57 protein-coding genes, 2 tRNA genes and 2 pseudogenes (2 of these 61 only partly in view) are annotated in these 57671 nt (G+C 36.1%); 21 read left to right on the plus strand and 40 right to left on the minus strand.

What is annotated here, in order from left to right; translation table 11 throughout:
* The 3 genes in view from IP358_RS01480 to IP358_RS01490 are tightly spaced (at most 38 nt apart) and all read left to right on the plus strand, a layout consistent with a single transcriptional unit that may run on beyond the window.
* Positions 1 to 371, plus strand: partial view of a hypothetical protein gene (locus IP358_RS01480; RefSeq protein ID WP_143440563.1) — the 3' portion only. Its footprint begins 427 nt before the window's first position; 371 of the gene's 798 nt are visible here — the last part of the coding sequence; the start codon falls outside the window, past its left edge; it ends in the stop codon at positions 369 to 371.
* A complete protein-coding gene (locus tag IP358_RS01485) occupies positions 358 to 558 on the plus strand; it encodes a hypothetical protein (RefSeq protein WP_006802048.1) in 201 nt (66 codons plus the stop codon). Before IP358_RS01480 ends, IP358_RS01485 begins: the two co-directional genes overlap by 14 nt.
* A gap of 38 nt (positions 559 to 596) precedes the next feature.
* Positions 597 to 2357, plus strand: coding sequence for a Na/Pi cotransporter family protein (locus tag IP358_RS01490; protein ID WP_006802047.1), 1761 nt, complete (start codon positions 597 to 599; stop codon positions 2355 to 2357).
* Positions 2358 to 2769: 412 nt separating this feature from the next.
* Here the strand turns inward: IP358_RS01490 and IP358_RS01495 are convergent, their stop codons facing one another.
* The 11 genes and pseudogenes from IP358_RS01495 to IP358_RS01545 all read right to left on the minus strand — a co-directional run bounded on the left by IP358_RS01495 (position 2770) and on the right by IP358_RS01545 (position 13695).
* The gene (locus IP358_RS01495) at positions 2770 to 4533 is read right to left on the minus strand and encodes a peptidoglycan D,D-transpeptidase FtsI family protein (RefSeq protein ID WP_006802046.1); all 1764 of its coding nucleotides are present in this window, start codon (positions 4531 to 4533) and stop codon (positions 2770 to 2772) included.
* 3 nt (positions 4534 to 4536) lie between these two features.
* A complete protein-coding gene (gene fliE, locus IP358_RS01500) occupies positions 4537 to 4854 on the minus strand; it encodes a flagellar hook-basal body complex protein FliE (RefSeq protein WP_006802045.1) in 318 nt (105 codons plus the stop codon).
* A 10-nt stretch (positions 4855 to 4864) separates the two neighbouring features.
* On the minus strand, positions 4865 to 5365 hold the full coding sequence (flgC, locus tag IP358_RS01505; RefSeq protein ID WP_006802044.1) for a flagellar basal body rod protein FlgC: 501 nt from the start codon (positions 5363 to 5365) through the stop codon (positions 4865 to 4867).
* A 10-nt stretch (positions 5366 to 5375) separates the two neighbouring features.
* Positions 5376 to 5810, minus strand: a complete 435-nt coding sequence (gene flgB / locus IP358_RS01510) for a flagellar basal body rod protein FlgB (protein ID WP_006802043.1) — start codon at positions 5808 to 5810, stop codon at positions 5376 to 5378.
* 196 nt (positions 5811 to 6006) lie between these two features.
* Positions 6007 to 7429, minus strand: a pseudogene (locus IP358_RS01515) (phosphoethanolamine transferase domain-containing protein).
* 81 nt (positions 7430 to 7510) lie between these two features.
* On the minus strand, positions 7511 to 8341 hold the full coding sequence (locus IP358_RS01520) for an AAC(3) family N-acetyltransferase (RefSeq protein ID WP_006802041.1): 831 nt from the start codon (positions 8339 to 8341) through the stop codon (positions 7511 to 7513).
* 8 nt (positions 8342 to 8349) lie between these two features.
* Positions 8350 to 9081 carry a hypothetical protein gene (locus IP358_RS01525; RefSeq protein ID WP_006802040.1) on the minus strand — a complete coding sequence of 244 codons (732 nt, stop codon included), beginning with the start codon at positions 9079 to 9081 and terminating at the stop codon, positions 8350 to 8352.
* Entirely contained in the window at positions 9078 to 9314 is a 237-nt protein-coding gene (locus IP358_RS01530; protein WP_006802039.1) for a phosphopantetheine-binding protein, read from the minus strand. Before IP358_RS01530 ends, IP358_RS01525 begins: the two co-directional genes overlap by 4 nt.
* Complete coding sequence (locus tag IP358_RS01535; RefSeq protein WP_040498406.1) at positions 9301 to 10587, minus strand: DUF4910 domain-containing protein; 1287 nt, start codon at positions 10585 to 10587, stop codon at positions 9301 to 9303. Before IP358_RS01535 ends, IP358_RS01530 begins: the two co-directional genes overlap by 14 nt.
* Positions 10588 to 10612: 25 nt before the next feature.
* Positions 10613 to 12229: an AMP-binding protein gene (locus tag IP358_RS01540; RefSeq protein WP_370525622.1), complete on the minus strand. Its 1617-nt coding sequence runs from the start codon at positions 12227 to 12229 to the stop codon at positions 10613 to 10615.
* Positions 12230 to 12504: 275 nt separating this feature from the next.
* Complete coding sequence (locus IP358_RS01545) at positions 12505 to 13695, minus strand: lysozyme inhibitor LprI family protein (RefSeq protein ID WP_101313227.1); 1191 nt, start codon at positions 13693 to 13695, stop codon at positions 12505 to 12507.
* A 337-nt stretch (positions 13696 to 14032) separates the two neighbouring features.
* Between IP358_RS01545 and ilvD the strand changes: the two genes are divergently transcribed.
* Genes ilvD through IP358_RS01560 form a run of 3 tightly spaced genes read left to right on the plus strand, consistent with a single transcriptional unit; the run spans position 14033 to position 17487 of the window.
* Positions 14033 to 15727, plus strand: coding sequence for a dihydroxy-acid dehydratase (ilvD, locus tag IP358_RS01550; RefSeq protein WP_006802035.1), 1695 nt, complete (start codon positions 14033 to 14035; stop codon positions 15725 to 15727).
* 9 nt (positions 15728 to 15736) lie between these two features.
* Positions 15737 to 16792, plus strand: a complete 1056-nt coding sequence (locus tag IP358_RS01555; protein WP_040498402.1) for a DNA cytosine methyltransferase — start codon at positions 15737 to 15739, stop codon at positions 16790 to 16792.
* The gene (locus IP358_RS01560) at positions 16789 to 17487 is read left to right on the plus strand and encodes a DNA-methyltransferase (protein ID WP_006802033.1); all 699 of its coding nucleotides are present in this window, start codon (positions 16789 to 16791) and stop codon (positions 17485 to 17487) included. Before IP358_RS01555 ends, IP358_RS01560 begins: the two co-directional genes overlap by 4 nt.
* Here the strand turns inward: IP358_RS01560 and IP358_RS01565 are convergent.
* Positions 17472 to 18674, minus strand: coding sequence for an HNH endonuclease (locus IP358_RS01565; protein WP_006802032.1), 1203 nt, complete (start codon positions 18672 to 18674; stop codon positions 17472 to 17474). The genes IP358_RS01560 and IP358_RS01565 overlap by 16 nt on opposite strands.
* An 83-nt stretch (positions 18675 to 18757) precedes the next feature.
* On the opposite strand from IP358_RS01565, the pseudogene IP358_RS01570 reads away from it, so the two are divergent.
* Positions 18758 to 18967, plus strand: a pseudogene (locus tag IP358_RS01570) (class I SAM-dependent methyltransferase); the annotation flags it as partial.
* A gap of 2 nt (positions 18968 to 18969) precedes the next feature.
* Here the strand turns inward: IP358_RS01570 and IP358_RS01575 are convergent.
* From IP358_RS01575 to IP358_RS01610, 8 genes are all read right to left on the minus strand, one after another.
* Positions 18970 to 19545 carry a LysE/ArgO family amino acid transporter gene (locus tag IP358_RS01575; protein WP_248613351.1) on the minus strand — a complete coding sequence of 192 codons (576 nt, stop codon included), beginning with the start codon at positions 19543 to 19545 and terminating at the stop codon, positions 18970 to 18972.
* A 70-nt stretch (positions 19546 to 19615) separates the two neighbouring features.
* Complete coding sequence (locus IP358_RS01580; protein WP_006802029.1) at positions 19616 to 20383, minus strand: TSUP family transporter; 768 nt, start codon at positions 20381 to 20383, stop codon at positions 19616 to 19618.
* Positions 20384 to 20422: 39 nt separating this feature from the next.
* The gene (locus tag IP358_RS01585; protein WP_006802028.1) at positions 20423 to 20797 is read right to left on the minus strand and encodes a prepilin-type N-terminal cleavage/methylation domain-containing protein; all 375 of its coding nucleotides are present in this window, start codon (positions 20795 to 20797) and stop codon (positions 20423 to 20425) included.
* Positions 20797 to 21267 (minus strand): type II secretion system protein, encoded by a 471-nt coding sequence (locus IP358_RS01590; RefSeq protein WP_040498400.1) that lies wholly within the window; start codon positions 21265 to 21267, stop codon positions 20797 to 20799. Before IP358_RS01590 ends, IP358_RS01585 begins: the two co-directional genes overlap by 1 nt.
* An 89-nt stretch (positions 21268 to 21356) precedes the next feature.
* Positions 21357 to 22016, minus strand: a complete 660-nt coding sequence (locus tag IP358_RS01595) for a 16S rRNA (uracil(1498)-N(3))-methyltransferase (RefSeq protein ID WP_006802026.1) — start codon at positions 22014 to 22016, stop codon at positions 21357 to 21359.
* Position 22017: 1 nt separating this feature from the next.
* Entirely contained in the window at positions 22018 to 22425 is a 408-nt protein-coding gene (locus IP358_RS01600) for a hypothetical protein (protein ID WP_040498263.1), read from the minus strand.
* Between the two features lie 69 nt (positions 22426 to 22494).
* Positions 22495 to 22571 (minus strand) — tRNA-Met (locus tag IP358_RS01605).
* A gap of 49 nt (positions 22572 to 22620) precedes the next feature.
* Positions 22621 to 22695, minus strand: a tRNA-Gln gene (locus tag IP358_RS01610).
* A gap of 108 nt (positions 22696 to 22803) precedes the next feature.
* On the opposite strand from IP358_RS01610, the gene IP358_RS01615 reads away from it, so the two are divergent.
* A complete protein-coding gene (locus IP358_RS01615) occupies positions 22804 to 23835 on the plus strand; it encodes a bifunctional 3,4-dihydroxy-2-butanone 4-phosphate synthase/GTP cyclohydrolase II (protein ID WP_006802025.1) in 1032 nt (343 codons plus the stop codon).
* A 2-nt stretch (positions 23836 to 23837) separates the two neighbouring features.
* Here IP358_RS01615 and IP358_RS01620 read toward each other — a convergent pair whose 3' ends face one another.
* From IP358_RS01620 to IP358_RS01650, 7 genes are all read right to left on the minus strand, one after another.
* Complete coding sequence (locus IP358_RS01620) at positions 23838 to 24203, minus strand: diacylglycerol kinase (protein WP_006802024.1); 366 nt, start codon at positions 24201 to 24203, stop codon at positions 23838 to 23840.
* Entirely contained in the window at positions 24200 to 24727 is a 528-nt protein-coding gene (locus IP358_RS01625) for an HIT family protein (protein ID WP_006802023.1), read from the minus strand. The genes IP358_RS01620 and IP358_RS01625 overlap by 4 nt, the downstream gene beginning before the upstream one ends.
* A 20-nt stretch (positions 24728 to 24747) precedes the next feature.
* On the minus strand, positions 24748 to 26208 hold the full coding sequence (locus IP358_RS01630) for a Mur ligase family protein (protein ID WP_006802022.1): 1461 nt from the start codon (positions 26206 to 26208) through the stop codon (positions 24748 to 24750).
* A gap of 47 nt (positions 26209 to 26255) precedes the next feature.
* Positions 26256 to 26990, minus strand: coding sequence for an alpha/beta fold hydrolase (locus tag IP358_RS01635; protein WP_006802021.1), 735 nt, complete (start codon positions 26988 to 26990; stop codon positions 26256 to 26258).
* A complete protein-coding gene (locus IP358_RS01640; RefSeq protein WP_006802020.1) occupies positions 26990 to 28027 on the minus strand; it encodes a D-alanine--D-alanine ligase in 1038 nt (345 codons plus the stop codon). Before IP358_RS01640 ends, IP358_RS01635 begins: the two co-directional genes overlap by 1 nt.
* A gap of 69 nt (positions 28028 to 28096) precedes the next feature.
* Positions 28097 to 29179, minus strand: a complete 1083-nt coding sequence (locus IP358_RS01645; protein ID WP_006802019.1) for an alanine racemase — start codon at positions 29177 to 29179, stop codon at positions 28097 to 28099.
* 34 nt (positions 29180 to 29213) lie between these two features.
* Complete coding sequence (locus tag IP358_RS01650) at positions 29214 to 29531, minus strand: c-type cytochrome (protein WP_006802018.1); 318 nt, start codon at positions 29529 to 29531, stop codon at positions 29214 to 29216.
* A gap of 167 nt (positions 29532 to 29698) precedes the next feature.
* Here IP358_RS01650 and IP358_RS01655 point away from each other — a divergent pair, with 167 nt between their 5' ends.
* The 7 genes from IP358_RS01655 to IP358_RS01685 all read left to right on the plus strand — a co-directional run bounded on the left by IP358_RS01655 (position 29699) and on the right by IP358_RS01685 (position 36769).
* Positions 29699 to 31318: a sensor histidine kinase gene (locus IP358_RS01655; RefSeq protein ID WP_006802017.1), complete on the plus strand. Its 1620-nt coding sequence runs from the start codon at positions 29699 to 29701 to the stop codon at positions 31316 to 31318.
* A complete protein-coding gene (locus IP358_RS01660; RefSeq protein ID WP_006802016.1) occupies positions 31315 to 31986 on the plus strand; it encodes a response regulator in 672 nt (223 codons plus the stop codon). The genes IP358_RS01655 and IP358_RS01660 overlap by 4 nt, the downstream gene beginning before the upstream one ends.
* A gap of 47 nt (positions 31987 to 32033) precedes the next feature.
* Positions 32034 to 33797 carry a DNA polymerase III subunit gamma/tau gene (locus tag IP358_RS01665; RefSeq protein WP_006802015.1) on the plus strand — a complete coding sequence of 588 codons (1764 nt, stop codon included), beginning with the start codon at positions 32034 to 32036 and terminating at the stop codon, positions 33795 to 33797.
* Positions 33798 to 33805: 8 nt separating this feature from the next.
* Positions 33806 to 34213: a tRNA (adenosine(37)-N6)-threonylcarbamoyltransferase complex ATPase subunit type 1 TsaE gene (gene tsaE / locus IP358_RS01670; RefSeq protein ID WP_006802014.1), complete on the plus strand. Its 408-nt coding sequence runs from the start codon at positions 33806 to 33808 to the stop codon at positions 34211 to 34213.
* Positions 34214 to 34936, plus strand: coding sequence for an LPS export ABC transporter ATP-binding protein (gene lptB, locus IP358_RS01675; protein WP_101313212.1), 723 nt, complete (start codon positions 34214 to 34216; stop codon positions 34934 to 34936).
* Complete coding sequence (locus IP358_RS01680; RefSeq protein ID WP_006802012.1) at positions 34933 to 36261, plus strand: RNA polymerase factor sigma-54; 1329 nt, start codon at positions 34933 to 34935, stop codon at positions 36259 to 36261. Before lptB ends, IP358_RS01680 begins: the two co-directional genes overlap by 4 nt.
* Before the next feature lie 85 nt (positions 36262 to 36346).
* Entirely contained in the window at positions 36347 to 36769 is a 423-nt protein-coding gene (locus IP358_RS01685; protein ID WP_006802011.1) for a DUF1104 domain-containing protein, read from the plus strand.
* 6 nt (positions 36770 to 36775) lie between these two features.
* Here the strand turns inward: IP358_RS01685 and IP358_RS01690 are convergent, their stop codons facing one another.
* The 7 genes from IP358_RS01690 to recA are packed head-to-tail and all read right to left on the minus strand — an operon-like array spanning position 36776 to position 42568.
* The gene (locus IP358_RS01690; RefSeq protein ID WP_006802010.1) at positions 36776 to 37639 is read right to left on the minus strand and encodes a menaquinone biosynthesis family protein; all 864 of its coding nucleotides are present in this window, start codon (positions 37637 to 37639) and stop codon (positions 36776 to 36778) included.
* Positions 37640 to 37670: 31 nt separating this feature from the next.
* Positions 37671 to 38714: a lipopolysaccharide heptosyltransferase II gene (gene waaF / locus IP358_RS01695; protein WP_006802009.1), complete on the minus strand. Its 1044-nt coding sequence runs from the start codon at positions 38712 to 38714 to the stop codon at positions 37671 to 37673.
* A complete protein-coding gene (locus IP358_RS01700) occupies positions 38711 to 39202 on the minus strand; it encodes a shikimate kinase (RefSeq protein ID WP_006802008.1) in 492 nt (163 codons plus the stop codon). The genes waaF and IP358_RS01700 overlap by 4 nt, the downstream gene beginning before the upstream one ends.
* Positions 39189 to 40010 carry an AMIN domain-containing protein gene (locus IP358_RS01705; RefSeq protein ID WP_248613349.1) on the minus strand — a complete coding sequence of 274 codons (822 nt, stop codon included), beginning with the start codon at positions 40008 to 40010 and terminating at the stop codon, positions 39189 to 39191. Before IP358_RS01705 ends, IP358_RS01700 begins: the two co-directional genes overlap by 14 nt.
* On the minus strand, positions 40007 to 40252 hold the full coding sequence (locus IP358_RS01710; RefSeq protein ID WP_006802006.1) for an FtsB family cell division protein: 246 nt from the start codon (positions 40250 to 40252) through the stop codon (positions 40007 to 40009). The genes IP358_RS01705 and IP358_RS01710 overlap by 4 nt, the downstream gene beginning before the upstream one ends.
* Positions 40252 to 41523 carry a phosphopyruvate hydratase gene (gene eno, locus IP358_RS01715; protein WP_006802005.1) on the minus strand — a complete coding sequence of 424 codons (1272 nt, stop codon included), beginning with the start codon at positions 41521 to 41523 and terminating at the stop codon, positions 40252 to 40254. The genes IP358_RS01710 and eno overlap by 1 nt, the downstream gene beginning before the upstream one ends.
* Before the next feature lie 13 nt (positions 41524 to 41536).
* Entirely contained in the window at positions 41537 to 42568 is a 1032-nt protein-coding gene (gene recA / locus IP358_RS01720) for a recombinase RecA (protein ID WP_006802004.1), read from the minus strand.
* A gap of 160 nt (positions 42569 to 42728) precedes the next feature.
* On the opposite strand from recA, the gene IP358_RS01725 reads away from it, so the two are divergent.
* From IP358_RS01725 to IP358_RS01745, 5 genes are read left to right on the plus strand one after another with little or no spacing between them, the layout of a single operon-like run.
* Entirely contained in the window at positions 42729 to 43142 is a 414-nt protein-coding gene (locus IP358_RS01725; RefSeq protein ID WP_006802003.1) for a hypothetical protein, read from the plus strand.
* Positions 43143 to 43151: 9 nt separating this feature from the next.
* Positions 43152 to 43511, plus strand: a complete 360-nt coding sequence (fliN, locus tag IP358_RS01730) for a flagellar motor switch protein FliN (protein ID WP_006802002.1) — start codon at positions 43152 to 43154, stop codon at positions 43509 to 43511.
* Entirely contained in the window at positions 43508 to 43996 is a 489-nt protein-coding gene (locus tag IP358_RS01735) for a hypothetical protein (RefSeq protein ID WP_006802001.1), read from the plus strand. The genes fliN and IP358_RS01735 overlap by 4 nt, the downstream gene beginning before the upstream one ends.
* Entirely contained in the window at positions 43986 to 44819 is an 834-nt protein-coding gene (locus IP358_RS01740; protein WP_006802000.1) for an energy transducer TonB, read from the plus strand. The genes IP358_RS01735 and IP358_RS01740 overlap by 11 nt, the downstream gene beginning before the upstream one ends.
* Before the next feature lie 28 nt (positions 44820 to 44847).
* On the plus strand, positions 44848 to 46941 hold the full coding sequence (locus tag IP358_RS01745; RefSeq protein ID WP_006801999.1) for an ATP-dependent helicase: 2094 nt from the start codon (positions 44848 to 44850) through the stop codon (positions 46939 to 46941).
* A gap of 43 nt (positions 46942 to 46984) precedes the next feature.
* Here the strand turns inward: IP358_RS01745 and IP358_RS01750 are convergent, their stop codons facing one another.
* The 6 genes from IP358_RS01750 to IP358_RS01775 form a co-directional block, all read right to left on the minus strand.
* The gene (locus IP358_RS01750) at positions 46985 to 47788 is read right to left on the minus strand and encodes a hypothetical protein (protein ID WP_006801998.1); all 804 of its coding nucleotides are present in this window, start codon (positions 47786 to 47788) and stop codon (positions 46985 to 46987) included.
* Positions 47781 to 49322 (minus strand): hypothetical protein, encoded by a 1542-nt coding sequence (locus tag IP358_RS01755; protein ID WP_006801997.1) that lies wholly within the window; start codon positions 49320 to 49322, stop codon positions 47781 to 47783. Before IP358_RS01755 ends, IP358_RS01750 begins: the two co-directional genes overlap by 8 nt.
* A 9-nt stretch (positions 49323 to 49331) precedes the next feature.
* Positions 49332 to 50732: an OmpA family protein gene (locus tag IP358_RS01760; RefSeq protein WP_006801996.1), complete on the minus strand. Its 1401-nt coding sequence runs from the start codon at positions 50730 to 50732 to the stop codon at positions 49332 to 49334.
* A gap of 71 nt (positions 50733 to 50803) precedes the next feature.
* Positions 50804 to 53452 (minus strand): calcium-translocating P-type ATPase, PMCA-type, encoded by a 2649-nt coding sequence (locus tag IP358_RS01765; protein WP_006801995.1) that lies wholly within the window; start codon positions 53450 to 53452, stop codon positions 50804 to 50806.
* A 200-nt stretch (positions 53453 to 53652) separates the two neighbouring features.
* A complete protein-coding gene (locus tag IP358_RS01770) occupies positions 53653 to 54936 on the minus strand; it encodes a coproporphyrinogen III oxidase family protein (protein WP_006801994.1) in 1284 nt (427 codons plus the stop codon).
* 124 nt (positions 54937 to 55060) lie between these two features.
* Positions 55061 to 55267, minus strand: a complete 207-nt coding sequence (locus IP358_RS01775; RefSeq protein WP_006801993.1) for a hypothetical protein — start codon at positions 55265 to 55267, stop codon at positions 55061 to 55063.
* 169 nt (positions 55268 to 55436) lie between these two features.
* Here IP358_RS01775 and IP358_RS01780 point away from each other — a divergent pair, with 169 nt between their 5' ends.
* A protein-coding gene (locus IP358_RS01780; RefSeq protein WP_006801992.1) for an AsmA family protein crosses the window boundary here: on the plus strand, positions 55437 to 57671 show its 5' portion. It continues 303 nt past the right edge of the window; only the first 2235 of its 2538 coding nucleotides appear in the window; its start codon is at positions 55437 to 55439; its stop codon lies off the right edge, out of view.

Below are 57671 nucleotides of genomic sequence, written 5' to 3' on the forward strand. Positions count from 1 at the left end.
AATCTTTAAAGAAAGATGCAACAAGTGTTGCTGATATGTTTGCAATGCTCTCTCCAAAGAATTTAGACAAAGACAAAGGTGGAATCTATTTGCAAAAAGCCCAAGAGTTACAACAGAGTATTGGCGCATTTGCGCGTGGTGTGGAGAGTGGAGAGGCTTGGATACAAGGCTTTTTTGGGGCAATAGAAGAGCATTTAAGTCCTTTTGAAAAAGAGCTAGTTTCTGAGCATTTAGCCATTTTTCAAGCCCATTGGAGAGAGCAAACAGATAGCAAGAATAATGGGATTGCGCTAGATAATGGAATGGTGTATAAAGCTTATAGTGATTCTAATCATATTAGTGGGTTTGATTTGATATTTGATAACGGATAATAGGATTTTTGCGTATAGGGAGAAACTTTTAAAAGATGGTAGTATTGAAGCAGTGCTTGCAATCTTTGATAAGTTTGCTGAGAATACAATTTCTCTTGCAGATTTAAGTGGAGCGATGGTGCAATCTTTTGGAGAGATAGAAAAAATGGGATATAAAGCTACTGGAGTTAAAACTAAAATTTTGTAAGCTATAATTTCACTCTTTAATTTGGCAAAAGGTTAGCAATGCAAAATATAAGACGTTATGTTTTAATGGCTTTGGTGGTTTTGTTGTTGTATGTTTTAGTTGTGTTCCCAGAATTTGCTAAGATTTTAGCTGGGGTTGCAATTTTGCTTATTGGAATGATGAATTTAAGCAATGGTTTTAAGGCATTTAGTGGAGGAATCTTAGAAAATATTTTGACGAAATCCACAGACACACGCTTTAAAAGCATCGTTTTTGGTGTGGTTACAACAATACTCATGCAAAGCTCTACGCTTGTTTCTGTTATTTCTATTTCTTTTCTTTCGGCTGGTTTAATCACTCTTGCGCAAGGTATTGGAATCATTTTTGGGGCAAATCTTGGGAATTCCGCTGGCTCTTGGCTCATTGTTGGATTAACAAGCATTAATATTTCTATGTTAGCGATTCCTTTAATTGTATGTGGAGTGCTTTTAGGATTTCAAAAAGATAGTATTCTTAAAGGGGCTGGCGCGATTTTTATGGGGATTGGCTTTTTCTTTTTAGGAGTAGATTATATTAAAGTTGGATTTGAATCTTATAAAGAGATCGTGGATTTATCACACTTTAATTTTGAAGGTTTTAGGGGCGTGTTGATATTTGTAGGGCTTGGCGCGCTTACAACAGGTATTGTGCAAAGTAGTCACGCAACTTTGGCGATTATCATCTCTGCATTAATTAGTGGGCAAATTGGCTTTGAAAATGCCCTTGCCGCTACACTTGGGACAAGCGTTGGTGGAGTGGTAACAGCGGTTGTGGCAAGCCTTAGCACAAACATTGAAGGTAAAAAATTAGCGATTGCAAATTGTATTTTTAACTTTACAATTGCAATTATTGTGATTGTCGCCTTTCCATTTTTTGTGAAGTTGGTTAATGTGATTGCTAATTTTTTAGGAATAGAAGCTGCAAATTATGCGTTAAAGACGGCACTTTTTCACACTTTGTTTAATCTTGTGGCGGTTCTTTTAATCTCATTATTTATTCGGCAAATCGTTTTTGTGCTAGATAAAATGATTAAAGCCCCAAAAGATAGGGATATGGATGCGCCTTTGTATTTGGATTCCAACATTATTGAGTATCCAGATACGGCAATTGATGCGTTACAAAAAGAATCTGTGCATCTTTATAACAATGCTTATGCGCTTGTGGCGCATACAATAGGTTTTAATCGTAGCGATATACGCGGTAAAGAGAGTTTTGACTTTATTGTGAAAAACAAGAAGTGGTTTAGTGGTGATGTGGATTTAGACTATCTATATAAACGCAAGATTAAGGTATTATTTGATGGGATTATGGAATTTGCGACAAAGGCGCAAAGATATGTAGAAGATGAGAATAAAAACCATCGCATTTATTCTTTTAAAATTGCTGCGCGCAATCTCACAGAAGCCACAAAAAACTTGAAGTTAATTCAAGCAAATATGAAAGTGTATTCTAACTCTAAAAATCCTTATTTAGCGGATAAATATAATGCTATGCGCAAAGATTTAGGAATGCTTTTGAGAAGTGTTGAAGAGCTAAAAACAATGAAAGATGAGAATGCGCATTTGATTTTAAAACAGCTTTTAGCAGCAAAAGAAATGCCAAAAGAGTTTGATTATCAAAATATGCGCGATGTGGAAAAGCTTATTAGTGAAGAAAAAATTAGTGTAGCAAATGGCACTTCCATCTTGAATGATAGCGCATTTGTAGCGGAGATTGCGATACATTTGATTGAAGCAATAGGGATTGTTTTTAGCAAAGAGAATGTGTCTAAGCTAGACTAATCTAGCTCAAGAGTTTTGCATATTTTGGCTTTTATTTGTGGAGACTTCTTGTGAAATAGGAGGTTCTTTTGTGATGTATAATGTCCAAAATAAAGGGATATAATAAACTCTATAAATGCGCTAAATGCTAATACCAAATAGCCATACAAAAGAAAGGCTTGCTGCGTGGCAAGCTTGATTTTATCATCATAAAATAGCACATAACTAAATCTGCTAGCATTAATAAAGCACCCGTGTTAATAAATTCCATATGCTTTAGCATTTTTTGGTAAGCTATACCAAAAATCATAATGCGTATAGGATTAATTTATAAAATCCTAAAGATTTCATTGTTGCCTGTAAAAAATGTAATGCCAAACATTGGAAACTTTAATTGTTGCTTAATTTGACTTCTAAAAAGTTAGAATCTAAATTAAAGTGTGGGCTTTAAATATCCTTCTTTGATGAGAAGCTCTACTACTTCCTTAAAGAGTGGCACAGCAGTGCGTGCAGCAAAATAGGCATTAGTTTCATTGGGTTCAAACACGCTAATACCAAAGGTATATTCGTTACCTTTATTGTCGTTTGCAAAGCCAAAAAACGAGCTATTGTATTTGCTTACATATTTTCCGCTTTGTGCGATGTGTGCCGTCCCTGTTTTTCCGCCAATAATAAGACCTGGAATTTGAGCAGTTTTGCCTGTGCCATTGGTTACAACTTTAATAAGTGTGTTTTTTACCGCATTTGCTGTGTTGTCGCTAATGATTCTAATGGGGGTTTGGTGTTTTAGCTTGTAGCGGATAGACTTGGAATCTTGGAGATACTCTACAAGATAAGGTTCATAGGCGATTCCATGATTAATAATTGTATTGTATGCCTTTAGCATTTGGATAAAAGTTGTGCGCAAGCCATAGCCATAAGAAGCTGTTGCGCGATACACTTCACTGCGAAATCGCCTAGAATCTGGGATTACCCCTACGCGCTCATAAGGTAAATCAATTCCACTTAGATTTCCAAAACCAAAGGCTTGTAAGCCTGCGTTGTATTCTGCTGGGCTTAGGCGTTGAGCGATTTTTGCCATACCGATATTACTGGAATAAAGTAGGATTTCTTCTGCGGTTGATTCTTTGAGCTTGTGTGTGTCTGTAATAGTGAATTTATCAAGCCTGAAGCGACCATTTTCTAAATCAATGATTTCATCTTGTTGCACTAGGTTTTTATCTAGTAGCATTGCGTAGATGATGGGCTTAATAATGCTTCCTGGTTCATAGGAAAACTCAATGGCGTTTGCGTTTAGCTTTGGGTAGTCTTGCTTTGAAATGGAGTTTGGGTTGAAGCGCGCATTGCTTGCTAGGCTTAAGATTTTTCCACTTTTGCTTTCAATTATGCCAACTAGAATCTCTTTTGCGCCAAGCTCTTTTGTGTGGCGATCTATTAGTCGTTCTACCTTTTTTTGAAGTTTTAAAGGGATAGAGCTAATAATATCATAACCATCTGCGCGTTCTTTAAAAGTGGAATCCTTATTAAGCACCACATTAAAACCGATGTCGCGCGCACCTACCATTAACAAATCGCTATTTGGTGTTAATTCTGCATCAAAACTCTTTTCAATTCCTTTAATTCCACTAACACGCGTGATTTTGGAATCATTTTCTTTGTTAATATAGCCTAGAATTGGTTCCATTGTATCGCCATAGAGATAATCACGCGATTCCCCACTCTCCACAACAGAAAGTCCGTATTTGAAAATATTGCCGTTTTTGTCTTCGTAGCTTTGAAAGACGCCGAGTTGATTAAGCTTTAGATTTAGCTGTTTTAGGTAGCTTGCGGTTTTGGAATCTATGTTGTAGGAGAGTGTTGTATTGCCCTTTTGCTCTAGCTTTTTTTTAATTTCATCTTTTGGAATCTTGCTGTAAATACTAAAGAGATTGATAAACAACTCTTTTTTTTGTGGATTGATATTATAGGTATTTACAACCGCTTTATAGACTTTTTTACTAGAGGCTAGTAAGAATCCATCGCTACTATAAATGTTGCCTCTAATAGCACTTTCAATGCGTTTTGTATGGAGATTTGGAAGTGTTCGTTCTGTAAAATTGCGGTAAAAAATCGTGCCTAAAAAAATGCAAAACCCAAAGGCAATTAGGATAAAAAGTAGCAGGATTTTCCCTGCTTTTTTGGATTGTGCGCTATTCACAGATTAAATTTGTGTTTTGATTAATTCTTTATAAGCACTGATGGCTTTATTGCGCACTTCAAGCATAAGTTTCATACTATTTTCTGCTTTTCCGATTACAATTGCAGCTTGATGCAAGTCTTTAATTTGTCCTGTTGCCATATCTGCCATTGCTTGTTCGGTTGTCTTTTGGTAGGTATTAACTTCATCAACCGCATCTTTTAGCATGCTACCAAAACTTTTTGTAGGCGGATTTAGATCTTGATTTGGTGATAAATTAGGGACATCTTGAAGTTTAGAATTAAGCTTTTCTAAATCTACCCCGTATTTTTTAATTTCCATTTATAATCCTTTATGCCTGGAACATTGAAATCGCCGTAGAAGCCATATTTTTGGCACTTTGAAATACTGCAACATTTGCCTGATAGGCTTTTGAAGCTTCAATCAAATCCGCCATTTCTACAACGGGATTAATGTTTGGATACGCCACATAGCCTTCAGAATTCGCATCTGGATGGCTTGGTTCGTATTTCATTCTAGGTTGAGTATCATCACGCACGATTTTATCAACATAGACACTCATTAGCGCAGGCTTGGGCTTACGCTGCTCATCAAAACTATCCATTTCATTTAATGGGTCTTCATATTCTAGCAAATTATTGCTTTTTTCATACTTTTGATTTAAAACTTTATCAAAATCAAAAGCTTTTAACACTAATTCTCTTCTTCTGTAAGGTCCGCCTTCATCTGTGCGTGTAGTGTTTGCATTAGCAATATTGCTTGAGATTAAATTGACTCTTTGGCGTTGTGCGGAGAGTCCATAACCGCTAATATCAAAACTAGATAAAAACATTTATTCCCCTTTAAATATTTTTAGATGAATCAATGGCATAGGTGTAAATCCCACCTTGTTTGCGCAAGGCACCAACAAGAGCTTGATACATAATATCATTTTTACCCATTTCACTAGTTTCAATATCTAAATCCACGCTATTGCCATCATTTCTTGCCAAATGCCCATCACGGTAAAATATTGTTGGACGATAAGGACTTTCATCTTTTGCTGGAAGCAAGTGATTTTTATTTGTGATAGCAACATCAAGCTCTAAGTCGCGATTGCGATTAAAGATGTCATCTGCTTTTAATGCCATCATTTGTTCAAAATTCACATCTTTTGGGCGATACATAGGAGTAGAAACATTAGCAATATTGCTCGCAATCATATCTCGGCGTAATGCTCTGTGATCCAGTGCTTCTTGGGCTAATGCGCGGGCTGGGCTATAGCTAAAAATACTCATAGTAACTCCGTAAAAAGATTTAGTTTAAGATAGCTAAAGCAAGTTTTGTTCCATTTTTAACAAATGCAAAACTTTGGAATCTAAAATACAATAGAGTTGCTTAGTTTCACATTTAAGCTTCAAGGTTTTATTTTTATGTTGGGATTCAAGAAATCATCGTCTGCAAGATAATCTTTTGTTGTAACCTTGAAAAAGCCTAAGATTGTGGAAAATAGGTTGTCGTGGGAGAGCTTTGAGCCTTTATGCTCTGTGGCAAGTTGTGTGAGCGTGGAGTCATTGCTCCAAAAGATTGTTGGAATATGGGTTTGTTCTTGTGGTGCGAAGATATAGGGCATTCCGTGTAGGTAGATTCCATTTTCTCCTAAACTTTCGCCGTGGTCTGAAACATAGAGCAGAGCGGTTTTATACTCTGTTTTTGTTTGTAAAGACTCAATGATTTTTGCTAGGATAAAATCTGTGTAAAGCAAGGTGTTATCATAAGTGTTGATTAGAGATTCTTGGGAGCATTTGGCAAGCTCGTTTGTGTCACAAGTTGGGGTAAATTTTTTAAAAGCACTAGGATAACGCTTATAGTAAGTTGGTCCGTGCAAGCCTTGTAAATGTAAGATGATGATATTTTGATTTTCAAGGTTTTCTAGCTTGTTTTTAAAAGGTTCAAGCAAGGATTCATCAAAGGGTTTGGATAGGTTTTGGTATCAGCAATTCTCTCACATACCCCCTTACAACCCCCAGAATTATTGTCATACCAAGACACGCTAACGCCGACTTTTTGTAAAATATCTAAGGTGTTTTCCTGATATTCTGTGGTTTTAAAATCTGCCCTTTTAGAGAGAGAAAACATACAAGGAAGGCTTATGGCAGTGGAAGTGCCACAGGAGAAAAAGTTATCAAAAAAGACTACATTTTTTTCTTTGGTGTAAAAGTTTGTGTCATTGTGCGTATAATTGCCTAGTGAATAATTTTTAGCTCTTGCGGTTTCCCCTACAACTAGAACTAAAAGGCTTTTGTCTGTGTTTTGTAAAGTAGCATCATTGCTGATATGTTGAATATCTGGTTTTTCTTTAACGAATTTTTGATAATAGCGATAGATTACATAGAATTGATAAAAAGGTGTATTATATATTCTAACAATATTGTAATTCCTAAAGAAAGGCACATAGGTTTTTGTCAAGGGGAGAAAGATTGATAATGCTAAGGCAATGGCAATACAGGAGCTTAAAATCCTTTTTGATTTCTACTTTGAAAACAAAATAAGCAAATACAATACAAGAAAATCCAATTAAAATCAAATAAATATTAAATATTTCAGAAGCTTCTTTGGCGTCTGTTTGTATCACATTAAGAATCATATCAGAGTCAATTAAGATTCCATATGATGACATAAAATACACGCTAAAAGTGGCACTAGTAATAAAAAGTATGGATATGAACTTTGTAAAATACTTGATAAAAATTATATTTAAAAGAACAAAAATGAGACAAAAATAACACATCGCTAAAGCAAAAGCTAAAAATGCGCTTTCTAAATGTTTTGCCACAAAAACAAAAGCGCCAGTATTAAGCAGTGTTAAAAGTATGGTATTTATTAAAATAAATGTGATTTTTGAGAGTTTTAGCATTAAATAACCTTTAAGGGTGTTTAAGGGCAGAAATTGTATAAGGGATTTAACAATGATGGGTTAATGGCGTGTAAAAGACTGCTAGGTTTTTTCTAAAATTATTTCCTCTTCGTTTTTGAAAGTATAAAAACGCTTTGGTGGGGTTTCTAGTAGGATAAAAGGGGAGTTGGCTAGAGATTGTTTAATGAAATTAAAAAATTCTTGTGCGTAAAAGAGATAAATGCTAGACGCGCCAAGTGGGAAGGCTTTTAGGATTCCATTTTCTAGCATTTGTTGTTGGACGCGGAAGTAATTAACCTTTAAAGTTTCACTTAAAGGCAAGCAAAAATGATAAAACTCTCCCTTTATGCGCTTGTTTTCTGTGGTTAGAATCTCACCTAAAAAGGGCTTAAAATACCGATATTTAACGCCACACATCGCTTCAATATACACCATATAAGTGCAAACTCTAATATCAATCCCCACAAACGCCATCACAGCATTTTCTAAATACAGCCTGTGATACACGCTATTTTCTAAAAAAGGATTCCATTCGCCCATATTTTCAAGTGTGCTTTTTGGCATTAGAATCTCTTTTGCTCTTTTTCCACTGCCACAGAAGCTAAACATAGGGTGATTGCTTCTAATTTTAGTGGTTTGTCGAAAGGCTTCACTTAGAATTCCAACTTCGCTCCTAGCCGTGTTTAAGTCTAAAAAGCGTGTTTTTGGAAAAGTGTAATTAAAAGCTGGCATTAAAAGTGTGCCGTTTTTTGCAATCTCACTGAGCGTTTCTATCCACAAAGTTGGAATCACATTTAAGCTTACATTCTCGTGTTTGCCAAGGCTTGCAAGAGAGCTATGCACAAGCAAAGTGGAATCGCTTTTGATACTTTTAAAAGCGTTATAAATCTCTTGTGTGGAATAGCTTTTCATAAAAATCCTTATAGAAATTCCCCAAAGTTTTTAGCAATTTCTGTGTAAGCTTGCGTAATTTGCGCATTAAAATTAGAAGTGTTCCAAGCCTTGCGTGAAAAAAGATTCCATTCAAGCTTTTTAAAAAACAAGTCCTTGTTGTTAGAATCTAGCAAATCCACTTTTAAATTGCCTACATTATCGTGCATAATTTTTTGCAAAGATTTTGCAAGGATTTCCATTACTTGAAAGATAAAAATAAAAAGCGGAATCTCTAAAAGTGGCTTTAAACTAGTCCTTAGCATAGTCTGAAGCTCCGCATCGTGTTCGCGAACAAGCGTGCATTTATGCGCTTCTTTTTGACTAAAAAATAAATCCATAAGGCTAGCAGGATAAAAATCTAAAATCTCTCCCTTAGCATTCACAATAGGAAAGTAGGGATAAATGCGACACAAAAGTGGGCGCATACAATGGGGGTTGCAAAGCCCAGCACACTCACAAGAGAGAAAGTAAAGCACAAATTTTTTGCCATTTTGTAAGGTAAATTCTTCCTTTTTAGCGGGCGTTGTTAGATTTAGGATTCCACCTTTTTGCTTGTAATAATTGTATTCACCTTCTACGAGTGCGAGTGTTACGGCGTTTTGGTTTAAAATCTTAAAGTTTTCACCTAAAAAATTCTTGCAACAATAAGAATCGCAAGTCAAATAGCACTCCTTAAAATGCACAAATTCTAATTTATAAAGTGCTTCCCAATCAATCATTTAGACTCTTTTAAAGATTCTATAATCGCACAAAATTTCCCGAGCGTGCTAAACTCTTCAGGGTCAAATTCACTTAAGTCAAGCTCAATTTCAAGCTCTGTTTCAAGCACGCTTAAAAGCTCCAAAAAGCCCATAGAATCTAAAGCACTAAAAAGCGGAAAATCCTCAAAGTTTTCTGTGTTTAATGTGGGATTTTTCACTTTTAAAAATTCTAAAATTCTATTCTTTAACATTTTTTAGCAATCCTTTTGTGATAAATTTTTGTAAATATTCCTTGAGTTCTAGCAAATTAAAGTCGCAAATCTCGGCAATTTCAAGCAAGTCTAACTTACCATCGCAATACATTAAAAGATTGCGCATATCTTTAATTTTAGCAAAGGTGTCTTTAGTGCTAAGCGTGGGGTAGAGGTCGTATTTGCTTAGTTTTGGCTCGCATAAAATCGTATTCGCATACACGCCATTCATCTCCACTACTTCTAGCACGCGCAAGACATATTCTAAACTATTTGCTAGGCTTTTAGGACTTAGCAAACTTAAATCATCTAGGCTTGTGTGATACTCTTTATACTCTCCAAATTTTGTTCGCATTAGCGTGCAAAAGGGCAAATCTATGCCCGGTGCGCAATATTGCCGTTCATCACTTCCGCGTTCTAAATAAGAATATGCTTTGTGGTTTTTGTAGTAATGCTTTAAAATGTGTTGTGCGGCTCTATCGGCTAGGTTATTTGCGCTTTTAGAATGCAACACAGAATATTCTCCGCCATCGCCTATGCAGGTTAGCACAAACCCCGCAATACAAGATTCTTTTAGCTCTTTTAAGTGCTGGCTTAAATAGTAAATGCTTCCAAGTGTTTCAGGTAAAAGCAAGATTCTATAAGAGTAGCGGTTCTCTCTTTGGCTTAGGATTTTTGCAAGGCTGTGGCATAGCAAAATTCCGCTTAATTCGTTGTTTGCCATTTGTGGATGGCAAATGTAGGTGCTTAAGAGAATTTCTTGCTTGCTTTGCCCTTTGATTTTTATCTCTCCATAATTCATTGTGCCATTTTCAAGCGTGCTATCAATCACAATTTGGAATTTTTCTTGTGAGTTTTCATAGCTGTTTTGCAAGGCTTTAAAAGCTTCAAAGCTTAAGCAAAATCCAAAATATTCTTTGTAATATGAAGTGATATAAGGAATCGCTTTGGGCTGGTTTTCTAAAAAATGCAAATGTTCTTTTAATTCTCTAAAGGTTAATTCTGCGCGTGTTGGGATAGAGTAACCTACAAGATGTAAGTTATTGGCGTGAAAATCGCAGATTTTCTCTCCACTGGGCGTTAAAATATAGGCGTCTTTGACATTCCATTCCTTTGGAATCTCCCAGTCAAAGGCTTGTGTCCTTGTTGGAATCGCATAAATGTTTAAATCGGCGGTTTTTAAGGAATCTTTTAGTATCTGTAGCGTCTGGCGATTGCCTTTGCCACTTAGAGAGCGTGGAATCTTAAAGAGTGTTTGTGCTAAGGCATACATTTCCTGCCCATAATTTAAGAGGCTGTCAATTTGCTGTGTGTGCGGGGGGGGGGGGCGTAATTTGATGAATTAGCCATTGTTTAATGGCGTTTCTATCAACCTTGCCATTGGCATTTATCGGAAAACTCTCTAGGTAAAAAATCTGTTTTGGGAGCATATAGTGGGGGAGTTTTTGGCGTAATGTGTTTAAGATTTCTGTGGAATCTTTTTGCTTGTCTTCAATGACTCCATAAAGCACATTGAAATCATTTTCTTGCAACACAATTGCGCGTCCTTGTTTATTGCTTGCAAGGCTTAGAGCATTGTCTATTTCTAAGAGTTCTACGCGGAATCCTTGAATTTTTACTTGCTCATCAAGACGCCCTAAGAAGCAATAAGCATTAAGTGTTGTATTAAATCTGCCTAAATCGCCTGTTTTATACCATCTAATTCCCTTTTCTTCTATGAATTTTTCTTGTGTTTTGCTAGGGTCATTGTAGTAGCCAAGTGCGATTTGTGAAGTTTCTTTAACCTTGCTTCCTAGTAGAATCTCTCCTGCCTCGCCTGTTTTAACTTCTTTATTTTGAGTGTTGCGTAAAGAGAGCATAAGCCCATCAAAAGGCAGTCCGAGCGGTAAAATATCCTCTTGTAAAGGTGGAATCGCATTTTGGATTCCACCTTTTTGTATGAAGCGATAATGGGTAAAGCTAATCGTGGCTTCTGTGGGACCATAGAGATTATCAAGCAAGGCATTTGGAGCGGCTTTAGCAAAGGCTATGGCGGACTTTACAGGCAGTGCTTCACCACAAAATAACGCAATTTTTAGGTTTGGTAAAACATTTTCTTTTAAGGCTTTTAGGTTTTGTAGGTAAGCAATCAAAGAAGGTGGGGCAAAAAGCACACTTAGTTGCTTTGTTACAATAAATTTAAGTGGGTTTAAGAGCCAAATTTGTGGGATTACTACAAGTGTTGCACCTGAGAGCAGAGTGCAGAAAATATCGTGCATACTTAAATCAAAAGTTAAGTCAAAAAATTGCGAGATTCTATCTTGTGGTGTGAAATGGTATAAATTTTGAATGCGATTGACATAAGAGATTAGGTTATTTCTGCTTACTAACACGCCCTTTGGGATTCCTGTGCTACCGCTTGTAAAGAGCAAATAAGCTGGGTTTTGTGTGGTAGATTTTGAAATTGTAAAATTTGTTTTTTGCGGAAACTCTAATGGAATCTCTACAAAATTATGCTGTGGGAACTGCTTTTTTAACTCTGTGAAATCCACTTTAAAGCACAAGATATTTAGAGATTTTATGGAGTTTGCAATTTTACAAAAGGATTTTACGCATTCTTTGCATAAAAGCATTGTGGTAGATTCCGTGCGTGCAATCATTGTTTGGAGTCGCTCATTTGGGAATCTTGGATTTAAAGGCACATAAGTAAAGTTCCCAAGCACACAAGCAACGACGCTAACATACACTTCTATTGAGCGTGTGCCAAAGAGAATTATGCTATTTTCTTGCACGCAATTTTGTGTTAAAAAGATAGCAAGCGCGTTAGCTTGAGTTTCAAGCTCCGCATAGGTGATACTCTCTTTATCCACTTCTATGGCGCAGTTTGTTGCGTATTGTTTAAAAGCGTTTTGAAACGCTTGATTTAAGGAATCCATTTTGTATCTTTTGTTTAAAATTGCGTCATTATACACAAACTCTGATTATAGCAAAATTTGCTAAAATCACACAAAACACAGAGACTTACTAAAGGCTTCAAGGTTAGCAAACCCTTTATCGGTGCGATAAATAACTGCATAACAAAATAAACAAAGATTAAGATAAATGTTTGCTTGCATATTTTCCAACTTTTTTGTATTTATGCAAGCACAAGCTAGATTCTCTTTGCAACAAATATTAGCTTTTATTCTAGCCCAATCTCCCCCACCAAAGCCTACTTTCGCAGTGCGCTTTCTTGCTCTTTATCCCTTTTGACATTTGCATTTTGCACATAGCCTACAATGGCATTGCTATTTGGATTTATATCCTTTGAAAACTCCATTAGCATAACCTTTGTAAAGCCATTGACAGATTTTGATAGAAGTAGTATCGCCCCATAGTCTCTTTTTGCACTCCCACTATTGAGAATCTTTGTATAAAGCACAGGGGATTTTAGGCTTGGATTCTCATAGATTTTTACCGCACCTATCTGGCTTACTAGCTCTAGCGTTACTTGTTGTGATTTATCTATCACTTCGTGCAATTCTCTTATGCGATGATTTATCATTCCATATAAACAATGCAAAAGTTCTTTGCCATTTTCTGCATTATTGCATTGTATATTGCGCTTTTTTAGCCATTGTAGTTGCTCTTTTTTAAGCGTAGATTTTTGCTCATTACTCCACGCAAAAGCAAGCGCATATTCAAACATCGCATTTAAGCTCACATCATCACGCAGAGTATAAAAGCTATTGCAAATGCCTTTTTCAACCTTGCTTAAGCCCTGCTTCTCGCAATCAAAGCTCCCTTTAAATCGTGGGTAGATTCCACTTAGAGTGCCTGCTTTGCTTTTATCATTTGGCGTTTCACAAGTGCTAGAATCTAGCCCCTTGCTAGAGTGAAAATAAATCCCTTTAGAATCTTTGCTAAGAGTGAAGCTCATATTTTTCTCACATTTGCTCCGCTCTGTCCCTTCTGTGTGGCTACATACAAGATCAAAATACTTTCCACTAGGCTTTGCTGTGTTACCATTTATAAAAATCTCCACTTCACCCGGAAACACCCCACTATCGCAGATAAGATGTTCAGTTTGTTTAGCAGGGTCAGGGATTTGGCTCATCACTAAGCCAAGTGTGCATACTGCACTTTTATCTTCATAGTTGTATTTCTGTGTTTGATAGCAGTCATAGATTTGTATCGCACTTTGCTTATAGCACCAGCCGATTTTATTAAGCGGATCGCATTGGCTCATCTCTCCCCATACGCCCTCCCACTCACTGCCTTTATAAAAGCTATCGACAGATTTGCTGATATATTCGCGTGGTTCTATTGGGCTACTCTCAACATCTGTCGCACTTCGCGTACTACAACCTTGCATACCACATAATAGCACCGCTATTGTCAAAGCTACTAGAATCTTATACATTTGCCCTCCTTTAGATTCTACTCTAAGCCCTACATTGTAGCTAAACTTCACTAAGCCAATATTAAGACCCAAGCAAGCATTTATATTTAATGGTAAAATTCCACAATTAATCCAAGCAAGGACAATAATGCAAAAAACACAAAAGCTAGAGCTACAATACAACAAAGAGGGCAAAAACCCTAGAGCTAGAGCTTACACACTATACAGACATCCACTTTGCAGAATCTAGCTTGTCATACTGAGCCTTTAAGGGCGAAGTATCTAGCAACATAGAATCTAAAAAACAGCTAAGAATCTTCAAGTATAATTATTTCATACAAATTATTAAGGAGATTCTATGCGAAGTGATATTGTAAAAAAGGGGCATAATCGCGCCCCTCACAGAAGTTTGCTAAGGGCAACAGGGCTAAAAGATGAAGATTTTAGCAAACCCTTTATCGGCGTGGCAAATAGCTATATTGACATCATTCCGGGGCATTTTTTCCTAAACAAATATGCCGAGATTGTAAAGGACGAAATCCGCAAGGCAGGGGGCGTGCCTTTTGAGTTTAACACCATTGGCGTAGATGATGGCATCGCTATGGGGCATAGCGGTATGCTCTACTCTCTGCCTAGCCGTGAGTTGATTGCGGACTGCATAGAATCTGTGATGAATGCCCACGCGTTAGATGCGATGATTTGCCTACCAAACTGCGATAAGATTGTGCCCGGAATGCTTATGGGGGCATTGCGTGTGAATGTGCCGACTATCTTTGTGAGTGGCGGTCCTATGAAAGCAGGGCGACTAGAAGATGGCACAATACTTGATTTAAACTCCGCATTTGAAGCGGTGGGGGCGTATGAAAGCGGCAAAATTGATGAGAAAAGATTACACGAGATAGAGTGTCAAGCCTGTCCTAGTGGGGGGAGCTGCAGCGGAATGTTTACGGCAAACTCTATGAATACTCTGTGTGAGGCTATGGGCGTGGCACTACCGGGTAATGGCACGATTCCGGCTTTAACGCCAGAGCGAGAAGAGTTGCTACGAAAGGGGGCTAGACGCATTGTAGAGATTGCCCTAGATTCTAGCCTAAGTGAAAAATTTAGATTCCGCAATATTTTGAATGCAAAAGCCGTGCATAACGCCTTTGTCGTGGATATGGCAATGGGCGGAAGCACGAATACAATTTTGCATATGTTAGCCATTGCCAAGGAAGCGGAAGTGGATTTTAACCTAGAATCTATCAATAACATCGCTGCAAATGTCGCCCACATCGCCAAAATCGCTCCGGCTCTTAGCACAATCCATATGGAAGATATAAACAAAGCTGGTGGGGTTTCAGCGGTAATCAATGAGGTGTCTAAAAGAGAAAATTCTATTCTCCACCTAGACGCTCTCACAATCACTGGCGAAACTCTAGGGGAAAGAATAGCAAACGCAAATATCACAGACCCCGAAATTATCCGCCATAATGACAATGCCTACTCACAAGTGGGCGGATTAAAAATCCTTTTTGGTAATCTCTGCGAGCAAGGCGCGGTGCTAAAAGTCGCCGCCGTGGCAGAATCTATGAAAGAATTTAGCGGCAAAGCAATTTGCTTTAACTCCCAAGATGAAGCGATTAAGGGTATCGCAGGGGGCAAGGTAAAGGCTGGAAGCGTGGTAGTTATCCGCTATGAAGGACCAAAGGGGGGACCCGGAATGCAAGAAATGTTAAGCCCCACAAGTCTTATTATGGGAATGGGCTTAGGCGAAAGCGTGGCACTCATAACCGATGGGCGATTTAGCGGGGCGACAAGGGGGGCGTGTATCGGGCATATAAGCCCAGAAGCTGCTGAAGGGGGGCTTATCGCACTTATTGAAGATGGCGATATTATAGAGATTTCTGTCTCGCGTGGGAGCTTGGAGCTGAAAGTAGATTCTAAGATTCTAGAATCTAGAAGGGCAAAATGGAAGCCCATCAAAAAAGAGATAAAGAGCAAATGGCTTAAACGCTACTCACTGCTTGTAAGCAACGCCGCAAATGGTGCGGTGCTAAAAACGGAGTTGTAAGTGGGTAAAATACACTTTAGAGTTTTAGATCTATTTTGTGGGGCAGGGGGGTTTTCTAGTGGGATTGACCAGAATCCATATTTTGAGACACTGCTCGCGCTAGATTTTGAGCAATCTGCTATCAACACTTTTTCGCATAACTTCCCAAAAGCGCAAGTAATCTGCGGCGATATTACTGACATAAAGATAAAAAACACGCTTATCAAACAAGCAAAACGCCTTAAGGTCAATATGATTATAGGAGGTCCTCCTTGTCAGGGCTTTAGCCTTAAGGGAAAAAAACTTGGACTGCAAGATCCTAGAAACTTTTTGTTTTTAGAGTATTTAGACATTGTCAAGCAGTTACAGCCTGAACTATTTATAATAGAAAATGTCAAAAGCATTTTTAGCACTGCAAACGGATATTTCAAAAACGAGATAGAAAGACATATACAAGATCTAGGCTATAAAGTGGATTCTGCTATTTTAAACGCTAAAGATTTTTGCGTGCCACAAAATAGAGAAAGGGCGTTTTTTATCGCACATAAAAAGGAGTATTTAGGCTTCCCAGCTCCAAGCGAAATGCAAGTGTGTGTCAAAGATGCCATAAGTGATTTAGCATATTTACAAAGCAATCAAGGCGAGATTACAAGCCCCTACAAAAACCCACCACAAAGTGCGTATCAAAAAATGCTAAGAGGTGAGATTTTGCAATATCATAAAGCAAGCAATCACTCACAAATCGCAATAAAAAAGTTAGAAATGATCCCCAAAGAAAAGGGTAAAGAATATCTGCCTAAAAATCTGCACGGCAAGCAAAAATTCAACACAACTTGGGGGCGGTTAAAATGGAATGAGATTAGCCCAACGATTGATACAAGGTTTGACACTCCAAGCAATGGCACAAACTCACACCCTTTTTTGCACCGCTCCATTACACCACGAGAAGCTGCTAGAATCCAAAGCTTTAGCGATAGCTTTATATTCTTAGGCAAAAAGACACAGGTTTGTAAGCAAATAGGCAATGCTGTGCCACCACTGCTTGCAAAAGCATTAGCAGACCACATTGCAAGTGAGCTTTTATGAAGCTTTACAATGCGGATTCTTACACCTTTATCCAGCAAATGCTAGAGAATAAAGTAAAGGTTCATCACATTATCACTGATCCGCCCTACAATATCTCTAAGTCCAATAATTTTCCGTCTATGAGACAAAGGCGGCAGGGGGTAGATTTTGGCGTGTGGGATAAGGGCTTTGACCTTGTATCGTGGATCCCGCAATATGCAGAGATTTTAGACAAAAATGGCTCAATGATTATATTCTGCTCTTATCGTTTTATAAGCTTTATCACACAAGCCTTAGAAAACTCAAATATGATTGTAAAAGATGTTTTGATATGGCAGAAGTCAAATCCTATGCCACGCAACACAACAAGGCGTTATGTGCAGGATTTAGAGTTTGCGGTGTGGGCGGTAAAAAGTGGGGCAAAATGGGTGTTTAACAAGCCTAGCGATGTGCCATATTTGCGATCTATTTTTACACACGCCCTTGTAAGTGGCAAAGAAAAATTAGGACACCCCACACAAAAAAGTCTAAAACTTATGAAAGATCTTATACAAATCCACACAAATCTAAATGAAGTCGTGCTTGATCCATTTATGGGCAGTGGTAGCACAGGGGCTGCTTGCCTAGAGCTAGGGAGAGAATTTATCGGCATAGAGAGAGATAAAAAGTTTTTTACTATGGCACAAAAGCGACTAGAATCCTACAATAAAGACTGATACACTTTATCAATCAAAAACTCTCTATCATTACTCGCAAAAATGATAGAAGCAAATTCTAGATTCTGTGGATTGTTTGTAAAAATATTATTGATAATCTGCTTTTGATAGCTCTCACTGCTTGCCCCCTTTTTTAATGCTCTGTGGCATACAGGGCAGAGCTTTGTGAGATTTTCTAGCACATCTAACTGCTTGTCTTTCCCAACAGAAATGCAATGATGAATTTCAGTGTAATACCGCCCCATTTTTGTTAAAAAACTTCTATCTTGTATATCATAATAATCATTACAAGCCGCACAAATATCATCACTTGAATATTTAAATATTTTTACAATCTGTCCATCTCTGCTAAAAGATTCTTTATCATTTTCTTTTTCAAATGCTAAATCCTTGCGTATTTTCTCAATTTCATAAGGCGATAAATGCTTATCATAAATTATATGTAGATAATGTGCTATGCGTTCTTCAAAAGAGTTTTGAGTAAAGCTTGGCTCTTCACACGAAAAGTAATATATGCCATTATCTAGTTTATAATCCAAATTATATGCCTTACTTGCTTTTAAGGCTTTGTATGGATTTAGTAGCCCAATATGACACAAATACCAATAGAGATTTATGCGAAATTGTGCATTTCTTTTATTGATATTTTCAGTATATTGTTTTTGCAATTCTCTAAAATTCACATTTAAGGCTTGTGCTGGGATATTAAAATTATCAATCAAATATCTAATGCGTTTTAGCTCTAAAGATGAGTTATAAAAATAATCTAGTGTTAAAAAGCTAAGAGTTGTATCAATACTTCCCCTTGTCTCAAAAAACCCACGCAAAAACATCTTTTTATTTTCACTCAAATCCTTATCCATAAAAAATGGTGAAAGAAAGATTTTCTGCAACAATCGTGCGAAAAACTGCTCATTATTAAGCCTAAGGTCATTTTCTAGTGTTATTGCAAAATTTGTAGGAGTTTTTCTATACCAAAGATTATGATAACTGCAAGAATTAAGAATACTTTCATACTTATCCAAACTTTCATTATATTCATCATTGCTGACATAGTTGTCTTTGTGGTGTCTATAGCTAGAAACACTCATAATACTATTATCTTTTATAACATAGCGACTAAAAAATGCTCCCAAATCAAAAGGCGCAATAGTGAAATCTAAATCTAAAAATTGTGATACAAGCATAATATGTCCTTAGATATAAAGAGACAATATTTTATCAAAAATGCAATAAAAACTTATTTGTATTAAAGTAAGATTAACTTGCATTTTCTTACCCTTGCAAAGCCTATGATGGCTCAATCTTAGCGATTTTTCCAAAGTTTAAAGTGGATTCTATAATGTTGCAAGAAATATGCGACAAGCTAAATCACACAGATTGGCAGGAGCTTGGATTTGTATGTGATGGGCGGTTTCTTTTCTCACAAAGAAGCTTAGAAAATGCGATGTTAGATTCTAGTTTGACTTCTGCACAATAAAGCTAAATGGAATCTAAAACTACTTGTAATTCTTCCCAAGTGAATTTTGCTAACATATATGCAAGAGCAAACATTACAAGCGTGGTGAAAGAATTTAGAATCACCCAAGATTTTGGATTCTTAAAGAGTACGCTTGCCTTGTGTGCAGCAAATCCAAGACATAAAAACCAAAGACAAGAAGCACTGATAATTCCTCCGCTTAACAAGAGTTTTTCATTAATGTTAAAGGGTAGAGCAATCGCGCCTAAAATTAGAATCGTATCTAAATATACATGAGGGTTTAGAAGCGTTATAGCAAGCGTCTGCGCGATGATTTTTGTAAGGCTTGTTTTGTGTCCTTTTGTATTTAATTCTAGATGTTGATTTGCATTAAAAGCGGCGCGTAGAGATAGGATTCCATAGCTTAAGACAAACAATGCGCCTATAATTCCAAGTAAAATTGTAAAAATTTTGTTTTTAGCAATAAACTCACCAACACCAAAGATTCCAATATTTACAAGCACAATATCACAAATGATGCAAGTTGCACACACCCAAAAAATGTGATTTTTCAAAATCCCTTGTTTAATTACAAACATATTTTGCGCGCCAATTGTTGCAAAAAGAGAGAATGCAATCAGTAGCCCTTGTAGATAAATCTCCATAATTTTAAAATTGTTCGTATAAAAGTTTAGCTGCCATTAGAAAGGAGATTCCAACAACAAGAGGCTTGACGATACGGATTCCATAACGCATTGCCATTTTAGAGCCAAGATTTGCACCGATAAATTGCCCTAAAGCCATAAGCAGTCCTATGCTCCAAAGCATATGCCCACCTAATGCAAAAAAGATTAAAGAAGCAAGATTTGTAGAGAAGTTATACAGCTTTGCCTGCCCTAAACTCTGTATCACATTAAAACCGCCAATAACAATTAGTGCAAGCATAAAAAACGATCCTGTTCCTGGTCCAAAAAATCCATCATAAAAGCCCACAGCAGCGATTGCAAGGCTTAGATATGCGCGATTTAGTTTTTTTGTTTGTTCCACCTCTTTAATGCTAGGTGAAAATAAAAAATACAAGCCAAAAATTAAAATTAAAAAAGGGAGAACTTTTGAGAGAAATTCTACTTCAATATACTGCACGCTAATTGTGCCAACTGCTGAGAAAACAAAGGCGATGACTGCAAAGGGAAGTCCAGATTTTAGGTTGATATAGCCTTTTTTGTAAAACTGTAAAGTTGCCGAAAAACTTCCAAAAGAGCTTTGGAGTTTGTTTGTTGCTAAAGCTTGTAAGGGAGAGATTCCAGCAAGCAAGAGCGCAGGGATTGTTATCATTCCACCACCCCCTGCAATAGAGTCAATAAAGCCAGCCACAAAGGCTGCAACAAAGAGCAATAAAAGCATATAAAAATCAAAATTAGCGATTAATTCTTGCATTTAGATTCCTAAAATAAAAGCGTTATTATAATGCAAATTTTAAAAAATATCGCACATTGATTCACCATTATGCAAGCGTGAAGTTTTGGAGTATTGGCATTCCAAGAGGGAATCCTTAAGCTTAAAATACGCCTTGTTTCCGTGATGATTGATAATAAAACCATCTTTTTGTTTGCTAAAATGGCAATCTTTAGAAGTGAAGTCTAGGTGGCTATATAAGGAATCCCAATTAATGCTTTGGCGTGCTTGAAGTTGTGCTTTTAAGTCTAGGCGGAGATTTAGGGTTTGAAGTTGGAGTTTTTTTGTGCAAGCACTTCTAGTGTAATCGCTAAATTGTGGGATTCCAATGCTTAAAAGAATTCCAATTAAAAGAAGTGTTAGGATAATCTCTAGGAGTGTGAAAGCCTTGCGCATTAAAACACGATAGAGTTGCTAAGTAGAGGAATTTTCAATGTAGAATTTAAGCCAATGCTTTCAATAAGTTTTGCGCAAGTATCTCCATTTGCATTGCCTGTAGTTTGTGTAGAAAACTCTAAAAATTGCACACTTTGTGGCGTTGTGGCGAGCGTGCTATTTGCATCAAGAAGCTTTGCGCTAATACAAGGGTTTTGGTTAGAATCTTGAAGCTTGCTAGTAAGGGCGTAATCACCTAGATTCCAATTTGCGCTACTTAGTGTGATGGCGGTTGTAAAAGTTCCTTGACCTTGTGCTAGAAAATACGCTGGAAAGGCTGTTTTTAGCGTGTTAATATCGCTTTTTAGTGCAACAAGTTTTGCATCATCACGACTTGCGGAAATTTTTGGAATTGCGACAGCAGCTAAAATTCCTAAAATCACTAAGATAAACACAAGTTCTAACATTGTAAAGGCTTTTTTATTGCGCATTTTTACTTCCCCAAATTTAAATTTTCTACTAAGATATAAAAATTCTAGCAATTTTAAATAATGTTTGTAAAGGTTGGTTAGAATCTTTTTTAAAGTATTTTGCTTGTGGCATACACAGCGGCAGTTTCGCTACGCAGAATATTGCAATTTGGCGCACTAAAGGTAGTTTGTGTGCTTAGTAGTTTGCGTTCATTTGGGCTAAATCCGCCTTCTGTGCCAATTAAAAAAGGAATCTCTAAAGACGATTCTAAGGGCTTTGCATTAAAATCCATCACCGCAATTTTTGGGTATTTTTGTAACACTTCGGTAAGATTATTTAGCAATTCTAGTTTTAAGCGCGTTAGGCGACCGCACTGCTCGCAAGAGTTTTCTAGGATTCTATCTAAGCGCAAATTATCAAGCTTGAAGTGTTTTTGTGAAAAATCTGCGTAAAAAAATGTGATGTGTGCTAGGTTTAATTCGTTTAAAAAGGGAAGTGTTTTTTCTATGTTTTTAGGGTCAATCATCGCCCAAATCAAATGTCCTTTTGGTGTTTTGGATTCCATATTTTGCGTGGTTTTAAGTTGTAATGTGGCGGATTTTTTGCCAATTTCAGCAATGGTGTAAATATAGACATTTGTATCACTTAAATTACAGAGTGTGATGGAGTCTAATTTGCGCGTTCTACGGGAGCGAAAAAGATGGTTGTAAATCTCGCCTTCTAGTGTGATTGTAGTATTTCCTGCGTATTTGTGATAGGTAAATTGCATTTTAAATTAGATAGAGAAAAAAGAGTGCAAAGGCGCAAAAATCTAGGCTGTATTTGATTTTAGCAAAGTGGAAGAACTTTTCGCGTTTTGTAAAATCTGCTTCAACGTGGATTTGTTTTTGAAATTTATGGCGTTTAATTTCTGCGATTAAAATTGCAAGCCACAACACAAGCATCAAGATAATTTTAAAAGTGAAAATAAAGCCTAGCATTGCCCAAATCACAAAACCGCTAAAAGCACAAGCACTAAGAAGCGTATAATACGCTGGAGCGCAAACGGCTAGAGTGCGAAGTTTTTGTGTATGGGAAGGGTTTGTAAAAAGTGCGTAAAGATTCCAAAGTGGAGGTAAAAGCAAAGGAAAAGAAAGAAATAAATGGATAAAAATAAGCTCAGTCCCAACAAATTCCATAAAATCACTTTAAATTTTTAAGAAATTGTAACAACAAAAGTTGAGTTTGTAAAGATTTGTTGTCAGATTTGGTAGCGGGGGGCGGATTTGAACCACCGACCTTTGGGTTATGAGCCCAACGAGCTACCGGGCTGCTCTACCCCGCGATAACTAATTTAGAGTAAAATTACTGAAATTCTTGCGGTTTTTAAGAAGTGGCTGGGGTACAAGGATTCGAACCTCGGAATGCCTGGACCAAAACCAGGTGCCTTACCGCTTGGCGATACCCCAATGTTTTAAAAGTTGGAATTATAGCTTTATATTTTTTGTTTGTCAAGATAAAATTAGCAGTATTGCGCTATAATTTAAGTTTTGATGATTTAAAAATTAAGGTTTATTATGGATAATGAAGTAATTTTGCGTGTTGAGTTAGCAATAAAAGCAATCCAAAATGGTGAGATGATTATTGTAATGGATGATGAAGATAGAGAAAATGAAGGTGATTTGGTGATGGCAGGGATTTTTAGCACACCAGAAAAAATTAATTTTATGGCGCAAGAAGCGCGCGGGTTGATTTGTGTTTCTATTACAAAAGAGACTGCCCAAGCACTTGATTTACCACCAATGGTAAGTAAAAATAGTTCTAATCACGAGACAGCTTTTACGGTTTCTATTGATGCAAAAGAAGCAAAAACAGGAATTTCTGCATATGAGAGAGATTTAACAATTCAACTAATGTGTAAGCCAAGCACAAAACCAGAAGATTTTGTGCGTCCGGGGCATATTTTTCCACTTATTGCAAAAGAAGGTGGTGTGCTAGAGCGCACTGGGCATACTGAAGCTAGTGTGGATATTTGTCGCTTGGCAGGATTAAAGCCTATTAGTGTGATTTGTGAGATTATGAAAGAAGATGGATTAATGGCAAGAAGAGGGGATAAATTTTTAAGTGAGTTTGCAAAAAAGCATAATTTAAAAATCCTTTATGTCTCAGATTTGATAGAATACCGCTTGCAATTTGAGCAACTAATTGTAATGGAGAGTAAAAATGTGTGCAAGTTTCTAGGCGCAGATTCTATAAAAATACAATTTAGGGATCATTTGGGGAGAAAACATTTTGTATTTGGCTTTGGGAATTCAGAAACTCCGCTAGTAAAATTCCATAGTATTAGGGAAGATTTGGAGTTATTAGAAAATGAGAATTTATTTAACTCTTTAATGGAATCTATTGTGAGATTAAGAGAGCAAGGTGGGTATCTGATTTTTTTACGGACACAAAATAATAGGGATATTAAAGGTTTAGGTATCGGAGCGCAGATTTTAAAAGAATTAGGAGTAAAAGATTTTAAATTATTAAGTGGTTCTAAGAGTAATGAGCTAGATGGAATATTAAGTGGTTTTAATCTTAAAATTTTAGAACGGATTGAGATTTAGCGTTAAAAAGTTGGAATCAAAAATTGTAATAACACCACAAACCACACAATAAGAGCTAGTGTTATACTAAAAAACACAGCTGCTGATGCACAATCTTTAGCAATTTTTGCTTGTTTGTGCCACTTTGTTGTAACTAAATCTACACACGCTTCAATGCTAGAATTTAATGCTTCTGTGATGAGAATTAAAAACAAGACACCAATAAGTAAAATTTGCTCCACTACACCAATGGGCAAGAAAAAACTAAGAATCGCGCAAGGAATAATGATAGAAAATTCAATGCGGAAAGAAATCTCGTGTTTTAAGAGCGCTTTAATGCCTTCTAGCGCGTATTGTGTGTTTTTGAAAAAGTGATATTTTGGCTTCAATTAATGCTCCTAAAATGCGTTTTGGAGAGCGCTTTAATGCGCTTGAAAATTTTGTCAAAATCTACGCCATAGGCGCGCGTATCACCGATGGTAGTGAAAAAGTTTGTATCTCCTATGTAGCGTGGCACGAGATGTAAATGTAAATGATCTGGGATTCCAGCGCCTCCGGCTTTTTCAATATTCATTCCTAAATTTACACCACTTGCGCCAAATTCCTTTAAGAGTGCTACTCCTTTTTGTGCAAATGTTTGGAGATGCAACCATGTATCTAAACTGAGAAGCTCTGGAGAGTGTATATGTTGATGAGGTATGATTAGAAAATGTCCGGGAGTGTAGGGGAATTTATTCATCACGCAAAAAATCTTAGAATCTCTATAAAATACGCGATTTGTTTCATCGCTTAAAGAGAAATCTTGTTTGGCGTTTGTGTGTAAATTTAATCCTTTAGAAATTGCACAAAATACGCATAAATCTTGCTTTGAGCCAAAGTAGTCACTTCGCCAAGGTGCATATAAATAATCCATTTTCGCCCCTAAATATCGCTTTAAATGTAGCTTGGTGCATCATTTGCAAATAAGATCAAATCTCCACTATTTGTTGTAGATTTTAGCATATGTTCAATATTGGTTTTATCTTTTAAAAGGATTTTTTGCGTGCTATGAATATTTGAGCGTAAGGTGTTTGCATTAAGCTCTCCTGTAATAATGGCAATATCAAAGACTTTATCAATCGCTTCTGCAAGCTTAATATTTGCTTCTTTAGAGCTTTCCACAAGCCCTGGTGTTACAATAATCTTCTTGCCATTATGCAAAGAAGCAAGACGGATAGCCTCTAACATTCCATCTAAGTTTCCATTATAACTATCATCTAGAATGATTTTGTCATTAACAACAATCTTGCTTAAACGATGATTGATAGGTTCAAGTTTTTGAGCTTGTTTAACTAAGCGTTCATTGCTGATTCCAAGATCGCTTCCAACAGCAATGGCGGCACTTATATTAATTACATTAAAAGCTCCTAGAATACGCGTTTGAAAACTTAGTTTTTCACCTTTGACTTTAAGAGAAAAGTTTGTTCCTTGCAATGTGGCTTCTATATCGCTTGGATCTTGTGGGAAGTTGATAATCCTTGCTTGAATATTTGTTGGCTGGATATTTTCTTTGTAGATATAAGCATTTTGTAGGCGACTGCTCTCTAAAATCTCGTATTTTGTGCGGTAGATATTTTCAATATTTTTAAAATATTCAATATGTGCTTCACCGATTTTTCCCACAACAACAATTTGCGGGGCAATCAATTCTACAATTTCTTTAATATCGCCACTACCCCTAGCTCCAGCTTCTACAATGTAAATATCTGTTAGGGGTGAGAGATTTTGATTAATATCAGCGATGATTCCTGTTAAGGTATTTACACTGCGTGGAGTAGAATGGACTTTAAAGCTTTCTTGTAAGATTTGAGAAAGATAGTTTTTAAGACTTGTTTTTCCATAGCTTCCTGTAACGGCAATAATTGTAAGATTTGAAAAGTTTTCTAACTTGTCTTTTGCAAGTTTTTTATAGCGGTTTAAAAGAATTTTTTCTGTTAAAGAAGAGATAAAAATAGAGATGAGTAGCGGTAAAAGATAAACGCATTGAATCAATGGAGAATTTTCATCTATCCCTAAAAGGAGAAGCTCGTTAAAAACAATAAAAACAATATAGAATCCAAAAAAGCGCAACACCCTGCCTGTTAGAACTAGTTTTTTGCTAAGATTAAAAATCCAAATTCCAAGTGCTAAGAGATAGAAATAAAGCCCTGCATAGAAATAAATATCGCTTGGGATAAAGATAAAATATAAAATAGGCAAAATAAAGTAGAATAAATGCCAGCGTTGTTTGTGGTGCTTAAAAAGGACGCGCCCGATTTTGTAGTGATACCACTGGAGATTTGCCATAGCATAGTAGCCAAGCGCTACAAGAAAAATCCAGCGTGTTGCCATTATAAAAATTTCAAAATCTTGCAATAGGAATCCTTATTAGAGAAAAATTGCGGAATTTTAACAAAAAATCATTAAATTTTAAGTTGAATTTGGCGTTCAATTTCTTTAGCTTGCTTTAAAAAAAAGAAGTGGTCGCCTTCAAGAGCTAAAAAGTTAGAATCCAAAATTAATGTATGGATTTGATCGCCACAACTTAACGGAGTTGCAAGGTCATCTTTGCCCCAAAAGATAAAACAAGGATTTTTAAAGGTTCTAAAAACACTTGAAAAGTCTTCATCTACAACATTTTTAAAGGTTTGATACATTGTTTCATTGAGATTTTGCGCATCTTGTGAGCGCAAAAGATTCTTTAGAGTTTGACTAAGCTTGGGAAAGATTTTGTTTAAAAATTTGGTTGTGGCAATTTTTGCTCTTACCTTTAGGCTTTTTTTTGTAGGGATTCCAGCACTGCTTAGTAAAATTAGGGTTTTAGGGTTTAAAAGCGTGGCAACTTTTCCGCCAAAACTATGCCCCATAATGCTAATTTTTGTGGAATCTAAATGTAAGGATTCTAACATTAAGCGCAAAATTTCCGCATAATCAAAAGTATTTAGTGCAAAGGGCGGATTTTGTGAGTTTCCAAAGCCCGGTAAATCAATGTAATAATGCGTATAGTCTTTAAAAGTATCTTTAAAAGCTTGTTGCATTAGATTTTTGTTTGCTCCCCAGCCGTGTAAAATTACAAGTGGGGCATTTGTTTGGGGATTTGTTAGGGTATAAGATAGGCTAAACTTCGCGTTTTTATAGGTTATAATCTTTTGTGCCACTATTTGCCTTTTGCAAATTGGATTTGATGTAATAAGGCGTAATCTACCTTAATATCACTAGGCTTTGGTAAAGCAAGCAAAAGTGATTCTAATGCACTTTTAAAGTCGGTAAAAAGATAATTTGCAAGACTGCCTGGCACAGGATTAATTTCATTTAAGTAGCAGTCATTGTCTTTTATAAAAAAATCACAGCGGATAAGTGCGCCTTCAAAAGCGTTATTATAAAGTCTTGTGAAACTTTCTTGCAAAGCTTGTTTTAAGGCATCGCTAATCTCCGCTTCTTTTGCATTACTTGTGCGTGAAAAATCTAAATATTTCTTTTCAAAGTCTAAAAACTTACTTTTTTCTGGTTCTTCAATAAAGGAAAATTGGATTCCATCTTTTCCTTTAAATCCTGCAAGATTATATTCCTTAATTCCTTCAATAAAAGGTTCAATGATAACTTTTTCATCGTATTCAAAGGCACTATCTAGAGCATATTGCAGATTCTCTTGTGACTCTACAACTTGGATACCAAGCGAGCTTCCAAGTCGTGCGGGCTTAATGATTATTGGGAATTCTAAATCGCTAGGTACTAAATCATTGCGATAAAGCACACGATGAGCAAGACATTTTACGCCACGACTTGCTGCAAAGCCTTTAATAAGCTCTTTATCATAACTTAGAACACAAGCGGGATTGCGCGGTCCAATATAAGGGATTCCATAAAAATCTAGCAAGGAAGCAAGCGTGCCATCTTCACCATCGCCCCCGTGGATTAGATTTAGGATTACAGGCAGGTTTAGGGGTTTTTCTCCAAAGAGTGTGCGTGTGTAGAAGCCATCTTTTTTGGGGTAGATTTTTTGGGTTTTTTCATAGGATTTGGTGCTAAAAAACTTAGATTGCATTTGTTCTTTTGGAATTAAATAAAAGTTATGGTTGGAATCTAAAAAGACAAAATGTTTTATCTTTGGAAGTAGCTTTTTTAGGGCGATTGCGCTTACAATGCTAATTTCATGCTCATAAGATTTTCCGCCAAATAAAAGACAAAGATTCATAAGATTTCCTTATAAAAAAATTTCAAAATTATACCAAAAGTAATTTTAAACACACTAAAAGTTGGAATCTTAAACAATAAAACGCGGAATATAAGCGTGCAAATGTACTAGGATTTCATAAGGAATGGTATTAAATGACTTAGCAAAGGCGCTAACATCATTGAAAATGCACACACTTGAAGTATCACTTTCTATGCTAATGCAATCCATACTAGCGCGCGGTAAAATCCTATACCCTTCCGTTGTATAAAGTTCCATTCCTTCCCGCACGCGAAAAAGTCCATCACCATAGCCTATATCATAGGTAGAAACTATGCCATCTGTTTCTAGCATACTAACTCCACTATAGCCGATACTTGTGCCTTTTTTTAGCTTAAGAGTGGAGATTTTGTTAGCAAAAAGAGAAGCAATAGGCTTTAACTTTAGTGTATTTGGAGAGCTGCAATTATAGCCATAAAATGCGATTCCTATACGAAATAAATCATCTTGTAGTTCTTTAGGCAAGCTTGCATTAAAGTTGCTTGCGCGCAATGCGCCAGATGAGCTTAAAGAGTGGAATTTTGGGCGTGGAATCTTAAAATGTTCGCAGAGTTTTAGGGCTTCTTTTTTGATTTCTAAAAACTCCATATCTTGCACATAAAATGCACTATTTAAATCATCTCCATAGCCATTATGCGTAAAGACTCCTTTAAGATTTAAATTGCGTGTTGTAATTAACTCAAAGGCGTCTCTAAGCTTTGTTTTGTCAATTCCATTGCGGTGCATTCCGCTATCAACTTTGAGTTCAATATTTGTCTTGCTTGGATATTCTTGTAAGGATTCTAAACTTGGAGTGCAAAATGAAATGGATGGAATTTTAAGGGCGGATTCTAAAGCATTTTTATTGGGTAATGAATTTGGGTAAAGAATGGCAATATTATCAAAAAAAGTCTTAATACTTAGGGCTTCTTGAAGATTTTTTACAAATGCAGTCTTGATTCCAACTTCTTTGGCAAGGCTTGCTATTTCCATAATTCCATGCCCATAAGCATTGTCTTTTAGGACAATAGCGATTTCCCCTTTTATTCCTTTTTTTTCTTTGGGAGTAATTGCTTGGGCAATCATTTGATGATTATGAAAAAAGTTCTTTTTACTGATTTCTAAATAAGGCATAAACAATCCCCCAAAGAAAGGGGGGGGGCTTAAGTTATTTTACTGGAGGAAGTTTTGAGATATAATCTGCAACTGCATCAATATCTGCATCTGTTAGTTTAAAGTTTTTCATATTTGCATACATAATAGCTTTTGCGCCACCATTATCTGCTGTTCCTGCTGCATAGCCTTTAAGTTGTGCTACAAGTTCTTCTTTTGCCATACCAGCAATTTTAACATTTCCTTTACTTCCAGGTGCTACCCTTTCAGCTTTTGCTCCGTGGCAAGCAATACATTTTTTATAAATTGTCGCACCATCAGCTGCCATTAAACAACCAGTTGCTAATGCTAATCCTAGTAAAATCTTTTTCATATCAAACTCCTTAAGTTAATTTTTGTATTTGTAATGATAACTTTTTAACTTAAAAGAATGATAAAATTTAGAGATTTTGGTGCGAGTTATTCTTAAAAAGAACCCAAAATTATGATGAAATGTTGTATTTTGGTATCATAATGAACACTTTATTAAAAGGATAAAATTTGCGATTTTTTCATTTTTTTGGAACAACGCTTGAACATAAAGCGCGTATTTTAGTGTTTAATATTGCTTCTGGGCTTCTCTCGCTTGCAATTGTGTCTTTTGTGTATCATTTCAGCTTGAAATACGATTATGATATGCTTTTTATGGAATATAGTCAATCTCTTGTGGAGCTTGAAGAGGTTCGGCGAACACTCAATGATTTACAAAATTTTGCACATAAAAGCAACCAAGAGATTTTACAAGCAAAGCATAGCATTATTACGCAATTAAATAATTATAAAGCTTTGCAAAATAGACTCTTAAATGAGAGTGAATCTACGCATTTTTTGCTAGACATTTATCAGTTTTTTGCAAAAGATAATTTTGTGGTGCAAAAAAAAATGGGGTTACAAAGTAATTTGGAAATTTTAGATTCTGAAATTAGCGCGTATTTAGAGCTTTTAAGCTCAGAGGGGCGACAAGATATGTCTCATCAAACTCTAAGTGAAGAAGTTAAGCAAAGTATTAGTGCATTAAACCATCAAATCTCTAAGATAGCGCATTTAAATTTACAATTTACAGAAGCTAAAAAAGTGCGCAATAATGCTTTGCATAATGTATTGCAAAAAGTTATTTTAGTGATTATATGTTTGATTATGCTTATTACGATGTTGTTAAGTTATTTGATTTTGCGTAACATTAAAAATTTGCATGCAACGCTAGAGCAAAAGGTGCAAGAAAAAACACAAGAACTCCAAATTTTAAATAATTCTTTACAAGAAAATATAAAAAAAGAAGTGCTTGAGAGTCGTAAAAAAGATCAAATTATGTATCAACAAGCCCGCCTTGCAAGTATGGGAGAGATGATAGGGAATATCGCACACCAATGGCGACAACCTCTAAATGCTCTAATGCTACTCATTCAAACTTTTAAAATCAAATCTCAAAATGGCAAACTTACAAAAGAATTTATTGAAATTCAAGTAGAAGATGGGCTAAAAATTGCTAAAAGAATGTCCCAAACCATTGAAGATTTTAGAAACTTTTTTCACTCGGCAAGCGATAAGGAACCTTTTAATTTGAAAGAAAATATTTACGATTCCATCTCTTTGGTGGATGCGTTTTTAAAACAAAATGAAATTGAAATTAGTGTGGAATGTGCGGAGAATATTATGCTTTGTGGTTATAAGAGTGCATTTTCTCAAGTTTTATTAAATCTGATAAAAAATTCTGAAGATGTGTTAAAAGAGCGCGAAGTTGTGCCAGCAAGGATTAAAATCTTAGCAGAAATCTTACAAGAAGAAGAAAATAAAGATAATCCTATAAAAGAATGTGTTAGGATTCTTTTTATGGATAATGGTGGTGGAATCAAACTTGATGATATTCAAAAGATTTTTGAGCCTTACTTCACAACAAAACATAAATCCGTAGGCACAGGAATTGGGCTTTATATGTCTAAGCAAATTATAGAAAAGCAAATGCAAGGAAGTATTGAAGTGCATAATGTGCGTTATGATGATGTGTTTAATATTGTGTGTAATGGCGGAGATTGTGCGCAAGATTGCAAATTAAAAGATGGCACTTGCGGGGCTCAATTTATTATTACGATTCCATTAAATGCGCAAAAGGAGCGAGTGTGATTAGTAAAAATGATGAAAAAGTTTTAAAACACCTTAAAGTTTTGTATGTAGAAGATGAAGAGGATATTTTGAAGTTTGCTACAATGGTACTTGAAGATTATGTGGATAAACTATTTGTGGCACGCAATGGAAAGGAAGCCCTAGAGATTTTAAAGCAAGAAAGCATTGATTTAGTAATTACTGATATTTTAATGCCAAAATTAAATGGCATTGATTTAATTAAAGAGATTCGTAAAAATCCACTCTTGGAAGTGGCTATTATTGTAGTTACTGCGCACACAGAAACACACTATTTGCTAGATTGTATTGAGTTGCGCGTTGATGGCTACATTTTAAAACCTATTGATGTAGAAGAGCTTTTAAAAACGATTTTACGCGCTGTGTTACCAAAGTTTCAAGCCAGTGAAATTAAAATGCAAAACGCGCTTTTAAATGCGATTTCTATTTTTGTAGGTGGCAAAAAAATTGAGATTATCAAGTATTTAATAGAACATAGTGATGTAGAAAATATTTTTTATGGCTCTTATGAAGATATTGTGCAAGAAGTAGGTGTAAGTAAGCCCACGGTGGTAAAGACATTTCGCCAGTTAATTGACACGGGATTGCTTGTGCGTTTAAAAAATAAAATTTATAAGTTTCAATCAGACATTACACCCTATAAAGAGTGATTAAAATATATTTAATGTAAAATTGCGCTTTTAATTTAGGATAGGATATGGAACAACAAGCATTAGCTTTAAAATATCGCCCAATGGACTTTGATGAACTTGTAGGGCAAGAAGCGGTTAGTCGCACACTTTCTTTAGCGCTTGATAGCAAACGCTTATCGCACGCTTATTTGTTTTCAGGCTTGCGTGGAAGCGGGAAAACTTCCAGTGCTAGGATTTTTGCTAGGGCTTTACAATGCGAGAGTGGTCCTAGATCTAAGCCTTGTGGCACTTGCGCAAATTGTCTTGCTGCAAATCCGCATAAAATGAGCCACATTGATATTATGGAGCTTGATGGCGCATCAAATCGTAAGATTGACGATATTAGAGATTTGATTGAGCAAACAAAATACCACCCAAATATTGGGCGGTTTAAGATTTTTATAATTGATGAAGTACATATGCTAACGCGTGAAGCCTTTAATGCGCTCTTAAAAACGCTAGAAGAGCCACCTGAATATGTGAAGTTTATCCTAGCAACAACAGATCCTTTGAAGTTGCCTGCTACAATTTTAAGTAGAACACAGCATTTTCGTTTTAAACGCATTTCGGATAGAAGCATTTTTGAACATTTAAAAAAGATTTTACAAAATGAGCAAATCCCTTACCAAGAAGAAGCACTGGGAATGCTTATAAGAAGCGGGGCTGGTTCTTTGCGCGATACGCTAACTTTGCTTGATCAAGCCATTATCTATTCTAGCTATAATGTAACTTCCGAAGTTTGCGCAAATATGCTAGGGCTTATTAATGCAGAGAGTTTAAATGCGCTTTTTGAATGTATTTTCACGCAAGATAGGGACTCGCTTCTTAAAATGCTTGAAGGCTTTTTTGAATATGAATGTGGAATGCTTTTAGATGAAATGAGTATTTTTTTAAAAGAGAAGCTTTTAAAAGGCAATGATACGCGCTATTCTAGCTTACTCATAGATCGCTTTTTTAGGATTATCACACAGGCAAAAGAATTGCTGTTTTTAGGCTCTGAAAATGAGTTTGTGTTGACTTTAAGTGCGTTTAAAATGCTTGAAGCTTTAAAGGTTGAAAGCATTGATATTGCCATTGCGCATTTAGAAAAGGGCTTTTTTGAGAGTTTGCCAAAGTTTGAAAACACGCAAAGCGTAGCACAAAAATTGGAATCTAAAACACAGATTTCACAAATACAGACTCAAACACGAGAATTAGAAAGCCAAAAAGAAATTCCAACTTTAGAATCTGCAAAAAAAGAGGCAGCACAGGCGGTTTTAATGCAACAAAATATGGAATCTAAAATTTTAAATTCCAATTTGACAGAGCAAAATATTACGCAAGATTCTATACAAGATCATGCAAAAACCCTGTTTGCGCTTTTAGGTAAAAAGATTTCTGCGCATAATTATGATTTGGGTGAGATTTTTGCTAGTGATGTGCGTTTTGTGAGTTTTGAAGATTCTGTGCTAACTTGGGAAACGCTTGCTGTGGGTAAGAATAGGGAGCGGTTAATTGGCGCATATAGTATTATTAAAAATTATGTGCTAGAAGTTTTTGGAATGCAAACGCAAATTAAAAATATTAGCAAACCGCGCGAAGAAATAAAAGAAGTTGCACAAATACAGAATATGGAATCTAAAACGCCACAAAATGTGGAATCCAAAAATTTAGATTCCACATTAACGCCACAAGAGAAAATTCAAAGAGAAGTAACGCAGGCTTTGCAATCTCCGCTTTTACAGAGCGCACAAGAGTTACTAGAGATTAAGCAAGTCAAAGTGCGTCCGCTAAATTCCGTGGAAATCTAAGGTGCATAATGGAGTTAGTTTTAGCGCAAAATGAGATTCCGCAATTGTTAAAAGTGTTAGAGTTGTCCAAAAATCGTGGAATCTATTTACTTAGCGGAAATTTGGCAAGCGGCAAAACAACACTTGTAAAAGCAATGGTAGAAGCACTTGGGGTAGAAGAAAATGTAACCTCGCCCACTTATTTAACAGCTTTAGAATATGGAGAGAGTATATATCATTATGATATTTATCAAAAGGACTTAAATACGCTCTTTGCGCTAGGCTTTTTAGAAGAGCTTGAAAAAGAAGGTTGGCATTTTATAGAGTGGGGTGATGAAAATTTGGCTAAAATTTTAAAAAATATTGGCTTGCCTTTTTGGCACATTTTGATAACACAAGAAGGAAATAAGCGCAAATATAGCATAAGGGGAATATGAATGCACACATTAGAAGCAAAGCATTTAAGTAAAATTATTAAAAAAACACAAATTATTAAAGACATTTCTATCTGTGTGCAAAGTGGTGAAGTTGTGGGGCTTTTAGGTCCAAATGGGGCAGGGAAGACAACAACTTTTTATATCATTTGTGGGCTTTTAGAGGCAAGTGGTGGGAGTGTGAGTTTTGATGGTAAGGATATTACTAAACTTAGTTTGCACAAGCGCGCACGGCTTGGGATTGGTTATTTGCCGCAAGAATCTAGCGTGTTTAAAGATTTAAGTGTTGAAGAGAATTTACGCATTGCTGCTGAAGTATGCTTTGAGGGAGAAAAGGCTCAAAATAAACGCATTGAAGAGCTTTTAGAAGAGTTTAATATTGAACCTATTAGAAGTCGCAAAGGGGTCAATTTAAGTGGGGGAGAGCGGCGCAGAGTTGAAATTGCGCGCGCATTAGTTAAAAAACCAAAATTTATTTTGCTTGATGAACCTTTTGCGGGAGTAGATCCTATTGCGGTGCTTGATATTCAAAATATTATTAAAAAATTGCTAGGTTTTGGGATTGGCGTGTTAATCACAGATCACAATGTGAGGGAAACACTTAGCGTGTGTGATAGGGCTTATGTGATTAATAAAGGCACACTGCTTGCAAGTGGCGATGCAAGTGCGATTTATCAAAATGAGCTTGTGCGCAGGCATTATTTGGGTGAGCATTTTAAAGTATGAAACTTCGCGCCCAAACTTCTACAACCTTAAAAGCAAAACTTTCATCAACGCTAAAGAGCTGGTTACCGATTTTGCAAAGTGGGATGGGTGATTTAGAAGAAACGCTTAATGGCTTTGGGCTGGAAAATCCATATTTTGAAGTCAAATCTGGGATTGTTGATACATTAAGCACACAAAGCATAGCATATAAAAAGCAGCATAAAGAAAAAATGCGTGGGGCTAAGGGTGGTAAAAGCTTAGAGGGAGATGGTATCGAGCAATTTTGCATTCAAGAAGAAAGCTTAGAAGTTTTACTTTTGCGACAAATTGAGCCGCCTTTATTTCCCACAAGGAATTCCCAAGAGATTGCCAAAAAAATCATTGAAAATTTGGACAATGAAGGGTATTTTGATGGCGATTGTGTAGTGATTGCACAGGAATGCTCTAAAGATTTAGGGGTAGAAATTTATGCTAGTGAAGTGGAGAAAATCCGCTTGCGTTTTGCGTATTTAGAACCACCCGGAATTGGCGCATTAGATGTAATGGAATCTTTTAGATTCCAACTTGATCATTTAGATGTGCCAAGTGATGTGTATGGGCTATGTTTAGAGATTTTGGAAAATTTACAAGAGCATACAAGATTTAAAAATAATCCCTTATATCCGCAAGCAATGCGTGCAATCCAGAGCTTTAAAAATCCGCCCGCCCTAGATTTCTTTCAAAAAGAAGTCGCTGTGATACCAGATATTTTGGTGCTAGAAGACAAAGACAATATCCAAGTGCAAATTAATGACAAATATTATCCCAGTATTCTTATCCAAAAGCAGGAAAAAACTGATAAAAACAGCATACAAGATGCTTTTATTAAAGCCAAGATTAAAGAAGCACGCGATCTTGTTGATGCGCTTGAGATGCGTAAGGCTACTTTGTATAAAATTGGCTTAATGATTGTGGAGTATCAATATGAGTTTTTTAAAGGCGGAGAGATAAAGCCTATGACCTTAAAGGATTTAGCAGAAGAGTTTGGACATGCTCCAAGCACGATTTCAAGGGCGATTTCTAATAAATATTTAGAATGTTCGCGCGGAATCTTCCCGCTAAAAAACTTTTTTGCAACTGCCATTGATGAAGAAACTTCAAACACCACCATTAAGGACTTTGTAGCAGATCTTATCCGTAATGAAAACAAACAAAAGCCCCTTAGTGATAGTAAAATTTTAAAGCTTGCAACAGAGAGATTTAAGGTTACAATGGTGCGCCGTACAATCGCAAAATACCGCGCGCAACTTAATATTGCAAGTTCAAGCGAGCGCAAAAAACTTTATAAAATGCAAGTGAAGGATTAAACTTCACATTCTCTTTATAGTTGCTTTAGATTGGCTTCACACTTTAGAGCTACAATTTTATTATCTTAATTTTAAGGAGATTATTATGAAAAAGTTAGTTGTTATCGCTCTTGTGGGCGCGTTAAGTATGAGTGCTTTTGGAGCTGATTTTTCTAAGGTTAGCAATGAAAAGTTAATTGAAATCTCTGGAAGTGTGGCACCAAAAGACTATCCAGATTATAAAATGGAAGTGTTTAAGCGTACGCAAGAAATGAAGGTGAAAGATGCGGAAATCTTTAATGAAAGATTGCGCGAGCAAAGACGCAATGCGCACGATGCGATGAGCTTGAAAGAGCGCCGAGAATATCGTGATGCAATTCGTATAGAAACACAAAAGCGCATTGATGCTATGAGCGTTAAAGAAGCACGCGAAAAAGGTTTATTGAAGGGTCCTCATCACCTTTATAGAGATCATAGAGATGGTTACCATAGAGAGTTTAGAGATTGTGTCTCTTGTCCTAGGAGATAGGCAGTTTTAAGAATCGCGGAAGTTCGTGTATTCTAGAGGAATTAGGCAATCTTCTACGCTTAGGATTTGTGAGTAGATTTTGTAATCATAGCCTATTTTAAAAAGCGCATTGATTGCGTTAAGTTGTGTTTGGCTAAGGGTAATAGAATCATTATTTGCATAAAGGTTGAGATAGGTTTCAAGCTGTTTGGAATCCACGCGGATAAGATTGCGCTCCTCTAGCATTTGCGATAAAAGCGGTTTGTTTTCTAGGGCAATTTTTACAGCTTTTGTTAGCATTTGCTCGCAAGTAATTGCTACGCTTAAAGGAAGTGAGCGACGGATACACATTCCCCCAAGTGGTAAGGGTAAATCTTGTTTATTTAGCTCACACCAAATGTCCCAAATCTCTCTTTCTACTTCTAGGCTCTCATCGTAATGCAAAATGGACTCGTGAATTAAAACACCCGCATCTACTTCATCATTTAACACAGCTTTTTCAATATCTAGGAAGTTTTTATATATAATTTTAGCGTTTGGATAGGCGATTTTAAAGAGCATTGCATTTGTTGTGTGCGCGCCACTTAAGGCAACTTTGAAATTAGATTTTAAGAGCTTGTTTTTTTTCTTAATGAGTTTTGGACCATAGCCGCTTCCAAAACTAACGCCAGTTCTTAGCAAACATTGTTCTTGGAATAAAAGAGGATAAACTCCAAAAGAAATAGCAGAAATATCAAGCGCACCTTGTAGCGCCTTTTCATTTAGCGTTTGAATATCTAGTGCTACATTGTTAAACGCAATGTTTTCGTGGCTTACCCAGCCAAATGCGATTGCATAATACATAAACAAATCATCAGCATCAGGGGAATGTCCTATCTGTAATACGCGCATTTTTGCTCCTTTTGTGGGATTTTATTTAAAGTTAGCTTACAAGGGATTGAATTGCCTTGATGACTAGATTTGGCGTGAGTGCGCGCATACATTTATGGTAATCTTTGGAATCTTTTGGGAGCGGGCAAGTGCGCTGCATACAAGGCATACAAGGGAGTTTTTGCTCTAGAGTTTCTAAAGAGATAATGTGTGCTTTTGGAGCGTTAAATGGGGAGGTTTCTTGGGTATTTGTTGGGCCAAAAAGAGCTAAAGTTGGAATCCTTAATGCTGCTGCTATATGCATAGGACCGCTATCATTTGTGAGCAAAAAATCTAAATGTGAAAAATATGAGATAAGCTGTGGGATTGTAGTTTGTCCGCTTAAATTTAAAAGAGAATCACTGGTTTGTAAATCTTTTGGCAAATGCGTTAGAATAGCTGTGTTAATGGGGGCTTCACTTTCTACACCAAAGAGTAAAATTTTGTAATCTTGCTCAAGTAAATATTCTATACATTTAGCAAAATATGCTTCTTCCCAGCGTTTTGCTGCGCCAAAGGCTGCTCCAGCGTTAATTCCGGCAATTTTAGAGTTAGTAAAATGGCTTGGAAGCGTGATATTTATAGGGCTTGGGCGTAAATAGAGTTGTTTTGGGATTGTGAGAGTTTGTTTTTTAAAATGTTGTAGGGCTTGCGTGGCAAGCAAGGCAAAACGCATTGCTTCGTGGATCCTTTTAGGTTTTTTAGGATGAAAATGTAGCAAAAAGCTTCGCAATTCTGTGGCAAATCCAACGCGGAATTTCGCTTCATTAAAAGCAAGGAATAGGGCGGAGAGAAAATTATTTTGAAAAGTTAGTGCAAGATTGCAAGTTGGAATCTTTTTTGCAAGTTTGTAGAGATTTAGAATTCTAAAGACACCCTTTTTACTTGTATCTTGTAGAGTTGTAACATTTGGATAATGTGCAAAAAGTTCAATACTAGCTTGAGATCCAATAAGATAAAAATGTGCTTCTTTGAAGTTTGTAAATAAAATTTCAAGGGCATAAGTTGCCATTACAGCATCACCTAGCCAATTTGGAAGTCTAATTAAAATATTCATAATAGACTTAAGATTTCTTGCGCTATGTTTTGTGGGGTTTGGTTTGCATTAATGCAATAATGCGCAGAGTTTTTGTAGGTTTCTAGGCGTGTATTGTAGAGTTTAAAGGCGGAATCTTTATTTGTAAAAAGGGGGCGTTTAGAGATTTCTTCGGTATTTAAGCGTGTGAAAATTGCTTCAAAATCAAGATATAAGAAAAATACTTTTCCCATTTGTTTAACATTACAAAATATCGGCATTCCACCGCCTGTGGAGATGATAGTGCGCTTAAAATTTTGTGCGGCAAATGTGCAAAATTTAGATTCTAACTCTCTAAAATATGCTTCCCCTTTTTGTGTGAAAATCTCTGTGATGCTTAGATTTTCATTGTAGGTAATGAGTGCGTCACTATCTATTGCAAACGCTCCACTCTGTTTGTGAAGCTCCCTTGCAATCGTGCTTTTACCGCTTCCCATAAAGCCAATTAGCACACAATTAGTAGAGTTCAATGCTGTAATTTCCTGTTTTTGTATCTTTGACTAAATTGTATTTATACTGCCCATCTAGATTTAGTGTAATGCGATAAAAGTCTAAATGTGAATTAAGGCTTACTTGTGGAATTGTTGGAATCTTTGGTGTAAAAGACGCTTTTAAGGGTTTTTTGCTGGGTGCTTTAAAATCTAGAATTAAACGCGTAGGGGACGCAAGGGTAAAGTCTCTAAGAAGCGTTAAGTGTGTGTTTAGAGCAATGCTATTTTTGGTAATTTCAAAGTTGAAATATTCCTCTAGGGCGAAGCTTTCTTTCTCTGGAATATTATGTGTTTTAGGTTGCACTTCTTGGCTTAAAACTAGGGGAAAATGCCAGTCAATATCACCTTCTAGCTCTTTTTCTAGCGTTGTGATAGAGCCATTTAGGTTTTGGTATTCTAAAGTGATTTTTTTAATTTTTCTTGCCGTTGATGGTAAGATAAGCTCTGTTTTGGTGAATAAATCAAGCTGTGGAGCGTTTGTGATTTGTCCGCTATCTTTTGGTGTAATAATAGGAGTAAAAGGATCGCGTGCTTTTTTTGTCGCATTGCTTTCTTGTGCGTTTGCAAGTTCCTTTGGTGCTAGATTTTCCATAATCCCTGTGGGTTCTGTAGAAGTTTCATTAGGCAAAGCTTTTTTAGTGTTATTTATATTCTGTTCTGTTTGCTCTTTGTTTTGATTATTGCTGTCAATACTTAGTTTTGGGATTTCAGGTAATGTATTTTGCGGTTCTGTTTGCGCGTGTAAAAGCGTTAAAGTTAATGTTAGAATAAGGGCTAAAGATTTCATTTAGGTTCTAATCCTTTCAATTCAAAAAGTTCCTTTTGTAAGGTTGCATTTTCGTGCATTAGACGATTTACTTCTTGGCGCATTTGCGCTTCCTTTTGGTTGATTTTAAGAAGCACGCTAAAGGAATTATCTCCAAAAAGCAAATTGCCAATATACACGCCCACAATACAAACTAGCAAAATAAAGCTAAAAAAGGGTAGAAGTTTGTAAAATCCCCCCCTTTTAAACTCTAGAGATTCCATTATTTAAAAAGTTGTTTTCCTAAATACACAGGGGAGCTAAGCTCACTTTCAATGGCTAAAAGGCGATTGTATTTTGCCATTCTCTCACTTCTTGCAGTAGAACCTGTTTTAATCTCGCCTGTGTTTAGTGCAACAGCAAAATCTGCAATAAAGCTATCTTCGCTTTCACCGCTTCTGTGGCTCATAATGCAAGCATAACGATTTCTTTGTGCTAGGCGGATTGTTTGCATTGTTTGGCTAATTGTTCCAATTTGGTTTGGCTTAATTAATACTGCATTTGCGATATTTTTATTAATGCCTTGTGCTAGAATTTTTGCATTTGTAACAAATAAATCATCGCCTACAAGTTGCACCTTATGCCCTAGTTTTTGTGTAAGTTTCTCCCAGCCACTCCAATCATCCTCACTTAAGCCATCTTCAATAGATACAATAGGATATTTAGCAATGAGTTTTTCATAATATTCAATCAATTCTTCGGCGCATAATTCTCTATTTTCACCTTTTAAGCAATAGATTCCTTTGTCATTTACAAATTCGCTACTTGCAACATCAAGCGCGATTGCAATTTGTTCCCCTTCTTTATATCCTGCCTTTTTAACCGCTTCTAAAATTACTTGGATAGGTTCTTCGTTGTTTTTAAGATTTGGAGCAAATCCACCTTCATCACCAATGCTTGTGATATGTTTAGAATCTTTTAGGATTTTTTTAAGATGTTGATAAATTTCTGCACTTGCACGCATTGCTTCACTAAAACTATCAAAACCTATTGGCATAATCATATATTCTTGAAAATCCACTGTGTTATCTGCGTGGCTACCACCATTAATGATATTTAGCATAGGCACAGGCAGTGTAAGAGCATTTGCTCCCCCTAAATAGCGATATAAAGGGATATTCAAACTTTGTGCAGCAACTCTTGCAACTGCCATTGAAACACCTAATGTTGCATTTGCGCCTAGATTTGAAAAATTCTCCGTGCCATCTAATGTGATTAAAAGATTGTCAATAGTTGCTTGATCATAAGGACTTAAGCCTATGATTTCTTCAGCAATTTTTGTTTGAACATTTTCGCAAGCCTTTAAAACACCTTTGCCTAAAAATCGCTCATCCCCGTCTCTTAACTCTAGAGCTTCTCTTTTTCCAGTGCTTGCACCACTTGGTACAATAGCACTTGCAATGCTGCCATCACTTAAAAGAGCGGTTGCTTTAATGGTTGGATTACCACGACTATCTAAAACTTCCTGCGCATTAATATCATCAATATAAACCATTATTTATCCTTTCTTATTCTTCAGTATCACCATCGTTTGATAAATCATCAGTGATTGAGATAGAAGCCTTTATTTTTTCTTCAATTTCTTGTGCGATTTCTGGGTTTTCTTTTAAGAATACTTTTGCATTTTCCTTGCCTTGTCCTAGTTTTTTATCACCATAACTTAGCCATGCTCCACTTTTATCTACAATATCAAGTTTGACGCCATAATCAATTAGCTCACCTTCCTTGCTAATTCCTTCCCCAAACATAATATCAAACTCTGCTCCCCTAAAGGGTGGAGCAACTTTGTTTTTTACAACCTTTGCTTTAACGCGATTTCCAATGTTTTGTTCGCCTTGTTTTAAAGCGGCAATTCTACGCACATCAATGCGCACACTTGCATAAAACTTCAAAGCATTACCACCTGTTGTTGTTTCTGGGCTTCCATAGCCCATTACACCAATTTTCATACGGATTTGGTTGATAAAAATCACTGTGGTGTTCATTTTGTGAATCACACCTGTTACTTTACGGAGAGCTTGGCTCATTAAGCGCGCTTGAAGTCCTACATGTTGGTCACCCATATCGCCTTCAATCTCACTTTTTGGAGTGAGAGCTGCCACGGAGTCAATAACGATTAAATCCACACCACCGCTTCTTGTGAGTGTTTCTAAAATCTCTAAGGCTTGCTCTCCAAAATCTGGTTGAGAAACAAGTAAGTTTTCTACATCTACACCTAAACGCTTTGCATAAGTTACATCAAGAGCGTGTTCGGCATCAATAAAGGCACAGATTCCACCGGATTTTTGACATTCTGCTACAATTTGTAAGGCAAGTGTCGTTTTCCCTGAGCTTTCTGGTCCATACACTTCAATAATTCTGCCTTTTGGAATTCCTCCAATACCAAGTGCAATATCTAACCCTAAAGAGCCTGTGCTAATGGCATCAATCTTTTCTACAGGCTTATCGCCAAGCCTAATTAAAGCTCCCTTGCCAAAGGCTTTATCAATCTGTTTAATGGCAAGTTCTATTGCTTTTTGTTTATTTTCATCTAAAGCCATTTTTTCTCCTAAAAATTAAAAATTTAATTCTAGCCAAATAACATTAAAAAACGCAATAATGCGGAATTTTTGCAAAACAATTTATAAAGATTTCATATCTCACACAAAGCTTAATAAATTTTAGCTATAATGCAAAATTTTACAAAAAGCAGGAATCTTTATGGAGTTAATAATTAAAAAGGCATTTATGCAAGTGCTAAAAGATACGCTAGGTGCGACTCCAGCGTGCGTTGAAAATAAGCTTTTAAAAGGGTATCTCTCAAGCATTGATGTGGCATTTGAAGATGGCACGCACAATACCATTACTTTTGTAAGCTCTAAGGAATTTTTGGAATTTTTAGGAGAAGGTTTGTTTGGAGAGATTGTATCTAGTGAGTTAGAATTGCGTGATTTATCGCAAGAATTAGCAAATTTAACCATTGGTTTGGCAAAGGTTTTAGCAGTTAGGGAAAATGTTAATTTTAATATCACAACACCGCGTGTTTTTGGACTAGGTGAGTTTCAAAATGCACATTGTAAGAGTTTAAACTTTGCATTAAATGGGGCGACTTGTTCGCTATTTATGCACATATAAAGGAAAAGTATGCCAGCAGATGAATTTACACTTGCAAAAATCCAAGCACCCAAGCAAGAAGATTTGGCGCGTTATTTAGAAGGGATTATAAATAATTATGGGGGGCTTTTGGATATGGAGGTTGTGTTCCGCTCCGAGCTTGGATCTACTAAGATTCCACTTTCTGAAATTTTGCAATTTGAAAAAGGTTCTATTATTGATTTGCAAAAGCCAGCGGGTGAGAGTGTTGAGATTTTTATTAATGGGCGGATTATTGGCAAGGGTGAAGTTATGGTGTATGAAAAAAACCTTGCAATCCGTGTGAATGAGATTTTAGATTCCAATGCGATTATTTATTATCTAACGCGTGAGAGTATTAGCACGGTATGAAAGCGATTGTTTTATTTGTCTTATTTTTTTGTATTTTTGCCTTTGGGGCAGATAATGCCACTTCATCTAAGGAAATATTAGATTTATTGCAAGAGCAAAAATTGGAATCTAGCAATGAGTTTCCTTTTCAAATGGGACAATCTCCGCTTGAAGGCATTAGTGGATTCCAGTATTTTGGTGTGATTTTGATTTTACTGGGTTTGCTTGCGTTTTTATGGGTTGTGAAAAATCGCTTAAACTCTCCCAAGGCAAAAATAAGAACAAATCCTTTAAAGTTCTTTAGCAAGGAGGTTAAAGAGGGTGAAAACCAAATAGAAATCCAGTCTGTAACAACGCTTGGTGTGCAAAGTAAGCTGGTAGTATTTGAAGCGTATAATAAGCGGTATTTGGTGATTTTAAATCCTAATGATACAACATTGATTGATTCTTATGAAATCAAAAGCGCATTTAAGGATATGTTAGAGCAAGAAAACAATGCGAAATAATCTAATTGCCCTTTTTCTGTCTCTTTTAATCCACTTGATTCTTTTTTTGTTGCTTTTTTTGCGTTTTGAAGCAAAACTCGAAAATGTCTATAATCCACCACCTATGGGAAGTGAGCAAGGGGAGCGCGTGAGTTTGAAACATTTTAGATTCCAGCAAGGGACCAATGCACCACAAAATATGGAATCCAAAAACACAAATGATTCCAAAGCAAGTTTAGAATCTTTAGCAAGTATGGAATCTAAAAAACAAGAGTCTAAAACACAGGAGATTGAAAAAGAGATTTCACAGCAAAAGCCAAAAGTTAGCATTGCACAACCTAATAAAACTCCGCAAACTAAAGAATCTAAAACTTTAAATACTTCTAAAACTTCCCAAAACTCCAAAGCATCAAAGGAGACTAAGGCTTCTCAAGTTTCAAATTCTAGAGCGTTAGAAAAAAGCCTATCATCACCTTCAATTTATGATTTTGGAGTGAGTGAGCAAACGCAACAAATCCAAGATTTATATGGAATAGAATTTGGTTCTTTAAGTCCAAATGCGCAAAGGTTCATTAAAAGCAATCTTGATAAAATTGGAAAAATCACGCAACGCTATTTAAGATACCCAGCAATCGCGGGCAAAGTTGGGCAAGAAGGCGATAATATCGTGGAGTTTTATCTCCATCCAAATGGTGATATTACGGATTTAAAATTATTGCATTCAAGCGGTTATACGCTTCTTGATGATAACTCATTGCACACCATTAAGATTGCCTATAAAGACTATCCTTATCCTATTGAAACGACAAAAATCCGCATTCGCGTGATGTATCGGATTTATTAGATATAATTTGCATTTTTAAAGGTGAAATATGCAAGATTTTTTAGATGATTTAAATCCTAGCCAGCGTGAAGCAGCGACAACCATAGATGGCGCACTTTTGATTTTAGCAGGGGCAGGCAGTGGTAAGACAAAGACTATCACTGCTCGTCTTGCGTATTTAATTGATGTGGTTGGGATTCCACCTGGCAACACCTTAACCCTAACTTTCACAAACAAAGCAGCAGGTGAAATGCAAAAACGGGCTTTAAATATGATTCAAAACACCACAATGCACCCGCCATTGCTTTGCACTTTTCATAAGTTTGGATTGCTATTTTTAAAGTTTTATATTACACATTTAGGAAGGAAGGCTAATTTTATTCTAGCAGATAGTGAGGATACTAAGCGTATTATAAAAGATCTAAATGAGGATTTAGCACCGCTTCCGCTAATCCTTAGTGAAATTTCGCGTTATAAAAATTCTCAAATCTCTCCAGAGGAAGCATTAAAATCTGCACATAATGGTACCTATAAACATATAGCAAAAATTTATGGAAAATATCAAGAATTTTTATTGCAAAAAAATATGGTAGATTTTGATGATTTACTTTTGCTTCCATTAGAAATTATGCAAGAAAATAAAGAAATTGCTAAGGAAGTGAGCGAAAAATATCAATATATAATGGTTGATGAATATCAAGATACAAACCACTTGCAATATTTGCTTTTAAAATGTTTGTGTTCTACACATCAAAACCTTTGCGTTGTAGGTGATGATGATCAAAGTATTTATAGTTGGCGGGGGGCAAATATACAAAATATCTTGCAATTTAGTGAGCATTTTAAAGGCGCAAAGGTGATTAAGCTTCAAGAAAATTATCGCTCCACACATACGATTTTACAGGCAGCAAATGCTCTGATTGCTCACAATAAGCAAAGGCTTGGAAAAACGCTAATTAGCACTCTAGGCGAGGGTAAAAAAATAGAGATTTTTCACTCTAGTGATGAGCTAGAAGAAGTGCAAAATATCACAAAAGCAATCCGCAAGCTTTTAGATTCTAATATTAGCCCTAAAGATATTGCGATTTTATTTCGTTTAAATGCGCTTTCTCGCTCGCTAGAAGAGGGTTTTAATCGCGCTAAGATTCCTTATGTTTTAGTTGGCGCAATCCGTTTTTATGAAAGAAGTGAGATTAAAGATGTGTTAAGTTATTTTCGTGTGCTTGTGAATTTAGAAGATGATTTTTCACTAGCGCGCATTATTAATAAACCAAAACGCGGAATTGGTAAGACAACACTTGATAAGGTTTTGCGCCTTGCGCAAGAACATAATACTAGCGTGTATGGGTTATTTGCTAAAGATTATAGTGCGCTTAAAGGTGCAATTAGTAAAAAGGCATATGAGAGTTTTCAAGAATTTTTTTCTACAATGTTGGGCTTGCAAGAGAGTTTGAAGCATTCTAGCCTTAATTTTATTGATGTTTTTGAAGAGAAAATTGGGCTTTGTGAAGCATTAAGTCAAAGTAATGATGAAATTGATAGGGTGAGTAATATTGAAGAATTTTATGGTGTGTATAGGGAGTATATCAAGCAAAATCCTCTAATGGAGTTAGAGGACTTTTTAAATGATTTAGCCTTAAGAAGTGATCAAGAAGATGTGGAAATGCGCACAGAAAGCAAGGGTGTGGAGGGTGTATCTTGTATGAGTGTGCATTCTAGCAAGGGACTAGAGTTTGAATATGTGTTTATTATTGGGCTTGAAGAGGGTTTTTTCCCGCTTGTGCGTGAAGATAGCAATATTGAAGAAGAGCGTAGGCTTGGGTATGTAGCTTTTACGCGTGCGAAAAAAGAGTTGTTTTTAAGTTATGTAGATTCTAGGTTTTATCGTGGGAATCGCGCAGCTTTAATGCCTTCAAGGTTTTTAGGGGAGAGTGGCGTGAGTGCGATTAAGGCGCAATTTCAAAAAAGCGTGGAGAGTGATTGTAAGAGAGATGTGTTTCAAAAGGGAGATTGTGTGATGCACAAAATCTTTGGCGCAGGTAGAATCCTAGAAGTTAGCAAAAGCGGAAAAGAAGTTAAGCTTAAAATAAATTTTGGTGGGCTTGTGAGAGATATTTTAGGAAGTTATGTGAGTAAAGTGTAGAGCCTTCAGAGAAAGCTCTCTTTTGTTGGCTTGCTTTTGATAGCTATCTGATTGCGCTTTTAAGAGCTGGAGTGCCGATATTTTTTAGTGTCGCATTGGATTTAGCGAAGTATTCTTGCCAAAAGTTTGTTAAAGATGCTAGCATTTTAGGATTGACATAGCTTTTTTTGCTGGAGATTCCAGCTCCTATAATAAATACTTCTGCTCCTCCAAAATCGCCAAAAAGATCATTTTTGGCAACAATGCTTAATTCTTTATTAGAATCAATTTGTCGCACAGCATTGTTTGCATAAAAGCTAGTGATTGCTGAATTTTCTAGCATATCAGAAGCTAAAATTACAATTTTTCGTTTAGCATTTAATGGTGCAATGACACTTTTAGCAAAATCCTTTAAGGCATATAAAATATCAGATTTTGCAATATCGTTTGTCCCAAAAGAGCCTTCAATGGATTTTTTTGTGTTTTTTCTAACAAAGCCTATTTGATCATTTAAACATTTATCTATTTTATTAAGCATTGATTTATTTATATCATATCTCTCTTGATTGCTTAAATGGGTATCAAGACTAAAATCAAATAAAGTTTCATTATATTTTCCGCCTATCAGAGCAGAAAATTTACCGATATAAATATGATTAGAGCTTTCAACAAACGAGAGTGCATTTGAGATAATTTGATCTTTTAAATTTTGGTCAAACAAAGTTGTTTCATCAATAAGAACAAAAATTGCAGTATCTATTATGTTTTGTTTATCTAACTTGTAGATTTCATAGCACCCTTTTGGTGTTGCATTTAATGTAATTCCAAATCCAAAAAGAATCAGAAGGATTTGTATAATCTTACGCATTCTCTAGTCCTTTTAATTTTTTTGTTAGAGTATCTATTTCATCTTCTAAATCTAAAATTTCATCATCAGATTTTTTGACACCCTCTTCTATGAGCGCATTTTTTTTGCGCTCTAGGCGTGTTATTTTTTTTCTTAAAGTTTCAATTTCATCAGAATTTGTATTTTGAGCGGACTCTTGTTGGCTTTGAATACTTGACTTCATAGAAGCAATATTTGCTTCGTGATTAATGTTTTTTTGTGTCTCGGATAGCTCAAGTGTTCTTTGTCCGTCATTTTCAATGCTTTTGGTTTTTAATGCTGTATGTGTTTCATTTTTTCTCGCTTCAACAATGAAATTTTCAAAGGTTCTATAAGTATCATTGTCTTTATCGACTTTGAAATTCGCTCTTTTCTTTGCGATTGTGTTGATTTGTCGTTTCATTTTACTTAATTTCTCATTTGCTTTTGCTGTGATTGCGCGTCTTTTTTGAGTGATATAATTTTGATACTCTCTAGCTGTTCTAAATCTGTGACTAGCCTCATATGCATCGCCACTATTTTTCCCAGCAAATCCCCATTTATATCCAAAGAGAATTCCTAAAATTTGAATAAAAATAAAAAGTACTGCTAATACAATGAAAGTAGCCCAACCACCTTTTCTATCTGCTTCTTGTTGTTCTTGCAATGCTTTAGCATCGGCATTACTTTGAATTTCTCCCAACTCGGCTGGAGCGGTATCGTAGATGCTAATAGAGGCTGTGGAAACTTCTTGAATAAGTTGTTTTTCTAGCACTTGTCCGCGCACATATGTAGCACCAATGGCTACAATGATAATAAAAATTGTCGTAACAATGCTAAGAATCCAAGTTTTACTATCGCCTCCATTAAATCTATTGTAGGCTTGTTGCCAACTTGGTGCATTATCATCTTTATGATCACTCTGGATATCAACTTCTTCTTTGATTAAATCATTGTCTCCACGATTTTGCAGGATTCTCCCTATAACACTATTTTTATAAATTTCCCCTCCTGCAGAGTGCGTAAGAAATACTAAAAGCGCTGAGATAACAAAAGCGATTCCAATAGCTCCTTTTTGTTGCAAGCTTTCACTTGCGCCCGGGATTGTGTATCCTGCTAAAACATAAGCAAATCCTAACGCTTCTGCAACAACTAAACCAAGAATCACAATCCATATAAAAAAAGGTGTCGGACTTCTGCCTTGCTCCCCAATTTTTCTAAGATAGGAAACACATTTATTGTAGTATTCTGGATCTTCAATTTCTCTGTCGTAGTAGTCTAAATATTTATAACACAAATTTGTTTCGCAATCGCGCCATATTGTATTAGATTGGATAGCTGCATCATTGGTTGATACTCTGGCAATTGTTCCAATTGCTGGAAAATCTGTTTTGAAATTTAACCACCAAAAATTAACTGCATTTCGGAATGCTTTATTAAAAGCATATAAAGCAATCAATAAAACCAAAAACAAGCTTGCCATAATAAGCCCTGCCAAGAGCTTATTTAGCATAATCCATGCTAAAATTTCTTGCATTTTTTCTCCTTATTTTTTAATAGGCTTTAATTCAAATTCTTTTTCTAGAATATCTCCATTTGCACTATAATACATATATCCCTTAGCTTGACTTGCATTTTTATTATCAAAGACTATATCCATACATTCAAAGGAAGCATTTTTGCTATCTGCATAAACTCTATAAAGCAAGCCATTGCTTCCATTATAAGTGTTGGTTTTTGTAGAGATGGCTTGATTTGCCTTTGCTTTGGAGCCTACAACATAATCTTTGTAAAGATAGACTTTTGGGTTTTTAGCAACTTCATTATCTGCTAGCACCGCAATAGGGGCTATGCCGATTAAATGATTTCCGGCATTTGCACTCCAAGAGCTCGCGTTAAGCCCCTTTCTAAACTTTGAAGTTTTGGGCAACTCTTTATCATTTGCTAGAGATTTAGTCGGTGTATCATCAATGTATCTAGTATTTAAACAATTTAGCATAATATTATTATCTGCGTATGCTTTTGTTGCAAGAGAGAAAAAACTATTTTTTTGTATTTTTCCAAATTCATCTGTTAATGCTAGAAGTGTATTTTTGCTTTTAATGCCACCAAAGTCCATTCCTTGTGTTATAGGAAGTTTGGAATCCTTTTTGGAGGTTTGTGCTAGAGTTTCTTTTAAGGATTTTTGTGAAGTCTTTTGCATAACTTCTTTTTTGGTTTTGGTTAAAAATTTTGTATTTGTAATATTTTGTGAAGTATAGAGTGCCACATCTGCTTCATTGTCAAGCTCTATAATTTCAACACGGCGATTTTCTGCTCTACCTTTTTCTGTATTATTATCTGCTTTTGGCTGTGTTGAACCTGCTCCTTGATAGTAAATATTTTTTGTGCTGACGCCATTTTGGGCAAAGACTTTTCCAACAGCTCTAGCGCGTTTTTCACTTAATTTTTGATTAAATGCGCTATTGCCTGTATCATCCGTGTGCCCTACAATAAGAATCTTTTTGTCCTTTACTTGATAGGTTTTAGCAATTTGGGTGTAATAATCTTTTGCGTTTGGATTAAGAGTTGAGCTTGCGGATTTAAATTGATTGTTATCTTTAATGATGACTTTATCATTTTTTTGTTTTGTTCCATCTTTTTTAATGTTCTCAAACTCTATTTTTACATTTTTTGCCTCTGAAATTTTGCGTTGCTCTGCACGCCTTTTGTCTATATAATCTCCTATAAAAAAGCCTGCTATTCCACCAGCTATTGCTCCAATTCCAGCACCGACTAATGCACCACTATTGCCACTAACTTGCTTGCCAATAATAGCTCCAGTTCCAGCTCCAACTAAAACTCCACCAGCAGTTCCACTAACTTTACCTATGTTTTGTTGATTAATTGCACAACCGCTTAAAACTATGGCAAGAGCAACTGATACACAACCTTTTTTTAAAGCCATTGATTAAGTGCCTTTTAAATTGATTAAGTTCCTTTTAAAAAACAAAAGCCTATATTCTATCTTTTAATTTTTTAAAGATTGATAAAATTGTTTTTGTAAATATCTTTGGAATTTTTACGCAAGAAAAGGCGTGTGATTTCGCCTAGTAAAATCACACTAAAGCCCACGCAAATAATTTTGCACCAAAGGATAAATTCTAAAGGCTGTGTTTGAAAAGCACTTCCACCAAACTCCACAATTAGCACTTGCAAGGCAAAGGTTAGCACAAAAGTCCCTAGCATAAGGCGATTGCCTAAGAGATTGCTAAAAATGCTGTGATTATTAAGCTCCCTTGCGTTAAAGGCGTTAAAAAGCTGAAAAATCACAAAAAGTGTGAAAAGCGCCGTGCCTTTTTGCTCTTCGCTTGCGCCTAAAAAGTTCGTAAAATACTGCAATAAGCACATTATGGCAATAAAGATTCCACTGCTTAGAATTAGCACAAGCATATTGCGTGTAATAATGTTGGAATCGCGTTTTGTGGGCTTTTGGTCCAAGACATTTTTACAGACAGGTTCTAAGCCTAGTGTAAGGGCGGGCGGTCCGTCCATTATGAGATTTACCCAAAGCAGTTGCAAGGCGCTAAAAGGCGCGGTAAATCCGCATACAACAGCGGCTAGCACGATAAGCACGGAGCTTAGATTCACGGTGAGTTGGAATTGGATAAAGCGTTGGAAGTTTTGGTAGATTCCCCGTCCCCATTCTATCGCCTTTACAATGGTCGCAAAGCTATCATTTAGCAAGATAATATCACTTGCTTCTTTGGAGACTTCTGTGCCACAAATCCCCATTGCAATGCCTACATCAGAATGTTTAAGGGCTGGCGCATCATTGATTCCATCGCCTGTTAGGGCTACAACATTACCTTGTGCTTTTAAAGCATTTACAATTTGCATTTTTACACTTGGTGTGGAGCGGGCAATAATGGTAATATCCGGGAGTATTTTTAAGAGTTCTTTTTGGCTTAATTTTTCTATAACTTGAGCCTCAATGGCGATAGAATGTTCGTTTAATAAATGGAGTTGATTGCCAATTGCCTTTGCAGTCTCTAGGTTATCGCCTGTTAGAATTTTAAGCGCAATGCCAGCTCTCTTGCATTCCATAATCGCTTCATAGGCATCTTCACGCAATGGGTCAGCAATGGCTACAAACCCGCAAAACTCCATTTGTGATTCCAATTTTTCGCGCTCTATTTTTGTGGTATTAGCATTTAATGGAATCTCTTTTTGCGCAAAGGCAATTACGCGATAGGCTTTAACCTGATAAGATTTGATTTGCTCTTTTATGGAATCCAAATTTGCAAATGCCTTGCATTGCGTGAGAATCTTTTCTGGTGAGCCTTTAGAATAGCACATTAGCTGATTATCAAAGCGTGCTAGAGTGGTCATATTTTTTGTTTGTGAAGCAAAGGGGAAAGAGTGTAAAATCTCTGCTTTTTTGCGTAAGGGCTTATAGTCAAATTCTAGCTTTTTAGCATACACTAGCAAAGCACATTCTGTGGGATTGCCGATAAATGTGTCGTTACTCCCTAAGTTTGCTGTGGAGTTTAGGGCGCAATTTTCTAAGAAGTGTTGCGTGGCTTTGGGGTTTTCTTGTTCTAAGTAGCAATGTTCCACCGACATTTTGTTTTGCGTGAGTGTGCCTGTTTTATCACTACAAATGATATTTACACAACCGATTGTTTCACACGCAATTAGCTTTTTTACTAGGGCGTTTTGCTTAGACATTTTGATGATATTTAAGGCTAAAGAGATAGCAACAATGGTAGGCAAGCCCTCTGGAACGGAAGCGACAATTAAAACAATACTAGAAATAAACGCTTGTGCGATGTTAGAGAAAGCAACTTCACCCCTAAAAATAAAGAATCCTATTTGGATAAAAAAAGCTAGCATTGCAGCACTTGCGCCAAAGAGAGTGATTTTGCCACTTAGAGTTTTTAGTTTCTCTTGTAAAGGTGTTGTGGATTTTTGCTTAGAATCAAGGGCGGCTGCAATTTTACCAAATTCTGTGTTATCTCCTGTGGCGATACAAAGAGCCTTTGCATTGCCTTGTGTGATAAAACAGCCCCGATAGAGCATAACAGAGTTTGGAATCTCATCTAGAGGTGTGTTTAAATTAGCTTCAGATTTCAAGCTTGGCACGCTTTCGCCAGTTAGGCTTGATTCATCGCAAAGCAAGCTTTGTGCGTGGAGAATCACGCAATCGCTTGGAATCTTATCGCCGCTCTCTAATAAGATAATATCGCCTACAACGACTTCATCTTGCAAGATTTGTGTGATTTCACCATTGCGCAAAAGACGCACTTTGTTGCCTTGCGTGATTGCATTTAGAGTTTCAAAAGCTTTTTGACTGCGGCGTTCCATTGTAAGTGTAATTGCAATGGAGAGAAAGATTGCAATAAAGATTCCAACGCACTCTAAAAAGTTCGCATTGCCGTGAGCTAGAAACTCATAAGTGTTAATGCCAAGCGCTAAGAGTGCGGCAAAAAGTAGTAAAAGCACCATAGGCTCTTTAAAGGCTTCAATAAGTTCATTTAAAAGTGTGGGTGGTGGAGTTTTGCTAAAAGTATTGTTACCAAACTTTGTGCGATTAGATTCTACTTGCGCTTGTGTTAAACCGAAATCGGAATCAGTTTTTAAAGCGGTTTGTAGCGCTATGTCTTGTGGTGTTTTTATAGGATTCAATTTGGCTCCTTTTGCTAAATATGAGCCAAAATTTTAAAAAAGGGATCATATATAGCTTCTCTATAAAGTTATATATGAGTCTCATAATTTAAGACAAAACCAGAATCTAAAGATTCATTATGTTGGCTTGCCACGCTATGCGCTTACTACTCCCTCATAAGTTTTAAAATTGTAGCAAAATTTCATAAAAAACAAAATACCTACATATCCTCTTCTTTTAGTGCCGCGCGTGATTCTTCACGCACTCTATCCATTCCAATATAAAATTCTTTCATCATTGATAAAAATAGATATTTACCCTGTGTGGTTGGATAATAATCTTGCCCTTGCTTGTAGATATTGCCACTTAGGCGCAAGAAAGAAAGTTCTTTAAACAAATCCCATTCTAAGTTTGCGTTATAACGCTCTTTGAAGCGTTTGGCGCTTGCCTTACCGCCAAAGAGTTCTACCATTAAGCGGTATTGTAATTGTGATTTTTTGGAGTATTTGCGCTCCCTTGCCACACCCATTTGTCCATTTTGGATTTTTTGTGCGTATTCTTTTAGAGAAAATGTGTTGGTATAGAGTGTGCCATTTAAGAAGCTAAAAGAGCCAGATCCAATTCCTACATATTCATCATTATCCACAACATATTCATCAAAAATTTCGCTTCCCTTGTGGGAGAATGCCCAGCTTGAAAGTGGCGTGAAGTCATTTTGTAAGCTCTCTAGGATTTGTTCATAGAGTTGTGCTTCATTTTGTAAGCTCACTTCACCTATGGAGCGTTTTAGGATACTTTTAACAGAGGGTGAAGACATTAGCGGATAGGTTGTAAGTTGGTTGGGCTTTAGTTGTTTAATTAATTCTAAGTCTCTTACTAACATTTCTTGTGTTTGGTTTGGAAAATTAAAGATTAAATCTACATTTAAAATTGGTAAGATTCCTATGGCTTGTTCTAGTTTTTTGTAGGTTTCTTCCCCGCTACCAAACTTTTCATAGCGCCCAATTTTGCGTAAGATTCCATCATCAAAGCTTTGCACACCAACAGAGAGTCTATCTACTCTTCCTTTAAAGGATTCTAGCGTTTCTTTTTGCAAGTGGTTAGGATCAGACTCACAAGAAACTTCTTTAATGTTAAAAAGAGATTTTGCAAGATCTAGTGTTTTACAAAGCTCATCAGGCATAATGGAAGTTGTGCCACCGCCTACATACACTTCGCTAAAGTCATAGCCCAAATCTTTAACCATTTGCATTTCTTTACGCAAGTTTTCAAAGTAGAGTTTGGCTTTTTCTTCTTGGAATAAAAAACGATTAAAAGAACAATAAGTGCAAAGGGTTGCGCAAAATGGAATGTGCATATATAAAAGATAACTTTTATCTTGCACTTTTTTAGGGTTTGGTGCTGGGAGTTTTGTAAGGGAGCTTGGGCGTAAGTGCAAATAACGCTGCGTTGCATAGCGCATTAGTGTATTTACAAGTGAAATAGAAAAGTTTTGCTGTATCATAGAAATTGCCAATAATGTTTAAAAATTAATCGCGGAATTATAAGAGATAATTTTTAAATTGAGATAAATGAAAAGTTGGAATCTAAAGTGTTAAGAAAGCTTAAAGCACACTAGGTGCCTTAAGTTACGCCATAATATCTAATAAATTGTTGCTTTGGCTTGGAGCTTGTGTTGGTTGGCTTGGTGCTTGTTGTGTTTGTAAATTACCTTGCGCACCTTCCATTCCACTTAGAATTGAACTCATAATTGCTTCTTCGCTATCCATAGCTTTTTTAAGAACGCTTAGGTTTCCACTTAACGCTACTGCACTGCTGTCAATACCTGAAATCATAATAGACTCCTTTCTTATGATTTATCATTCTTTACTAAAAAGAACTGACGCATTATATATCGGCTGTTTTTACAAAATCCTAAAAAATAAAAAATTTATTTATATTTAGTTTCTAAATAATTTGTTAGAATTGCACTCTTTTAAGTCTAGTTAAGTAAAGGGTAGGTTTATGAAAAAGTTTTTAAAAATTCTTGGTGGCGTTATTATTGTTTTGCTACTTGTTGTTGGGGGCTTGTTGGCTTGGCTATTTTCAAGCAGTGGAAATGCATTTTTAAAAGATAAAATCACAGAAATAGCAAACCAAAAAGCTCCGATAGGCTTAGAATTTACGCATTTTAATTTAGGCTTTAATTCTTATGCGTTTGCAATCACAGATAAGCAAAATTCTAAAATCGCAATCAATGGGGATTATTCACTTTTTACGCTGAATACAAATGCAAAAATTAATGCGATACTTAAAGATTTATCCCCTTATGAAAAACTTTTAGGAATGCGTTTAAATGGTGGCGTTAGTATAGATGGCGATATTATCAAGCAAGCCAATCATTTAGTGGTTAAAGCAAATATTAATGCGTTTAATAGCGCGATTTTTGCCGATGTGAGTTTAGAAGACTTCAAGCCTAAACGCTTATTTTTAAATAGTAAAGAAGGTATTAATATAGAATCTTTGCTAGCCTTTTTAAATCAGCCTAAATACGCCACAGGTAGAATTCTTCTTAATGCGGATATGGACATTTCAAATTTGCAAGCACCAAGTGGGGGATTTACCATTGCTTCAAGTGCGATTACTCCAAATGCTACACTTTTGAAAAAAGCTTATGGACTAATGCTTCCTAACGATTCTATTAAGCTTGCAATTAATGGCGTTGCAAAGGGTGATAGTATCACCACAGAATTGCTTGCAACTTCTAGCTATTTAACAATGGAATCTAAAAATCTAAAAGCAAACATTGTAGATTTTTCTAGCAATGGCGCGATACAAATAAGCGTGAAAAATATCGGCTTTAATGATTTTATGTTAAAAACTCCGCTTGTGGCAAATCTTAATTTAAAATCTAGCAAAATTACAAATCAAGAAGCAACACTTGCCCTAAATATTCTAACAAATCCAATTTTAGCGCATATTGTAATGCCAAACTACACACCGCAAAGCATAAAATTAAATGCGCAAGATTTGAGCTTAAATGAGCTTGTTAATCTAGCAGGAAGCTATGTAGATATGAAAGATTACGCATTAAATGGAAGTTTAAATCTAAATGCGCTTGTGGATAAAATCCAGCTTTCCCCATTAAGTTACACACTAAAAGGTGATGTAAAAAGCACGCTTGCAAACTTAAGTTATCAAGGTTTAGAACTTGGCAAGAATAACACACTAAGTGCAGAATTTAGCGGAAATGCTAAGGATTTAAAGGTGCAAGCAAAAAGTGATTTGTTTGACTCTAAAATGCTTGCAAATGCAGAGTTGCAAAACAATGCGCCCAAAAATGCACAAGTAGAAATTGAAGCTTTAAATTTGCAAAAGCTTGCAAAACTTCTACAATATGATGCGCAAGGTGCTTTAAATGCAAAAGTAGATTTAAAGAATTTTGAAAGCTTTGATGGAGATTTTAGTTTAGATTCCAAACAAATTACACTTGCAAAGAAAACTTTAAATGCCTTAAGTGGAATGGAGTTTAAAAAGGATTTGAGTTTTGCTCTAAATGGTAGTGGTGAGTTAAAAAATGGAGAAGGCACAGCTTCTTTAAACATTGATGGCAAGGATATTCAAGCAATCATTAAAAATGTAAAAGTTAATCTAAAAAACAATGCATATTCTGCGGATTTTGCTCTAAGCACACCTGAGATTGCAAACATTAATCCTCTCAAAATGGCACTAAAAGGTGCGTTAGCGCTTAATGGAAGTGCAGGTTTTGAAAATAATAAGCCAAGCCTAATTCTTCAAAATAGCGATTTTGGAAGCTTAAATCTAGCCTTAAAAAATGAAAAATTGCTTCTTAGTGGTAAAGATTTAGATTTGAAAAAAATTGCAAACTTTACAGATAATGGTAAGTTAATTAAAGGTGGAATCGCAAATATTAATGCGGATTTAAGTATTCAGGGGAATGATGCAAAAAGCATTATTAAGCATTTAAATGGAAGTGCAGAGCTAAACACTAGGGATTTAGAGATTTATAGCCTTGATATTGACGCGTTAGCAAAAAGTTATGAAAACACAAACAGCGTAAATTTACTTGATGTGGGTGCATTTGTGCTAGCAGGTCCGCTTGGGATTGCCGCAACAAAAGGAAGCAATGCAGGAATGCTTGGGTTAAATTCTGTGGTAAATTCTAAGAGTGTGATTAAGGAATTAGAAGCAAAATTTATCCTTAAAAATGGAGTAGCACACGCACAAGATGTAGCCTTT

Origin of the sequence: Helicobacter winghamensis ATCC BAA-430 (assembly GCF_028751035.1) — a bacterium.
GTDB lineage: Bacteria > Campylobacterota > Campylobacteria > Campylobacterales > Helicobacteraceae > Helicobacter_D > Helicobacter_D winghamensis.

What these genes read in the sequence shown, in the direction of transcription:
- IP358_RS01490 (WP_006802047.1), top strand. Translation starts at nt 597, where the DNA reads ATGCAAAATATAAGACGTTATGTTTTAATGGCTTTGGTGGTTTTGTTG.
- fliE (WP_006802045.1), bottom strand. Translation starts at nt 4,854, where the DNA reads ATGGAAATTAAAAAATACGGGGTAGATTTAGAAAAGCTTAATTCTAAA.
- flgC (WP_006802044.1), bottom strand. Translation starts at nt 5,365, where the DNA reads ATGTTTTTATCTAGTTTTGATATTAGCGGTTATGGACTCTCCGCACAA.
- flgB (WP_006802043.1), bottom strand. Translation starts at nt 5,810, where the DNA reads ATGAGTATTTTTAGCTATAGCCCAGCCCGCGCATTAGCCCAAGAAGCA.
- IP358_RS01520 (WP_006802041.1), bottom strand. Translation starts at nt 8,341, where the DNA reads ATGAAAAGCTATTCCACACAAGAGATTTATAACGCTTTTAAAAGTATC.
- IP358_RS01525 (WP_006802040.1), bottom strand. Translation starts at nt 9,081, where the DNA reads ATGATTGATTGGGAAGCACTTTATAAATTAGAATTTGTGCATTTTAAG.
- IP358_RS01530 (WP_006802039.1), bottom strand. Translation starts at nt 9,314, where the DNA reads ATGTTAAAGAATAGAATTTTAGAATTTTTAAAAGTGAAAAATCCCACA.
- IP358_RS01535 (WP_040498406.1), bottom strand. Translation starts at nt 10,587, where the DNA reads ATGTATGCCTTAGCACAAACACTCTTTAAGATTCCACGCTCTCTAAGT.
- IP358_RS01540 (WP_370525622.1), bottom strand. Translation starts at nt 12,229, where the DNA reads ATGGATTCCTTAAATCAAGCGTTTCAAAACGCTTTTAAACAATACGCA.
- IP358_RS01545 (WP_101313227.1), bottom strand. Translation starts at nt 13,695, where the DNA reads ATGTATAAGATTCTAGTAGCTTTGACAATAGCGGTGCTATTATGTGGT.
- ilvD (WP_006802035.1), top strand. Translation starts at nt 14,033, where the DNA reads ATGCGAAGTGATATTGTAAAAAAGGGGCATAATCGCGCCCCTCACAGA.
- IP358_RS01560 (WP_006802033.1), top strand. Translation starts at nt 16,789, where the DNA reads ATGAAGCTTTACAATGCGGATTCTTACACCTTTATCCAGCAAATGCTA.
- IP358_RS01565 (WP_006802032.1), bottom strand. Translation starts at nt 18,674, where the DNA reads ATGCTTGTATCACAATTTTTAGATTTAGATTTCACTATTGCGCCTTTT.
- IP358_RS01575 (WP_248613351.1), bottom strand. Translation starts at nt 19,545, where the DNA reads ATGTTTGTAATTAAACAAGGGATTTTGAAAAATCACATTTTTTGGGTG.
- IP358_RS01580 (WP_006802029.1), bottom strand. Translation starts at nt 20,383, where the DNA reads ATGCAAGAATTAATCGCTAATTTTGATTTTTATATGCTTTTATTGCTC.
- IP358_RS01585 (WP_006802028.1), bottom strand. Translation starts at nt 20,797, where the DNA reads ATGCGCAAGGCTTTCACACTCCTAGAGATTATCCTAACACTTCTTTTA.
- IP358_RS01590 (WP_040498400.1), bottom strand. Translation starts at nt 21,267, where the DNA reads ATGCGCAATAAAAAAGCCTTTACAATGTTAGAACTTGTGTTTATCTTA.
- IP358_RS01595 (WP_006802026.1), bottom strand. Translation starts at nt 22,016, where the DNA reads ATGCAATTTACCTATCACAAATACGCAGGAAATACTACAATCACACTA.
- IP358_RS01600 (WP_040498263.1), bottom strand. Translation starts at nt 22,425, where the DNA reads ATGGAATTTGTTGGGACTGAGCTTATTTTTATCCATTTATTTCTTTCT.
- IP358_RS01615 (WP_006802025.1), top strand. Translation starts at nt 22,804, where the DNA reads ATGGATAATGAAGTAATTTTGCGTGTTGAGTTAGCAATAAAAGCAATC.
- IP358_RS01625 (WP_006802023.1), bottom strand. Translation starts at nt 24,727, where the DNA reads ATGGATTATTTATATGCACCTTGGCGAAGTGACTACTTTGGCTCAAAG.
- IP358_RS01640 (WP_006802020.1), bottom strand. Translation starts at nt 28,027, where the DNA reads ATGAATCTTTGTCTTTTATTTGGCGGAAAATCTTATGAGCATGAAATT.
- IP358_RS01645 (WP_006802019.1), bottom strand. Translation starts at nt 29,179, where the DNA reads ATGCCTTATTTAGAAATCAGTAAAAAGAACTTTTTTCATAATCATCAA.
- IP358_RS01650 (WP_006802018.1), bottom strand. Translation starts at nt 29,531, where the DNA reads ATGAAAAAGATTTTACTAGGATTAGCATTAGCAACTGGTTGTTTAATG.
- IP358_RS01665 (WP_006802015.1), top strand. Translation starts at nt 32,034, where the DNA reads ATGGAACAACAAGCATTAGCTTTAAAATATCGCCCAATGGACTTTGAT.
- tsaE (WP_006802014.1), top strand. Translation starts at nt 33,806, where the DNA reads ATGGAGTTAGTTTTAGCGCAAAATGAGATTCCGCAATTGTTAAAAGTG.
- lptB (WP_101313212.1), top strand. Translation starts at nt 34,214, where the DNA reads ATGCACACATTAGAAGCAAAGCATTTAAGTAAAATTATTAAAAAAACA.
- IP358_RS01680 (WP_006802012.1), top strand. Translation starts at nt 34,933, where the DNA reads ATGAAACTTCGCGCCCAAACTTCTACAACCTTAAAAGCAAAACTTTCA.
- IP358_RS01685 (WP_006802011.1), top strand. Translation starts at nt 36,347, where the DNA reads ATGAAAAAGTTAGTTGTTATCGCTCTTGTGGGCGCGTTAAGTATGAGT.
- IP358_RS01690 (WP_006802010.1), bottom strand. Translation starts at nt 37,639, where the DNA reads ATGCGCGTATTACAGATAGGACATTCCCCTGATGCTGATGATTTGTTT.
- waaF (WP_006802009.1), bottom strand. Translation starts at nt 38,714, where the DNA reads ATGAATATTTTAATTAGACTTCCAAATTGGCTAGGTGATGCTGTAATG.
- IP358_RS01705 (WP_248613349.1), bottom strand. Translation starts at nt 40,010, where the DNA reads ATGAAATCTTTAGCCCTTATTCTAACATTAACTTTAACGCTTTTACAC.
- IP358_RS01710 (WP_006802006.1), bottom strand. Translation starts at nt 40,252, where the DNA reads ATGGAATCTCTAGAGTTTAAAAGGGGGGGATTTTACAAACTTCTACCC.
- eno (WP_006802005.1), bottom strand. Translation starts at nt 41,523, where the DNA reads ATGGTTTATATTGATGATATTAATGCGCAGGAAGTTTTAGATAGTCGT.
- recA (WP_006802004.1), bottom strand. Translation starts at nt 42,568, where the DNA reads ATGGCTTTAGATGAAAATAAACAAAAAGCAATAGAACTTGCCATTAAA.
- IP358_RS01725 (WP_006802003.1), top strand. Translation starts at nt 42,729, where the DNA reads ATGGAGTTAATAATTAAAAAGGCATTTATGCAAGTGCTAAAAGATACG.
- fliN (WP_006802002.1), top strand. Translation starts at nt 43,152, where the DNA reads ATGCCAGCAGATGAATTTACACTTGCAAAAATCCAAGCACCCAAGCAA.
- IP358_RS01735 (WP_006802001.1), top strand. Translation starts at nt 43,508, where the DNA reads ATGAAAGCGATTGTTTTATTTGTCTTATTTTTTTGTATTTTTGCCTTT.
- IP358_RS01740 (WP_006802000.1), top strand. Translation starts at nt 43,986, where the DNA reads ATGCGAAATAATCTAATTGCCCTTTTTCTGTCTCTTTTAATCCACTTG.
- IP358_RS01745 (WP_006801999.1), top strand. Translation starts at nt 44,848, where the DNA reads ATGCAAGATTTTTTAGATGATTTAAATCCTAGCCAGCGTGAAGCAGCG.
- IP358_RS01750 (WP_006801998.1), bottom strand. Translation starts at nt 47,788, where the DNA reads ATGCGTAAGATTATACAAATCCTTCTGATTCTTTTTGGATTTGGAATT.
- IP358_RS01755 (WP_006801997.1), bottom strand. Translation starts at nt 49,322, where the DNA reads ATGCAAGAAATTTTAGCATGGATTATGCTAAATAAGCTCTTGGCAGGG.
- IP358_RS01760 (WP_006801996.1), bottom strand. Translation starts at nt 50,732, where the DNA reads ATGGCTTTAAAAAAAGGTTGTGTATCAGTTGCTCTTGCCATAGTTTTA.
- IP358_RS01770 (WP_006801994.1), bottom strand. Translation starts at nt 54,936, where the DNA reads ATGATACAGCAAAACTTTTCTATTTCACTTGTAAATACACTAATGCGC.
- IP358_RS01775 (WP_006801993.1), bottom strand. Translation starts at nt 55,267, where the DNA reads ATGATTTCAGGTATTGACAGCAGTGCAGTAGCGTTAAGTGGAAACCTA.